The 56,963-nt window shown below is 72.2% G+C and carries 50 protein-coding genes (2 of these 50 only partly in view); 29 read left to right on the plus strand and 21 right to left on the minus strand.

Annotated features, from left to right (window positions below):
• The 6 genes from ACIPSE_RS22380 to ACIPSE_RS22405 all read left to right on the plus strand — a co-directional run.
• Nucleotides 1-102 carry the final stretch of an LD-carboxypeptidase gene (locus ACIPSE_RS22380; protein ID WP_401664912.1) on the plus strand. Its footprint begins 822 nt before the window's first position, so only the last 102 of its 924 coding nucleotides appear in the window; its start codon lies off the left edge, out of view; its stop codon occupies nt 100-102.
• Between the two features lie 169 nt (nt 103-271).
• Nucleotides 272-2,047 carry a CocE/NonD family hydrolase gene (locus ACIPSE_RS22385; RefSeq protein WP_401664913.1) on the plus strand — a complete coding sequence of 592 codons (1,776 nt, stop codon included), beginning with the start codon at nt 272-274 and terminating at the stop codon, nt 2,045-2,047.
• 59 nt (nt 2,048-2,106) lie between these two features.
• Entirely contained in the window at nt 2,107-2,349 is a 243-nt protein-coding gene (locus ACIPSE_RS22390; RefSeq protein WP_401664914.1) for a LapA family protein, read from the plus strand.
• 86 nt (nt 2,350-2,435) lie between these two features.
• The gene (locus ACIPSE_RS22395) at nt 2,436-2,996 is read left to right on the plus strand and encodes a GNAT family N-acetyltransferase (protein WP_401664916.1); all 561 of its coding nucleotides are present in this window, start codon (nt 2,436-2,438) and stop codon (nt 2,994-2,996) included.
• A gap of 5 nt (nt 2,997-3,001) precedes the next feature.
• Nucleotides 3,002-3,901 (plus strand): arginase family protein, encoded by a 900-nt coding sequence (locus tag ACIPSE_RS22400; RefSeq protein WP_401664917.1) that lies wholly within the window; start codon nt 3,002-3,004, stop codon nt 3,899-3,901.
• Between the two features lie 40 nt (nt 3,902-3,941).
• On the plus strand, nt 3,942-5,852 hold the full coding sequence (locus ACIPSE_RS22405; protein ID WP_401664919.1) for a DUF5107 domain-containing protein: 1,911 nt from the start codon (nt 3,942-3,944) through the stop codon (nt 5,850-5,852).
• A gap of 16 nt (nt 5,853-5,868) precedes the next feature.
• Here ACIPSE_RS22405 and ACIPSE_RS22410 read toward each other — a convergent pair whose 3' ends face one another.
• On the minus strand, nt 5,869-6,219 hold the full coding sequence (locus tag ACIPSE_RS22410) for a VOC family protein (RefSeq protein WP_401664921.1): 351 nt from the start codon (nt 6,217-6,219) through the stop codon (nt 5,869-5,871).
• Nucleotides 6,220-6,480: 261 nt separating this feature from the next.
• On the opposite strand from ACIPSE_RS22410, the gene ACIPSE_RS22415 reads away from it, so the two are divergent.
• The 3 genes from ACIPSE_RS22415 to ACIPSE_RS22425 all read left to right on the plus strand — a co-directional run bounded on the left by ACIPSE_RS22415 (nt 6,481) and on the right by ACIPSE_RS22425 (nt 9,385).
• Nucleotides 6,481-6,732 carry a hypothetical protein gene (locus ACIPSE_RS22415; protein WP_401664922.1) on the plus strand — a complete coding sequence of 84 codons (252 nt, stop codon included), beginning with the start codon at nt 6,481-6,483 and terminating at the stop codon, nt 6,730-6,732.
• Nucleotides 6,733-6,735: 3 nt separating this feature from the next.
• A complete protein-coding gene (locus tag ACIPSE_RS22420; RefSeq protein ID WP_401664923.1) occupies nt 6,736-8,586 on the plus strand; it encodes a transketolase in 1,851 nt (616 codons plus the stop codon).
• Between the two features lie 130 nt (nt 8,587-8,716).
• A complete protein-coding gene (locus tag ACIPSE_RS22425) occupies nt 8,717-9,385 on the plus strand; it encodes a GvpL/GvpF family gas vesicle protein (protein WP_401664924.1) in 669 nt (222 codons plus the stop codon).
• 25 nt (nt 9,386-9,410) lie between these two features.
• On the opposite strand, the gene ACIPSE_RS22430 is transcribed toward ACIPSE_RS22425, so the two are convergent.
• Together ACIPSE_RS22430 and ACIPSE_RS22435 are read right to left on the minus strand one after the other, a co-directional pair.
• Complete coding sequence (locus ACIPSE_RS22430; protein ID WP_401664925.1) at nt 9,411-9,581, minus strand: hydrophobic protein; 171 nt, start codon at nt 9,579-9,581, stop codon at nt 9,411-9,413.
• Nucleotides 9,582-9,623: 42 nt separating this feature from the next.
• Complete coding sequence (locus ACIPSE_RS22435) at nt 9,624-10,445, minus strand: class I SAM-dependent methyltransferase (RefSeq protein WP_401664926.1); 822 nt, start codon at nt 10,443-10,445, stop codon at nt 9,624-9,626.
• A gap of 214 nt (nt 10,446-10,659) precedes the next feature.
• On the opposite strand from ACIPSE_RS22435, the gene ACIPSE_RS22440 reads away from it, so the two are divergent.
• From ACIPSE_RS22440 to ACIPSE_RS22465, 6 genes are all read left to right on the plus strand, one after another.
• Complete coding sequence (locus ACIPSE_RS22440; protein WP_401664927.1) at nt 10,660-11,325, plus strand: histidine phosphatase family protein; 666 nt, start codon at nt 10,660-10,662, stop codon at nt 11,323-11,325.
• Nucleotides 11,326-11,367: 42 nt separating this feature from the next.
• Nucleotides 11,368-12,987, plus strand: coding sequence for an ATP-binding cassette domain-containing protein (locus ACIPSE_RS22445; protein ID WP_401664928.1), 1,620 nt, complete (start codon nt 11,368-11,370; stop codon nt 12,985-12,987).
• An 88-nt stretch (nt 12,988-13,075) separates the two neighbouring features.
• Nucleotides 13,076-13,324, plus strand: coding sequence for a DUF6158 family protein (locus tag ACIPSE_RS22450; protein ID WP_401664929.1), 249 nt, complete (start codon nt 13,076-13,078; stop codon nt 13,322-13,324).
• A 161-nt stretch (nt 13,325-13,485) separates the two neighbouring features.
• Nucleotides 13,486-14,451, plus strand: a complete 966-nt coding sequence (locus tag ACIPSE_RS22455; protein ID WP_401665056.1) for an ABC transporter substrate-binding protein — start codon at nt 13,486-13,488, stop codon at nt 14,449-14,451.
• Between the two features lie 265 nt (nt 14,452-14,716).
• A complete protein-coding gene (locus tag ACIPSE_RS22460; protein ID WP_401665058.1) occupies nt 14,717-15,964 on the plus strand; it encodes an aminotransferase class I/II-fold pyridoxal phosphate-dependent enzyme in 1,248 nt (415 codons plus the stop codon).
• Nucleotides 15,961-17,025: an MBL fold metallo-hydrolase gene (locus tag ACIPSE_RS22465; RefSeq protein ID WP_401664930.1), complete on the plus strand. Its 1,065-nt coding sequence runs from the start codon at nt 15,961-15,963 to the stop codon at nt 17,023-17,025. The genes ACIPSE_RS22460 and ACIPSE_RS22465 overlap by 4 nt, the downstream gene beginning before the upstream one ends.
• 7 nt (nt 17,026-17,032) lie before the next feature.
• On the opposite strand, the gene ACIPSE_RS22470 is transcribed toward ACIPSE_RS22465, so the two are convergent.
• Entirely contained in the window at nt 17,033-17,680 is a 648-nt protein-coding gene (locus ACIPSE_RS22470) for a DedA family protein (protein WP_401664931.1), read from the minus strand.
• Complete coding sequence (locus ACIPSE_RS22475) at nt 17,677-18,450, minus strand: MBL fold metallo-hydrolase (protein ID WP_401664932.1); 774 nt, start codon at nt 18,448-18,450, stop codon at nt 17,677-17,679. Before ACIPSE_RS22475 ends, ACIPSE_RS22470 begins: the two co-directional genes overlap by 4 nt.
• A gap of 85 nt (nt 18,451-18,535) precedes the next feature.
• Between ACIPSE_RS22475 and ACIPSE_RS22480 the strand changes: the two genes are divergently transcribed.
• The 4 genes from ACIPSE_RS22480 (at nt 18,536) to dnaK (ending at nt 23,648) form a co-directional block, all read left to right on the plus strand.
• Nucleotides 18,536-18,937 carry a hypothetical protein gene (locus ACIPSE_RS22480; RefSeq protein ID WP_401664934.1) on the plus strand — a complete coding sequence of 134 codons (402 nt, stop codon included), beginning with the start codon at nt 18,536-18,538 and terminating at the stop codon, nt 18,935-18,937.
• Between the two features lie 126 nt (nt 18,938-19,063).
• On the plus strand, nt 19,064-21,118 hold the full coding sequence (locus ACIPSE_RS22485) for an alkaline phosphatase family protein (RefSeq protein WP_401664936.1): 2,055 nt from the start codon (nt 19,064-19,066) through the stop codon (nt 21,116-21,118).
• Nucleotides 21,119-21,184: 66 nt separating this feature from the next.
• Nucleotides 21,185-21,613 (plus strand): OsmC family protein, encoded by a 429-nt coding sequence (locus tag ACIPSE_RS22490; protein ID WP_401664938.1) that lies wholly within the window; start codon nt 21,185-21,187, stop codon nt 21,611-21,613.
• 169 nt (nt 21,614-21,782) lie between these two features.
• Nucleotides 21,783-23,648 (plus strand): molecular chaperone DnaK, encoded by a 1,866-nt coding sequence (gene dnaK / locus ACIPSE_RS22495; protein WP_401664939.1) that lies wholly within the window; start codon nt 21,783-21,785, stop codon nt 23,646-23,648.
• A 4-nt stretch (nt 23,649-23,652) separates the two neighbouring features.
• On the opposite strand, the gene narI is transcribed toward dnaK, so the two are convergent.
• The 6 genes from narI to ACIPSE_RS22525 all read right to left on the minus strand — a co-directional run bounded on the left by narI (nt 23,653) and on the right by ACIPSE_RS22525 (nt 32,028).
• The gene (gene narI, locus ACIPSE_RS22500) at nt 23,653-24,375 is read right to left on the minus strand and encodes a respiratory nitrate reductase subunit gamma (RefSeq protein WP_401664940.1); all 723 of its coding nucleotides are present in this window, start codon (nt 24,373-24,375) and stop codon (nt 23,653-23,655) included.
• Complete coding sequence (gene narJ, locus ACIPSE_RS22505) at nt 24,372-24,866, minus strand: nitrate reductase molybdenum cofactor assembly chaperone (protein WP_401664941.1); 495 nt, start codon at nt 24,864-24,866, stop codon at nt 24,372-24,374. The genes narI and narJ overlap by 4 nt, the downstream gene beginning before the upstream one ends.
• Nucleotides 24,866-26,494 carry a nitrate reductase subunit beta gene (gene narH, locus ACIPSE_RS22510; RefSeq protein ID WP_401664942.1) on the minus strand — a complete coding sequence of 543 codons (1,629 nt, stop codon included), beginning with the start codon at nt 26,492-26,494 and terminating at the stop codon, nt 24,866-24,868. The genes narJ and narH overlap by 1 nt, the downstream gene beginning before the upstream one ends.
• Nucleotide 26,495: 1 nt before the next feature.
• Complete coding sequence (locus ACIPSE_RS22515) at nt 26,496-30,191, minus strand: nitrate reductase subunit alpha (RefSeq protein WP_401664944.1); 3,696 nt, start codon at nt 30,189-30,191, stop codon at nt 26,496-26,498.
• Nucleotides 30,192-30,269: 78 nt separating this feature from the next.
• Nucleotides 30,270-31,085: an SAM-dependent methyltransferase gene (locus ACIPSE_RS22520; protein WP_401664945.1), complete on the minus strand. Its 816-nt coding sequence runs from the start codon at nt 31,083-31,085 to the stop codon at nt 30,270-30,272.
• Between the two features lie 79 nt (nt 31,086-31,164).
• Nucleotides 31,165-32,028: a helix-turn-helix domain-containing protein gene (locus ACIPSE_RS22525; protein ID WP_401664946.1), complete on the minus strand. Its 864-nt coding sequence runs from the start codon at nt 32,026-32,028 to the stop codon at nt 31,165-31,167.
• Between the two features lie 269 nt (nt 32,029-32,297).
• Here ACIPSE_RS22525 and ACIPSE_RS22530 point away from each other — a divergent pair, with 269 nt between their 5' ends.
• Nucleotides 32,298-32,753 (plus strand): hypothetical protein, encoded by a 456-nt coding sequence (locus tag ACIPSE_RS22530; protein WP_401664948.1) that lies wholly within the window; start codon nt 32,298-32,300, stop codon nt 32,751-32,753.
• Here the strand turns inward: ACIPSE_RS22530 and ACIPSE_RS22535 are convergent.
• Nucleotides 32,735-33,541, minus strand: a complete 807-nt coding sequence (locus ACIPSE_RS22535; RefSeq protein ID WP_401664950.1) for a helix-turn-helix domain-containing protein — start codon at nt 33,539-33,541, stop codon at nt 32,735-32,737. The genes ACIPSE_RS22530 and ACIPSE_RS22535 overlap by 19 nt on opposite strands.
• Nucleotides 33,542-33,706: 165 nt before the next feature.
• Here ACIPSE_RS22535 and ACIPSE_RS22540 point away from each other — a divergent pair, with 165 nt between their 5' ends.
• Together ACIPSE_RS22540 and ACIPSE_RS22545 are read left to right on the plus strand one after the other, a co-directional pair.
• The gene (locus ACIPSE_RS22540; RefSeq protein WP_401664951.1) at nt 33,707-34,012 is read left to right on the plus strand and encodes a 4a-hydroxytetrahydrobiopterin dehydratase; all 306 of its coding nucleotides are present in this window, start codon (nt 33,707-33,709) and stop codon (nt 34,010-34,012) included.
• 4 nt (nt 34,013-34,016) lie between these two features.
• Nucleotides 34,017-34,781 carry a class I SAM-dependent methyltransferase gene (locus tag ACIPSE_RS22545; protein WP_401664952.1) on the plus strand — a complete coding sequence of 255 codons (765 nt, stop codon included), beginning with the start codon at nt 34,017-34,019 and terminating at the stop codon, nt 34,779-34,781.
• Here the strand turns inward: ACIPSE_RS22545 and ACIPSE_RS22550 are convergent.
• Entirely contained in the window at nt 34,765-35,241 is a 477-nt protein-coding gene (locus ACIPSE_RS22550; RefSeq protein WP_401664953.1) for a hypothetical protein, read from the minus strand. The two genes, ACIPSE_RS22545 and ACIPSE_RS22550, sit on opposite strands and share 17 nt — an antisense overlap.
• Entirely contained in the window at nt 35,238-35,717 is a 480-nt protein-coding gene (locus tag ACIPSE_RS22555; RefSeq protein ID WP_401664955.1) for a hypothetical protein, read from the minus strand. The genes ACIPSE_RS22550 and ACIPSE_RS22555 overlap by 4 nt, the downstream gene beginning before the upstream one ends.
• A 63-nt stretch (nt 35,718-35,780) precedes the next feature.
• Between ACIPSE_RS22555 and ACIPSE_RS22560 the strand changes: the two genes are divergently transcribed.
• Both ACIPSE_RS22560 and ACIPSE_RS22565 read left to right on the plus strand, forming a co-directional pair.
• Nucleotides 35,781-36,731: a helix-turn-helix transcriptional regulator gene (locus ACIPSE_RS22560; protein WP_401664956.1), complete on the plus strand. Its 951-nt coding sequence runs from the start codon at nt 35,781-35,783 to the stop codon at nt 36,729-36,731.
• A gap of 39 nt (nt 36,732-36,770) precedes the next feature.
• Nucleotides 36,771-38,669 (plus strand): rhamnogalacturonan lyase, encoded by a 1,899-nt coding sequence (locus ACIPSE_RS22565; protein ID WP_401664957.1) that lies wholly within the window; start codon nt 36,771-36,773, stop codon nt 38,667-38,669.
• A 64-nt stretch (nt 38,670-38,733) separates the two neighbouring features.
• Here ACIPSE_RS22565 and ACIPSE_RS22570 read toward each other — a convergent pair whose 3' ends face one another.
• Both ACIPSE_RS22570 and ACIPSE_RS22575 read right to left on the minus strand, forming a co-directional pair.
• The gene (locus ACIPSE_RS22570) at nt 38,734-41,391 is read right to left on the minus strand and encodes a cellulose binding domain-containing protein (protein WP_401664959.1); all 2,658 of its coding nucleotides are present in this window, start codon (nt 41,389-41,391) and stop codon (nt 38,734-38,736) included.
• Nucleotides 41,392-41,599: 208 nt separating this feature from the next.
• Complete coding sequence (locus tag ACIPSE_RS22575; protein ID WP_401664961.1) at nt 41,600-44,518, minus strand: glycoside hydrolase family 48 protein; 2,919 nt, start codon at nt 44,516-44,518, stop codon at nt 41,600-41,602.
• A gap of 252 nt (nt 44,519-44,770) precedes the next feature.
• Here ACIPSE_RS22575 and ACIPSE_RS22580 point away from each other — a divergent pair, with 252 nt between their 5' ends.
• Nucleotides 44,771-46,273: a cellulase family glycosylhydrolase gene (locus ACIPSE_RS22580; protein WP_401664962.1), complete on the plus strand. Its 1,503-nt coding sequence runs from the start codon at nt 44,771-44,773 to the stop codon at nt 46,271-46,273.
• A 71-nt stretch (nt 46,274-46,344) separates the two neighbouring features.
• Nucleotides 46,345-48,063, plus strand: coding sequence for a glycoside hydrolase family 6 protein (locus ACIPSE_RS22585; protein ID WP_401664964.1), 1,719 nt, complete (start codon nt 46,345-46,347; stop codon nt 48,061-48,063).
• On the opposite strand, the gene ACIPSE_RS22590 is transcribed toward ACIPSE_RS22585, so the two are convergent.
• Complete coding sequence (locus tag ACIPSE_RS22590) at nt 48,060-48,860, minus strand: phytanoyl-CoA dioxygenase family protein (protein ID WP_401664966.1); 801 nt, start codon at nt 48,858-48,860, stop codon at nt 48,060-48,062. The two genes, ACIPSE_RS22585 and ACIPSE_RS22590, sit on opposite strands and share 4 nt — an antisense overlap.
• Nucleotides 48,861-48,985: 125 nt before the next feature.
• Between ACIPSE_RS22590 and ACIPSE_RS22595 the strand changes: the two genes are divergently transcribed.
• Nucleotides 48,986-49,891, plus strand: a complete 906-nt coding sequence (locus ACIPSE_RS22595; protein ID WP_401664967.1) for a class I SAM-dependent methyltransferase — start codon at nt 48,986-48,988, stop codon at nt 49,889-49,891.
• A 75-nt stretch (nt 49,892-49,966) separates the two neighbouring features.
• On the plus strand, nt 49,967-50,668 hold the full coding sequence (locus ACIPSE_RS22600) for an SDR family oxidoreductase (protein ID WP_401664968.1): 702 nt from the start codon (nt 49,967-49,969) through the stop codon (nt 50,666-50,668).
• A 72-nt stretch (nt 50,669-50,740) separates the two neighbouring features.
• On the opposite strand, the gene ACIPSE_RS22605 is transcribed toward ACIPSE_RS22600, so the two are convergent.
• The 3 genes from ACIPSE_RS22605 to ACIPSE_RS22615 form a co-directional block, all read right to left on the minus strand.
• Nucleotides 50,741-51,577 carry an aldo/keto reductase gene (locus ACIPSE_RS22605; protein WP_401664969.1) on the minus strand — a complete coding sequence of 279 codons (837 nt, stop codon included), beginning with the start codon at nt 51,575-51,577 and terminating at the stop codon, nt 50,741-50,743.
• A gap of 101 nt (nt 51,578-51,678) precedes the next feature.
• On the minus strand, nt 51,679-53,505 hold the full coding sequence (locus ACIPSE_RS22610) for an AMP-dependent synthetase/ligase (RefSeq protein ID WP_401664970.1): 1,827 nt from the start codon (nt 53,503-53,505) through the stop codon (nt 51,679-51,681).
• A gap of 251 nt (nt 53,506-53,756) precedes the next feature.
• Nucleotides 53,757-55,259, minus strand: coding sequence for an MFS transporter (locus ACIPSE_RS22615; protein ID WP_401664972.1), 1,503 nt, complete (start codon nt 55,257-55,259; stop codon nt 53,757-53,759).
• Between the two features lie 124 nt (nt 55,260-55,383).
• Between ACIPSE_RS22615 and ACIPSE_RS22620 the strand changes: the two genes are divergently transcribed.
• Nucleotides 55,384-56,367, plus strand: a complete 984-nt coding sequence (locus tag ACIPSE_RS22620) for an Lrp/AsnC family transcriptional regulator (protein WP_401664973.1) — start codon at nt 55,384-55,386, stop codon at nt 56,365-56,367.
• Between the two features lie 11 nt (nt 56,368-56,378).
• Here ACIPSE_RS22620 and ACIPSE_RS22625 read toward each other — a convergent pair whose 3' ends face one another.
• Nucleotides 56,379-56,963 carry the 3' portion of a LysR substrate-binding domain-containing protein gene (locus ACIPSE_RS22625; protein ID WP_401664974.1) on the minus strand. It continues 279 nt past the right edge of the window, so 585 of the gene's 864 nt are visible here — the last part of the coding sequence; its start codon lies off the right edge, out of view — the gene reads right to left on this strand; the stop codon is at nt 56,379-56,381.

Genomic DNA, 56,963 nt, shown 5'->3' on the forward strand with positions numbered 1-56,963 from the left:
TTCGGGCACTGCGAGGGCGCGTCCACGATCCCGTTCGGGGTCGCCGCCGAACTGGACGCGGACGCCGGGACGTTGACGCTCGACGCGCCCGCGCTCGGCTGACCGGGCGACTCCCGGCCCGGTCCCGGCCGGGAGCGCCTGGCGCTTCGGCCCCGGCTCCCGAAGAATCATGCGTCACGGTGATTGACCCGGTCTGACACGTGTCACACCATGTCAACCGGCCGGTGCCTACCGGTCAGTACGCAGGGCTGCCCTCAGTGTGGAGGATTCCTTGTCCCGTCGTGTGCCCGGCTTCCGTGTCCCGCTCGCCCTCACCCTCGGCACCGCGCTCACCGTGCCCCTCGCGCTGACCGCACCGGCCACCGCCGCGACCGGCCAGTACACCGTCACCGCGCTGAAGCTCACCGTCCAGGCGGGCGGGCGCAGTTGCGTCGTCGACGCCGACCTGTACCGGCCCGCCGGCGTGGACCGCGCGCACCCCGCGCCCGCCGTGCTCGCCACCAACGGCTTCGGCGGCAGCAAGAACGACGGCTCCACGAACACCATCGGCAAGGCCTTCGCCGAACGCGGCTACGTCTCGCTCGTCTACTCCGGGCTCGGCTTCGGGCAGTCCGGCTGCCTCATCTCCCTCGACGACCCCGGCATCGACGGCACCGCCGCCTCCCAGCTCATCGACTTCCTCGCCGGGACGCGGGCCGCCGACGACGGCACCAGAGCCGACTTCGTCACCCTCGACCGCAGGGGCGACCCGCGCGTCGGCATGATCGGCGGATCCTACGGCGGCGCCGTCCAGCTGGCCACCGCCGCCGTCGACCACCGGGTGGACGCGATCGTCCCGATGATCACCTGGAACGACCTGGCGTACTCCCTGGACCCCAACAACGCCGCCGGCGCCCCGCGGGTGCCCGGCGCGTTCAAGTGGCAGTGGACCAACGGCTTCTACCTCATAGGGGAGAAACAGCCGATCACGGCCGCGAACCTGGACCCGTCCCGGATCAACTCCCTCGGCTGCCTCCACTTCGTCACCGACGCCTGCGACACCGTCCGCACCCTCAACGCGGGCAGCTACCCGGCCCAGGGCACCGAGGACCTGCTGTCGTACGCCCGCGGCGTCTCCCCGGTCACCTACCTCGACCGCGTCAAGGCGCCCACGCTCCTCGTCCAGGGACAGGCCGACACCCTCTTCAACCTCAACGAGGCGACGGCCACGTACAAGGCGCTCAAGGCGCGCGGCACCCAGGTCAAGATGATCTGGCAGAACGTGGGGCACAGCGGGGGCATGGCCGCGGGCGAACTCGACCTGAGCCAGGGCAACCTGGAGGCCAGCTACGTCGGCCGGCGGATCGTCGCCTGGTTCGACCGCTACCTGAACCGGAGCAGGCACACCGACACCGGGCCCGCCTTCGCCTACTACCGCGACTGGATCACCGACCCCACCGACACCTACGCCACCGCCGACCGCGTCCCCTCCGCGAGCCGGACGCTGTACCTGTCCGGCGACGGCAAACTCGTCGACAACCGCCGCAAGGTCACCCGCGGCAGCCGGACCTACACCAACGCGACCGTGTCCACCAGCCACTCCGAGAGCTCCCTGTACGGCCTGCTCGGGCTGCCCGACCCGGCGCCCTACGACACCGAGGGCACCTACCTCGGCTGGACCAGCGCGCCCCTCACCCGCACCACCGACGTGGTCGGCGCGCCCCGCGCCACCCTCAAGGTCGACTCACCGGCCGCCGAGGCCGCCCAGCGCTCCGGCGACGCCGCCGACAAGCTCGTCCTGTTCGCCAAGCTCTACGACGTCGCCCCCGACGGCACCCAGACCCTCGTCCACCGGCTCGTCGCACCGGTCCGGGTGCCCGACGTGCGCCGCGGCTTCACCGTCACCCTGCCCGCGATCGTCCACCGCTACGAGAAGGGACACCGGCTGCGCTTCGTGGTCGCGGCGAGCGACGACGCCTACTTCGGGAACCGGGGCGTCAAGCCCGTCACCGTGGTGAGCGCGCCCGGCCGGACCGGGGTGCTGGAGCTGCCCGTGACCGGCCGCTGACTCACCCATAGGGCGGTACCCGCCGCGCGCGGGACGGTCTTCGGGCCCAGCCTGGTCGCATGAGCCCGAAGACCACCGAGAGCGGCGCCAAGGGTGGCGGCAGGAACCCGGCGCTGACTCCCGCACGGATCGTCGTCCTGCTCCTCGCCGTGCTCGCCCTCGTCTTCATCTTCGAGAACACCCACGCCACCAGGATCAGGCTCCTGATCCCCGAGGTGACCATGCCCCTGTGGATGGCCCTGCTCGCCACAGGCGTCATCGGCGCGCTGTGCGGGGCGTACTTCATGAGGCGCCGCAACTAGGGGTTGCTCCGAGGCTCCCCGCCCGCGCCCCGACGCCCGGCACGCACGCCCGCGACGGGCGGTTCCACCCGTCGTATGCTGCCCGGATGCCGCACACAGCACCGCCGTATCTCGCCGAAGGCCCGCGCGTGGGCATACGCCACATCACCCGGGAGGACGCCGGCGAGTTCACCGCGCGGGCCCGGGAGAGCAAGGCCCTGCACCATCCCTGGCTGTTCCCGCCGGACAGCACGGCCGCCTTCGCCGGCTTCGCGGGGCGGCTCATCGACGACCCGACCAAGGCCGGGTTCCTCGTCTGCGAGAAGGACGGCGAGCACGGCGCCGGGGCCCTCGCCGGGTACATCAACATCAACAACATCGTCGAGGGCGGCTTCCTGTGCGGCGCCCTCGGCTACGGCGCCTTCGCCCACGCCGCCGGACGCGGGCTGATGCGCGAGGGCCTCGGGCTCGTCGTCCGGTACGCCTTCGGCCGGATGCGGCTGCACCGCCTGGAGATCAACGTCCAGCCCGGCAACGCCGGTTCGATCGGCCTCGCCCGCTCCTGCGGCTTCCGCCTGGAGGGCTTCTCCCCGGACATGCTCTACATCGACGGCGCCTGGCGGGACCACGAACGCTGGGCGATCACCGCCGAGATGACGGGGAAGTGACGGCGATGCGCACCAGGGTCGTGCTCGACGCCCCCTCCAACCTCGGCCTGCGCCCGCCCGCGCCCGGCACCGTACCCGGCGTGTACAAGCTCGCCGGGGCACTGCGAGAGCAGCGGATCGTCCAGCGCCTCGGCGCGCTGGAGGGCGGGGTGGTGGTGCCCCCGCGCTACGACCGGGGCGACTGGCGCGAGGGCGACGGCGTGTTCAACGCGGCGGCCCTCGCCGCCTACACGGTCAAGCTGGCCGACCGCGTCGAACACCACGTGCGCGCCGGGGAGTTCCCGGTCGTCCTCGGCGGCGACTGCTCCATCCAGCTCGGCGCCTCCCTCGCCCTGCGCCGCCTCGGCCGCTACGGGCTCGTCGCCGTGGACGCGTCCGCGGACTTCCGGCACCCCGGCAACTCCGACCGGATCGGCGCCGCCGGAGGGGAGGAGATCGCCCTCGGCACGGGACGCGGGCAGGACGACCTGACCGACCTGGAGGGCCTGAAGCCCTATCTGCGGGACGAGGACGTACGGCTCGTCGGCAACCGGGACGCCTTCCAGGACGACCTCGCCGAACTCCGCGCCCTGAAGATCCCCGTCGTCACGGTCGGCGACCTGCGCGCATGGGGCGCCGACGCGCTCGCCCGCGCCACCGCCCAGTCCTTCGAGACCCCCGAACTGGACGGCTTCTGGCTGCACCTGGACGCCGACGTCCTCGACCCGTCCGTGATGCCCGCGGTCGACAGCCCCGACCCGGACGGCCTCCGGCCGGACGAACTCGTCTCCCTGCTGCGGCCGTTGCTGGCGTCCCCGCACTGCGTCGGCCTCAACGTCACCATCTACGACCCCGATCTCGACCCCGACGGCACGGCCGGTGCCCTCCTCACGGACGTCGTCGTGTCCGCCTTTGCGCAATCCTGACCGGTGGCTCCCCTGTTCAGCTCCCCGGCGAGCGGCTTCCATGGTGATCGTGACGACGATCCGACGTGAGGTACTGACGCTGCCCGCCGCGGAGTTGGGGCCCGACAACCCGCTGCCCCCGCTGCGGCCCCTGGACGAACTCCACCGCATCGACGACCGCGACGGCCTGCCGCGCGACATGGCCCGCCAGATCGGCTACGAACCCCTGCGCAGCCTGCTGCCCGTCCGCGTCCGGGACGGCTACGGACGGGTCCGCGCACCGCGCCCGGTCGACACCCTCGTCATCGAGAACGACCGGCTGCGCGCCACCGTCCTGCCGGGCCTCGGCGGCCGGATCGCCTCCCTGTTCCACAAGCCCACCGGACGCGAACTCCTCTACCGCAACCCGGTGTTCCAGCCCGCCGCGTTCGCCCTCAACGGCGCCTGGTTCTCCGGCGGCGTCGAATGGAACATCGGCGCCACCGGGCACACCACCCTGTCCTGCTCACCCCTGCACGCCGCCCGCGTACCCGCCCCGGACGGCGGCGAGATGCTGCGCCTGTGGGAGTGGGAACGCCTGCGCGACCTGCCCTTCCAGGTCGACCTGTGGCTGCCCGACGGCTCCGACTTCCTGTACGTCGGCGTCCGCGTCCGCAACCCGCACGAGCGCCCCGTCCCCACGTACTGGTGGTCCAACATCGCCGTACCCGAACGGCATCGCGTCCTCGCGCCCGCCGACGACGCCTGGCACTTCGGCTACGAGCGGCGGCTGCGCCGGGTGCCGGTCCCGTCGCACGACGAGATCGGGCGGCTGCCGCACGCCGCCGACTACTTCTACGACCTGCCCGAGGACCGGCGGCGCTGGATCGCCGCCCTCGACGCGGACGGCCACGGGCTGGTGCAGACGTCCACCGACGCGCTGCGCGGACGCAAGCTGTTCGTCTGGGGCGCGGGCCCGGGCGGACGCCGCTGGCAGGAATGGCTCACCGAACCCGGCACCGACGGCTACCGCGAGATCCAGGCGGGCCTCGCCCGCACCCAGCTGGAGCACGTACGGCTCGACGCGGAGAGCGAGGTGTCGTGGCTGGAGGCGTACGGGCCGCTCACCTCCCCGGCCGACCCCGCCGAGGCGGAGGCCCGGCTGGAGTCCGCGCTGCCGCGCGCCGACCTCGACGCCGCCCACGCCGCCTGGCGCCCCTGCGCCGACACCGAACCCCGTGAGACCCTCGCCGTCGGCTCCGGCTGGGGCGCCCTCGAAGTCCTGCGCGCAGACTGGAAGCTGCCCGGCACCCCCTTCGACGAGTCGACGCTCGGCGAGGCCCAGCACCCCTGGTTGCGGCTGCTGCGCGAGGGCGTGCTGCCCGAGCCGCGCCGGGTCCGGCCGCCGGGGGAGACCCTCGTCGCCCCGCACTGGCGGGACATGCTGGAGACCGCACCCGCGAGCCCGCACAGCGAGTACCACCTCGGCGTCGCCCAGTGGCACGCCGGTGACCGGGCCCAGGCGGTGCGCAGCTGGGAGCGCGCCCTCGAACTCGCCCCGTCGCTGTGGCCGTTGCTGCGCTGCCTCGCCGTCGCCGACCAGGACGGCGGAAACCCCGAGCGGGCCGCCGACCGGTACGCCGAGGCCTTCGACGACCTGTGCCGGGAGCGGCGCGACGCCGGGGAGCTGTGGACGGCGGCCACGGCCGCGCTCGGCCGCGAGGCCGTCGAGGCGCTGCTCGCGACCCGCCGCACGGCGGACGCCCGCTCGGTGTGGGAACGCCTGCATCCCGCGACCCGGGCCCGGGGCCGCTTCCGGCTGGTCGAGGCGGCGCTGCTCCTCGCCGAGGGGCGGCGCGACGAGGCCCGCGCCGTGTTCGAGGAGGGCTTCGAGGTCGCCGACCTCAGAGAGGGCGCCGAGGCCGTCGGACGGCTCTGGGAGCGGGTGAGCGAGGAGCCGGTCCCGGCCCGGTACGACTTCCGGATGCGGTGACCGGGCGCGGCCTCGGCTACGCCCCGCGCCGGTCCACGTACTCGTACACCGCCCCGTCCGGATGCATCACGATCAGGTTCCGGCCCGCCGGGCTCGCCACCGGGCCCGCGACGATCCGGGCGCCCAGATCGCTGAGCAGGCGGTACGCCTCGTCGACGTCCTCCACGGCGATGGTCGCGGCGACCTTGCGCAGCACCTCCAGTTCGGACTCCGGGCCGCTCATCAGCAGGAAGCAGCCGACCGCGGCGACCTCGACCCCACCGCGCTCGAAACGCAGCGCGGGGCCGCCCGCGAGGCGTTCGTAGAAGGGGACCGCGGCCTCCAGGTCGTCGACGCACACGCGCAGCGTGGTTCCCAGAATGTCCATGCGGACGAGCCTAGTTGGCCCTTCCGGGGCGTGAGATCACTTCACCGCATCACTTCACCGGATCACTTCACCGGATCACTTCACGGGATCACTTCACGGGATCCCCCTGGGGCCCACCGCCCGGCCGCACGGTGCCGGTGGGCCGCGGGCCACGTTACGGGGCCCGGGGTGCGGGTACCCGGCGCGGATGAAGAGCCTGGAGCACCCGGAAGAACACCTGGCCGAGCCCTCGCACGGCGTCCTCGGGGGCGGGGGGCCGTCGTGCTGACCGCCCTGGTGGTCGCGGTGGTGACCCTCGTGATCGTCGTGGCGGTCGTCCTGGTGGTGCGCGGCACGGCCGATCCCGCCGCACGGTACGAGGGCGGGCGCGGCGCGGGCCACGTCATCGGCGGCACACCGCCCGCGGCACCGCCCAGCGGCCTCGGCATGCCGTATCCGCCGCCGGTCCCGCCGACCCTGCCGGCGCCTGCGGCGGACGACCTGGACCCCGAACGGCCGCATCACCGGAGGTGACACGTGAACACCGCCGAACTCACCGAACTCGCCCAGCAGTTGCGCGTCGACAGCATCCGCGCCGCCGATGCCGCCGGCTCCGGGCATCCGACGTCGTCGATGTCCGCCGCCGACCTGATGGCCGTCCTCCTCGCCCGGCGTCTGCGCTACGACTTCGACCGTCCCGAGCATCCGGGCAACGACCGCCTGATCCTGTCCAAGGGACACGCCTCGCCGCTGCTGTACTCCGCGTACAAGGCGGCCGGTGCCGTCGACGACGCCGAACTGCTCACCTTCCGCGCACACGGCAGCCGCCTGGAGGGGCATCCCACGCCACGGCGCCTGCCCTGGGTCGAGACGGCCACCGGCTCGCTGGGGCAAGGGCTGCCGGTCGGGGCCGGGATCGCGCTGGCCGGGAAACGGCTGGAGCGGGCCGACTACCGGGTGTGGGTGCTGTGCGGCGACAGCGAACTCGCCGAGGGCTCCGTGTGGGAGGCCGCCGAGCACGCGGCGTACGAACGGCTCGACAACCTCACGGCGATCGTCGACGTCAACCGCCTCGGCCAGCGCGGCCCGACCCGGCACGCACACGACCTGGACGCCTACGCGCGCCGGTTCCACGCCTTCGGCTGGCACACCGTGCAGGTCGACGGACACGATGTGGACGCCGTCGACCGCGCCTACGGCGAGGCCCTGTCCACCACCGGCCGGCCCACGGTGATCCTCGCCCGCACCCTGAAGGGCAAGGGCGTCAAGGCGGTCGAGGACCAGGAGGGCGCGCACGGCAAGCCGCTCGCCGACGCCGCCGAGGCCGTCGCCGAACTCGGCGGTACCCGCGACCTGCGGGTCGATGTGCGCGAACCGCCCGCCACCCGTGTGATGGACCCCGCCCCGTCCGGACCTCTCGAACTGCCCCGCTGGGAGAAGGGGGCCGACGAGACCCCCACCCGTGACGCCTACGGACGCGCCCTCGTCGCCCTCGGCGCCGCGCGCGAGGACGTCGTGGCCCTCGACGGGGAGGTCGGCGACTCCACCCGCACCGGCTGGTTCGCCGAGGAGTTCCCCGAACGGCACGTCCAGTGCCACATCGCCGAACAGCAGATGGTCGCCACGGCCGTCGGCCTCGCGGCGCGCGGGTTCGTGCCCTGGGCCTCGACGTTCGCCGCGTTCCTCACCCGCGCCCACGACGTCGTCCGCATGGCCTCCGTCAGCGGCGCCGGCATCAACCTCGTCGGCTCGCACGCGGGTGTCGCCATCGGGCAGGACGGGCCGAGCCAGATGGGGCTGGAGGACCTGGCGATGATGCGGGCCGTGTACGGCTCGACCGTGCTGTACCCGTGCGACGCCAACCAGACCGCCCGCCTGGTGGCCGCCATGGCCGACCTCGACGGTGTCCGCTATCTGCGCACCTCGCGCGGCGCGACCCCGGTGATCTACGGGCCCGAGGAGGAGTTCCCCGTCGGCGGCAGCAAGGTACTGCGCTCCGGGGACCGCGACCGGCTGACGGTCGTCGCCGCGGGCGTCACCGTGCACGAGGCGCTGGCCGCCGCCGACGCCCTCGGCTCGCAGGGCATCGCGGTCCGGGTGATCGACCTCTACTCCGTCAAACCCGTCGACCGGCCCACCCTGCGCCGCGCCGCCGAGGAGACCGGCTGTCTGCTGACCGTGGAGGACCACCACGAGGAGGGCGGTCTCGGGGACGCCGTCCTCGAGGCGTTCCTCGACGGCCGCCCCACCCCCCGTCTCGTCCGCCTCGCCGTCCGCACGATGCCCGGTTCGGCGTCCCCCGACGAGCAGCTGCGCGCCGCCGGCATCGACGCCGGGTCCATCGCCGCGGCAGCCCTGCTGCTGGTGGAAGAGGCGATCGTCCGGTGAGCGGCCCGTCATCCCGCTGAGCCCACCCCGCTGAGCCGCACGCCGCCGTGGGGAGGCGGGGCGCGGTGGGTAAGAGCAAGCTGGGAGGGAACGTCCGGTGGGCGAGGCGGATGCCGGGAGGGAGCACGGGATGAGCGGACTGCGGTACGTCTACGCCGTCTGCCGTCCGCTCGGGGCGCCGCTCCAGGCCCAGTTGACCGGCGTCGCGGGCGATCCGCCCCGGCTGCTCCACCACCACGGCCTGGTCGCCGTCGTCAGTCATGTCCCGGAGCGCGACTTCGCGGAGGAACCGCTCCGCGCCCGGCTGGCGGACCCGGACTGGGCCGCCGCGACGACCCGCGCCCACCAGGGCGTCATCGACGCGCTCACCGTCGTCACCACCCCGCTGCCGCTGCGGTGCGCCACCGTCTTCCGGGACGACAGCGGCGTACGCACCATGCTGGAGGCGCGCGAGGCGGACTTCCGGCGCACCCTCGACCGGCTGGAGGGGAGGGTGGAGTGGGGGGTGACGGTGGACCGGCGGGGCGGAGCCGCCTCCAGCGGCGACCGATACGGCGAGGAATTCGGGAACCGGGTGCACCGGGCCCTTTCCGCCGTCGCCGAGGATTTCCGGCTGCATTCCCCGGGAACGCATGTGCTCGACGCCGCCTATTTGGTCCGGCGCGTCGAATGCGAGAAGTTCGTGGAACAAGTGGGCCTGCTGAACGGAACAGAAGGCGGCACGGGCGGGGCCGCCGAATTCCGGGTGGAACTCGACGGCCCCTGGGCGGCCTACTCCTTCACGGGAGAGCGGCCCTGACCCCGGTGGGAGAACCGGGGACGACTCACCACCTGTACCAGCGGCCCCGGCCTCCGGCCGCGTTCGTGCCACGTGCCAGGAATCCGAGCAGCCACAGGACCAGCACGGCGAGCGCGATCCACCAGAGAATCTTCACTGCGAATCCGGCGCCGAACAGGACCAGAACCAGAAGCAGTACCAGCAAGATGGGAACCATAGTGTGAACCTCCTGGCCTCCGTGTATCCAGGATTTCGCGGATCAGACGTCCTTCCGGCACAGAATCTCCCCGTGCAGCACGCTGAACCACGCGTCCTCCTGCCGCCCCCACTCCCGCCAGGCCTCGGACACGGCCCGCAGCTCCTCCTCGGTGGCGTGGCCGCCCCCGACGGCCCGCTCCGCGTACGCGGACGCCAGCGTCCGGTCCGCCCACAGGCCGCTCCACCAGGCCCGCTCCTCGGCGGTGGCGAACGTCCAGGTCGAGGACGTCGCTGTGATGTCCGTCAGCCCGGCCCGCAGCGCCCAGGACCTCAGCCGCCGCCCGGCGTCCGGCTCACCGCCGTTGGCCCGGGCCACACGCTGGTAGAGCGCCGCCCAGTCGTCCATCCCCGCTGACTCCGGGTACCAGGTCATCGCCGCGTAGTCCGACTCCCGTACGGCGATGAACCCGCCCGGCTTGACGACCCTGCGCATCTCGCGCAGCGCCTGCACCGGGTCGCCGACGTGCTGGAGCACCTGGTGGGCGTGGACCACGCAGAACGTGTCGTCCGGGAAGTCCAGGGCGTGCACGTCGGCCACGGCGAAGTCGATGTTCGTCAGGCCGCGCGCCTCGGCCGTGGCCCGCGCCTGCTCCAGCACACCGGCCGCGTGGTCGACGCCGGTGACACGGCCGTCGGGGACCAGGGCCGCCAGGTCGGCGGTGATGGTGCCGGGGCCGCAGCCGATGTCCAGGATCCGCATGTGGGGCTTCAGCGAACCGAGCAGATACGCGGCGGAGTTGGCGGCGGTCCGCCAGGTGTGCGAACGCAGCACCGACTCGTGGTGCCCGTGCGTGTAGACGGCGGTCTCCCGCGGTTTCGACATGGCTGAACTCCCCTTTTCGACGCGTTGCCGGTAGCCGACACGGTACGCGCGCATGTCGAATGATGAGACCGGCGTTTTGACATGTGGACTGACGATACGTCAGGGGGCAGGGTTCGGAGCCCGGTGGACGGCCGGGAGGGCCGCGGGGTGCCACGGGTACGCTGAGGTGGCCGTTTCTGGTCCGGGGGCGGTCACGATCACGGAGGCCCACCGCATGCGTCTGCTCCTCGTCCGACACGGCCAGACCCCGTCGAACCTCGCCTTCCTGCTCGACACCGCGATACCCGGCGCGGAGCTCACCCCGCTCGGCGAGCGGCAGGCCGCCGCCCTGCCCGAGGCGCTCGCCGGCGAGGACATCGACGCGATCTACGCCTCCACCCTCGTCCGCACCCAGCTCACCGCCGCCCCGCTGGCCGCCGCCCGCGGCCTCGACGTCCACGTCCGCGACGGCCTGCGCGAGATCGCGGCCGGCGACCTGGAGATGCTGCCCGGTCACACCGGCGCGGGCCGCGCCTACCTGGAGACCGTCTTCGCCTGGACCGCCGGCGACACCGCGCTGCGCATGCCGGGCGGCGAGAGCGGCGACGAGGTCCTCGCCCGCTACGACGCCGTCGTCGCCGAGGCCGCCGAGGGCGGCGCCGGGACCGTCGCCCTGGTCAGCCACGGCGCCGTCATCCGGATGTGGGCCGGGTACCGGGCGGACAACCTGGACGCCGGGCACGCCGGGTCCCACCTCCTGGACAACACCGGCGTGGTCGTCGTCGAGGGCTCGCCCGGCGACGGCTGGAAGGTGATCTCCTGGGCCGGCGCGACCGTCGGGGCCACCGGCCCCGGCACCGAGGGCGGACCGGCCGGCCGCCCCCTGGACCAGGTCGAATAACGGTTTGCCCGACGGTGCCCCGCACCCGCACAATGCGGCCTCATGGGACATCTGGAAGCCGCGCACCTCGAGTACCACCTCCCTGACGGGAGGGCGCTGCTCGGCGATGTCTCCTTCCGGGTCGGCGAGGGCGCCGTCGTCGCCCTCGTCGGGCCCAACGGCGCGGGCAAGACGACCCTGCTCCGGCTGATCTCCGGCGAGCTCAAGCCGCACGGCGGAACCGTCACCGTCGGCGGCGGACTCGGCGTGATGCGCCAGTTCGTGGGCTCCGTGCGCGACGAGACCACCGTGCGCGACCTCCTCGTGTCCGTCGCGCCGCCCCGCATCCGCGAGGCCGCGCAGGCCGTCGACCGGGCCGAGCACGGCATCATGACCGTCGACGACGAGGCCGCCCAGCTCCAGTACGCGCAGGCCCTGTCGGACTGGGCGGAGGTCCGCGGCTACGAGTCCGAGACGCTGTGGGACATGTGCACCATGGCCGCGCTCGGCGTCCCCTACGACAAGGCGCAGTTCCGGCAGGTGCGCACGCTCTCCGGGGGCGAGCAGAAGCGGCTCGTCCTGGAGGCGCTGCTGCGCGGCACCGACGAGGTGCTGCTGCTCGACGAGCCCGACAACTACCTCGACGTGCCCGGCAAGCGCTGGCTGGAGGAGCGGCTGAAGGAGACCCGCAAGACGGTCCTGTTCGTCTCCCACGACCGGGAACTGCTCTCCCGGGCCGCCGAGAAGATCGTCTCGGTGGAACCCTCCCCGGCCGGCGCCGACGCCTGGGTGCACGGCGGCGGGTTCGCCACCTACCACGAGGCGCGGCGGGAACGCTTCGCGCGGTTCGAGGAGCTGCGCAGGCGCTGGGACGAGAAGCACGCCCAGCTGAAGAAGCTGGTGCTCAGCCTTCGCCAGGCGGCCTCCATCAGCCATGAGCTGGCGTCCCGCTACCAGGCCGCGCAGACGCGGCTGCGCAAGTTCGAGGAGGCGGGACCGCCGCCGGAGCCGCCGCGCGAGCAGGACATCACGATGCGCCTCAAGGGCGGCCGTACCGGCGTGAGGGCCGTCACCTGCGAGGGGCTCGAACTGACGGGCCTGATGAAACCCTTCGATCTGGAGGTGTTCTACGGCGAGCGTGTCGCGGTCCTCGGCTCCAACGGCTCCGGCAAGTCGCACTTCCTGCGGCTGCTGGCCGGTGACACGGTGGCGCACACCGGGCAGTGGAAGCTGGGCGCGCGCGTGGTCCCCGGGCACTTCGCGCAGACCCACGCCCACCCCGAGCTGGAGGGCCGCACGCTCCTCGACATCCTGTGGAAGGAGCACGCCCAGGACCGGGGCGCCGCGATGTCCCGGCTGCGGCGCTACGAGCTGACCGCCCAGGCCGAGCAGGCCTTCGAGCGTCTCTCCGGCGGCCAGCAGGCCCGCTTCCAGATCCTCCTGCTGGAGTTGCAGGGCGTCACCGCCCTGCTCCTGGACGAGCCCACGGACAACCTCGACCTGGAGTCCGCCGAGGCGCTCCAGGAGGGCCTCGAAGCCTTCGAGGGCACGGTCCTCGCGGTCACCCACGACCGCTGGTTCGCCCGTTCCTTCGACCGCTACCTGGTCTTCGGCAGCGACGGACGCGTCCGCGAGACGGCCGAGCCGGTGTGGGACGAACGGCGGGTCGAGCGGGCCCGCTGACGGGGGAGCCGGGACGGCTGCGGGGTGCCGTCCCGGTTCGTACAGTGGAGGCGGAAGGCGAACCGCACACGACGAGTGGGACACCGCCATGACCGGAGTCGACCCCAGCCGCCTGGACGATCAGCAGCTCATGAAGGAGCTGGAGTCCGTCCACCGCACGCGCCACGACACCCTGCTGTACGGCTCGAACGACGCGCTGCGCGCCCACAACGGCCGGATGGCCGCGCTGGAGGGCGAGTACCTGCGGCGCAACCCGGGGCGCCGGGTCGCCTCCGGACGCACCCGGGCGGGCGCGCGCGAACGCGGCCGGGGCGAGCCGCAGACCCCCCGCGTCTGACCGCGCGACGGCGGTCGCCGCCACCTCGGAATAGTCGCCGCCACCTCGGAACAGGGGACTGACACGGCATACATGTGCGTGTACATTGCGGGCGTCAAGAATCTGCGCACCATCGAGGTTCGACCCGTCCGAGTCTCCGAGGGGGACCCGTGCACAGAGGCATGATCGGTCTTGTCGCAGCGGCGCTCGTGGTGGGTGCCGCCGGGTGCGGGTCCGGGGGGTCGGGCGGCGACGCCGGCCCGTCCGCGGACACCGGCAAGGGGAGGACGACGGTCACCGTCGGCGTCATCCCCATCATCGACGTGGCGCCCCTCTACCTGGGCAAGGAGAAGGGCTTCTTCGCCGAGCGGGGCATCGAGGTGAAGACGGTGACCGCACAGGGCGGCGCCGCGATCATCCCCGGGGTGGTGAGCGGGCAGTTCCAGTTCGGGTTCAGCAACACCACCTCGCTGATGATCGCCCAGACCAAGAAGGTGCCCGTCAGGTCCGTCGTCAACGGAGCCGCCTCCAACGGCGAGGTGGGCGCCGACGTCACCGGCGTCCTGGTCAAGAAGGACAGTCCCGTCCGGACGGCGAAGGACCTCGCCGGACGGACCGTCGCCGTCAACACCCTGAAGAACATCGGCGACACCACGGTCCGCGAGTCCGTGCGCAAGGCGGGCGGCGACCCCTCGAAGGTCACGTTCGTCGAGATCCCCTTCGACCAGATGCCCGCCGCGCTCGACGGCGGACGCGTCGACGCCGCCTGGATGGGCGACCCCGCGAAGATCACCGCCGAGGAGCAGGGCGCCCGCGTCATCGCCTCCCCGTTCGCCGAGACCGACCCCAGGCTCACCGTCGCGACCTACTTCACCTCCACCCAGCTCACCGAGCGGAACCCGGAGCTGGTCGAGAAATTCACCGCAGCGATGACCGAGTCGCTCACCTACGCCGCCGCCCACCCCGACGAGGCCCGGCGGATCCTCACCACCTACACCAGGATCAGCGCCGACGTCATCGACAAGGTCACCCTGCCCAGCTGGCCCGCCGAGGTCGACCTGCCCTCCCTGGAGAAGCTCGCCTCCCTCGGCGAACAGGACGGCCTCTTCGGCGACGAGAAGCCCGACATCCCGGCGCTCTTCTCCTAGGAGGTGTCAGCGAGGTCCCGGCGCACCGCCCCGGCGGAACCGGCCGGGGCCGGGTCCGCCGCCCGACACCCGTGACACCGCCGTTTCACCCGCTCGGCCCCCGCCCTTCCCGCCAATGGGCCCGGGCCGCGCGCGGGCCCGCCGCAGGAACGGTCAGATGGCCCTAGGGGTGCGCTCGCGCGAGCGGCGCCTCCCGAGCGGACCGTCGAGGGTGTGCGCCACCCTGGGTACGCGGAGCACAGTGGCAGCTCACCCGGAGGTACGGATGCGGCGGACGGACCTGGAAGGCCACGGCCCCGTCCGGTTCGGGCCGACCCTGCCGGACGAGGGGCTGCCCGTGCTTCCCGACCTGTCGGCCGTCCTCGCCGCCGCGGCGGCCCGGGGCGGCGCCGAACCCGTCGGCGGCGGCCCCGGCCTCCTGGAGGCGGCGTGCGGCTACTGGGCCCGGCGCGGACTGCCCGCCGGGCCCGAACGCGTCGTCGCCGCCCCCGGCGCCCCCTCCCTGCTGCTCGCGCTGACCGCCGCGCTCGGCGGCGACGTCCTGGTGCCCCGGCCCTGCGCCGCCTGGTGGGCGCCCTACGCGCGCCTGCTGGGCCGGCCCGTGTTCCACGTCGCGACCCCGGCGGAGTGCGGCGGCGTCCCCGACCCGTACGCCCTGCTGGAGACCGTGCGCCGGGTCCGCGACGAGGGCGGTGACCCCCGGCTGCTCGTGCTGTCCGTCGCCGACGACCCGACCGCCACCGTGGCACCGCCCGAGGCGCTCCACGAGGCCGTCGAGGCCGCCGCCTCGGCCGGACTGCACCTGGTCAGCGACGAGACCTGGCGCGACACCCTGCACACGCCCCACGGCACCGTGCTCCTCAGCCCCGCCGAGATGCTGCCCGACCGGGTCACCGTCGTCACCGACCTGGCCGGTGCGCTGCTGCCGCCGGGCTGGCCCGCCGCCGTCGCCCGCTTCCCCGAGGGCGACCTCGGCGACCGGCTGCACGCGCGCGTGCTCGACGTCCTCACCGCGCTCGGCGCCTGCGTGGCCGCCCCGGTCGCCGCCGCGGCCGGCTACGCGCTCACCGAACCCGAACCCGTCACCACGCGCGTGCGCGCCGCCGTGGACCTGCACGCGCGCGTGGCCGCCGACGCGCACGCCGTCGTCGTCAAGGCGGGCGCCCTGGCCCGCCCGCCGCAGGCCGGACGCCACCTCTACGTCGACCTCGGCCCGCTGCGCGGCGCCCTCGGCGCGCACGGCGTCGGCGACGCCCAGGACCTGGAGGACTTCCTCACCGCCCGCCTCGGCATGCCCGCGCCGGGCGGCCAGCGCTTCGGCGACGACCTCGGCGCCCTGCGCGTCCGGCTCTCCACCTCGGCGCTGCTCGGCACGGCACCGGCGGCGGCCGGGGAACGCCCCGGTCCGCCCGGACCGCCGGAACCGCCGCCCGCGGCAAGCCCGTTGACCACTCTGAAGTCGGTTTTCGACGACCTCCGCGACGACGCTCAGCGATGGGAGCCTCCTCGATGACGCAGCAGTCCGAGTCGACCACCACGAGCACGACCAGGGAGACCGACGACCCGGCCGCGGCTCCCCCCTTCGCGCCCCCGTACCCGCCGCTCGCCGAGCCCCGTCCGCTCGGCGAGCGCCGTGTGTGGCCGCGCACCTTCCACGACCGCCTCACCGCACCGCTGCCCGGCCTCAAGGCCCTGGCCCGGTTCGCCCGCGAGGGCTCCGCGCGCCCCGCCCGCGAGGGCCTCGCCGACGTCCCCCGCATCCCCTTCGCCCCCGGCCCGCTGCCCCGCCCGGACGCCCGCACGGTCGCCGTCTCCTGGGCGGGACACGCCAGTTGGGTCCTCGGGATCGGCGGGCTGACCGTCCTCACCGACCCCGTCTGGTCCCGCCGCATCCTCGGCACCCCGAGCCGGGTCACCCCGGTCGGCGTGCCCTGGGACGCGCTGCCGCGCGTCGACGCCGTCGTCATCAGCCACAACCACTACGACCACCTGGACGCCCCCACCCTGCGCCGCCTGCCGCGCGACACCCCGGTGTTCGTGCCCGCCGGGCTCGGGACCTGGTTCCGCCGCCGCGGCTTCACCCGGATCAGCGAGCTCGACTGGTGGGAGGCGGTCGAACTGGGCGGTGTCCGCTTCGACTTCGTGCCCGCGCACCACTGGTCCAAGCGCAGCCTCACCGACACCTGCCGCAGTCTGTGGGGCGGCTGGGTGCTCACCGACCCCGACGGCACCCGTGTCTACTTCGCCGGGGACACCGGCTACGGCCACTGGTTCTCCCGCATCGGCCGCCGCTACCCCGGCATCGACCTCGCCCTCCTGCCCATCGGTGCCTACGACCCCCGCTGGTGGCTCAGAGACGTCCACTGCGACCCGGAGGAGGCCGTCCAGGCCGTACAGGACCTCGGGGCGCGGCGGATGGCGCCCATGCACTGGGGCGCGTTCGTGCTGTCCGCCGAACCCGTCCTCGAACCGCTCACCCGCGTCCGCGAGGCCTGGGCCAGGACCGGCCGCGACCGCTCCGACCTGTGGGACCTCCCCGTGGGAGCCTCACGCCTCCTGCCCCGGAGCGCCTAGCGCCCGCTCACGCCTTCGCCGTGCCGCGGATCCGGCGCCACAGCGAGGGGGCCGCGCTGATCAGCACGGTCAGGGCGACCGCCGCGACCACGCCCTCCCAGGGCTCCTGGAACAGCGACCCGCCCAGGATGCCGATGAGCTGGTACGTCAGGGCCCAGGCCAGACAGGCCGGGAGGTTGCCCCGGACGAACCTGCGCACCGGCCAGTCGGCCATCAGACAGGCCAGCATCACCGGGATCCGCCCCGCCGGCACCATCCGGGACAGCACCAGCACCGTCACCCCGTGCTCGGCCAGCTTCCCCTGGGCCTGCGTCAGCCGGTCCTCCGGGGCACGCGAGCGGATCGCCTCCAGCCAGCGCGAGCCGTTCTTCGAGCGCATCCCGCGCCGCCCCAGCCAGTACAGCGTCGCGTCCCCGAGGAACGCGGCCAGGGACGCCGTCACGAACACCAGCAGCATCGAGAACGGCGCCGTCTGGTGGAACGCCACCACGGCCGCCGAGCTGACCAGCGCGCCCGTCGGCACGACCGGCACCAGCGCCCCGATCAGCACCAGCAGGAACAGCGAGGGATAGCCGATCGCCCGCTGCGTCGTCTCCGGCGGAACCGTCGAGGAGGCCGCCGCGAGCAGGACGACCGGCGTCGCCGGAAGACTCACCGGGTCACCTCCGGGCGCACGCTCTGCCCGTGCCCGAGCAGATGCACCGCCACACCCGGCGCACGCTCGGCGGCCAGGCGCACGAACTCGGCGCCGGGAGCGTGGAACTCATGGGGGCGCACGGCGTCCATCCCGATCGGCCAGTACGTGCCGTAGTGCACCGGAACCGCGCTCACCGGGTCGAGCCGGGCCAGCGCCTGCGCCGCGCGCCCCGCGTCCAGATGCCCCTCGCCGAGGTAGGGCCCCCAGCCGCCCACCGGCAGCAGCGCCACGTCGACCGGCCCGACCTCCTTCGCCATGTCGTCGAACAGCCCGGTGTCCCCGGCGAAGTACGTGCGCGCCTCGCCCTCCACGACATAGCCGAGCGCGGGGGAGCGGTGCGGTCCGACCGGCAGCCGCCGCCCGTCGTGCCGCGCCGGAACCGCCCGTACGACCAGGTCGCCGACCACCGTCTCGTCGCCCGGCGCCGTCTCCACGACCTGGAGGTGACCGAGCCGGCGCAGCGCGGGCACCGCACGGAGCGCGCCCCGGGGCACGAGCAGGCGCGTGCCCGGGGCCAGTCTCCTCAGTGAGGGAAGGTGCAGATGATCGGCGTGCAGATGGGACACGAGTGCCACGTCGGCACTCCAGGCGCCCGGTGGGGGCAGCGCGCCCCGGCGGCGCCGCAGATGCGCGAGCCGTCGTGCGAACAGAGGATCAGTGAGCACACGCACGTCCGAATCCTCGATCGTGCAGGTGGCGTGACCCCACCAGGTGATCTCCACCGGCACCTTCTTTGCCTCCTTCGCGCGACTCCCCGAAGCCTACGGGCAGGAGTAGGGTCGGCGGCGAAACCCGGAGGTGAGGGGGGACGCCATGGGATGGGTGCGGGTCACGGCGATCGCGAGTCTGACGCCGCTGGAGGAGCTGGAGGCCGATCCCTTCCTGGTGGACTCCCGCAGCCAGCACGCCATGTGCGCCCGCTGGGCCGCCGAACGCGGCTACAGCGTCAGCCGGGAACTGCTCGTGCGCGGCCTGAGGCCCGACCACTGCGTCCTGTGGGACGGCGTCCGCGCCGGCTCCGACCTTTTCGTCGCCCCGAGCCGCCGCGTCCTGGAGAGCGCCCTGTCCTCCGTCGAGGACTTCCTCGCCGAGTGCGCACGTCGCGGGGTGCGCGTGGAGACCGTGGGCTCCGCCGAACCCGCCTACGACGCCCAGATGAAGGCCAGCGTCCACCGCCGGCTCTCCATGCCCACGGCGGGCTACGACGGCCGGTAGCCCGGCGCCGCTCCCCGCTCCCGCCACCGCCCCTCATGTCGTGACAAAGGGGAACCTCCGTCCGTTGTGACAGGGTGGGTACAGGCCCGCACCGGCGACGGGCCGGGACGGTGAGGTGCACGGGGCGTGGTCAGCGCGCGGTGGCGGCGGGTCGCCAGTCAGATCGGGCGGAGCATCGCCGTGTGGGCGGTCTCCACCCTCACCATGCTCGTCCTCGCCGGCATCCTGCCCGACTTCCAGCTCCGCTCCGCCGACGGCGACAGCGCGACCGACATCGCCGTCACCGCCGCGCTCGGCGCCGGGGTCTTCGGTCTCCTGTCGGCCCTGGTGTGGCCGCTGCTCGTGCGGCTCCTGCTCCTCGTGCCCGCCCTGGTCCTCGGTCTGCTCGTCTTCTTCCTCAACGGCGCCCTCCTCCTCGTCGCGCTGCGCCTGAACCCCGCCGAGCAGGGCGGCGCCACCTGGGAGACCGCCGTCGTGGTCGCCGCCGTGATGTCCGCCGTCGCCTCCGCGACCGGCGGCGCGCTCGCCGTCCGCGACGACGACGCCTACCGGCGGCGCCTGTACCGGCTCGCCGACCGCCGCCGCAGACGCGACCCGGCCGCGCCGTCCACGCCGGGCACGCTCTTCCTCCAGCTCGACGGCGTCGGCCACGACGTCCTGCGGGCCGCCGTCGGCAAGGGACTCATGCCGACCGTGGCCCGCTGGCTCGACGGCGGCACCCACCGCCTCACCCCCTGGCGCACCGACTGGTCCAGCCAGACCGGTGCCAGCCAGCTCGGCATCCTGCACGGCAGCAACGAGGACGTGCCCGCCTTCCGCTGGTACGAGAAGGACACCCGCGAGGTGATGGTCTGCAACCGTCCGACCAGCGCCGCCGAACTCCAGCGGCGTGCCGTCGAACGCACCGGCGACGGCGGGCTCCTGAGCGCCGACGGCGCCAGCCGCGGCAACCTCTTCAGCGGCGGCGCCGGCGAACAGGCCCTCGTGCTGTCCATCGCGACCCGGCGGCGCAGCCGCGAGACCCGCTCCCGCTCGGGCTACTTCGCCTACTTCTCCGACCCGGCCAACGCCGTGCGCACCGCCCTGTCGTTCTTCGCCGAGATCGGACGGGAGATCGGCCAGTCCACCCGGACCCGCGTGCGGCGCGTCCGCCCGCGCATCGGACGCGGCGGCCTCTACCCCTTCGTCCGGGCCTTCGCGACCGTCGTCGAACGGGACGTCGTGGTCGCCTCGGTCATGGGCGACCTGCTCGCCGGCCGCACCGCCGTCTACGCCGACCTCGTCGCCTACGACGAGGTCGCCCACCACTCCGGCCCCGCGAGCCGTGACGTCGAGCAGGTCCTCCAGCGGCTGGACCGCGCCCTCGCGCTGATCGAGAAGGCCGCCGACCACGCCCCGCGCCCGTACCGGATCGTCGTCCTGTCCGACCACGGCCAGAGCCCCGGCGAGACCTTCCGCACCCGCTACGGCCTCTCGCTGGGCGACCTGGTGCGCGCCGGATGCGGGCTGCCCGTGCCGCGCAGGGCCCGCCGCACCCACAGCGGCGCCGAGGCCCGCGCCGCCGTCCGCGCCGCGCTGCGCCGCCCCGTCGAGGAGAAGGCGCCCACCGGACGCCGCTCCGAGCCGATCGTCCTCGCCTCCGGCAACCTCGGCCTGGTCTCCTTCCCGGACGTCCCCCACCGGATGACCAAGGAGGAGATCGACGCCCGCCACCCCGCGCTGCTGAGCACCCTCGCCAACCACCCCGGCATCGGCTTCCTCCTGGTGCGCAGCGAACGGCACGGCGGGGTGGTGCTCGGCCCGTTCGGCACGGAGATCCCGCTCGGTGAACTCGACGCCCGTCCGGGGCCGTTGGCGGTCTTCGGACCCGGCGCCGCCGACGCCGTACGCCGCACGCACGGGTTCCCGCACACCGCCGACATCATGGTCAACTCCTGGTACGACCCCGAGGAGGGCGAAGTCCTCGCCTTCGAGGAGCAGATCGGCTCCCACGGCGGTCTCGGCGGGGCGCAGGGGCGGCCGTTCCTGCTGTCGCCGCTCGCGCTGTCCGCGCCGGTCGACGGCGACGGGGAACTCGTCGGCGCCGAACAGGTCCACCGGGTCCTGCGCCGCTGGCTGCGGGAAACCGACGGCCCCCAGGTGCCGTTGACGGAGCCGCAGGACGAGCCGCGCGCCGCCTAGGGCCGGAATGTGATCGGATGGGTGTCACGGAACCCGGCAACGGGCCCCCTCCTGAAAGGAAGAACCGTGGCTACCACGCGCTCCGCTCACACCGTCTGGGAAGGCAACCTGCTCGAGGGCAGCGGTGTCGTCAACTTCGACTCCTCCGGCGCCATCACGGCGCAGCCGGTCACGTGGGCTTCGCGTTCCCAGGACGCGAACGGCAGGACCAGCCCCGAAGAGCTGATCGCCGCCGCGCACTCCAGCTGCTTCTCCATGGCGCTGTCGCACGCCCTGAACGGCGCCGGCACCCCGCCCACCAAGCTCGTCACCTCGGCCGACGTCAACTTCCAGCCCGGTGAGGGCATCACCGGCATCCACCTGACCGTCGAGGGCACCGTTCCCGGCATCGACAACGACGCGTTCGTCGCCGCCGCCGAGGACGCCAAGAAGAACTGCCCGGTCAGCCAGGCGCTGACGGGTACGACGATCACGCTGTCGGCGAAGCTCGCGTAACACCTCGCGCGGGGGCGCCGCGGCCGGTCTCGCTCCGGCCGCGGCGCCTTCGTGTTCCGGTGCGCCGTTCCCGCGCCCCCGACGGACCGCGGACCACCGTCCCATTGACAACAGCCCACTCAAGTTTTGTGCTGGAGTCCGGGATGCGCCCTGGCGGAAGGGGACAGCGATGGGACGTGCGGTCGGGATCGATCTGGGGACCACGAACTCGGTGGTGGCCGTGCTGGAGGGGGGCGACGCCACCGTCGTCGCCAACGCGGAGGGCGGCAGGACGACACCGTCCGTGGTGGCCTTCGCGAAGAACGGTGAGGTACTGGTCGGGGAGGTCGCCAAGCGGCAGGCCGTGACGAACGTCGAGCGGACGGCCCGTTCCGTGAAACGGCACATGGGCGACGGGGCCTGGCGGTTCCCGGAGCAGGGCGCGGTCGACGGGACCCGGTACCGCGCGCAGGAACTGTCCGCGCGGGTGCTCCAGAAGCTCAAGCGGGACGCCGAGGCATATCTCGGCGAGGACGTCACGGACGCGGTGATCACCGTCCCGGCGTACTTCGACGACGCCCAGCGCCAGGCGACCAAGGAGGCCGGCGAGATCGCGGGCCTGAAGGTGCTGCGGATCGTCAACGAGCCGACCGCCGCCGCCCTCGCCTACGGCCTGGACCGGGGCGAGGAGCAGACGGTGCTCGTCTTCGACCTCGGCGGCGGCACCTTCGACGTCTCCCTGCTGGAGATCGGCGACGGCGTCATCGAGGTCAAGGCGACCAACGGCGACACGCGTCTGGGCGGCGACGACTGGGACCAGCGGGTCGTCGAGTATCTGGTGAAGAGGTTCAGGGGGCACAGCGGCATCGACCTCGGCAGCGACAAGATGGCCCTGCAACGGCTGCGCGAGGGCGCCGAGAAGGCCAAGATCGAGCTGTCCAGCTCCTCCGAGACGACGATCAACCTGCCCTACATCACCGCCTCCGCCGAAGGCCCGCTGCACCTCGACGAGAAGCTGACGCGCGCCCAGTTCCAGGAGCTCACCGCCGATCTGCTCGACCGCTGCAAGAACCCCTTCCACCAGGCGGTCAAGGACGCCGGCGTGAAGCTCTCCGCGGTGGACCACGTCATCCTCGTCGGCGGCTCGACCCGGATGCCCGCCGTCACCGACCTGGTGAAGGAACTCACCGGCAAGGAACCGCACAAGGGCGTCAACCCGGACGAGGTCGTCGCGCTCGGCGCGGTCCTCCAGGCCGGGGTGATCCGCGGTGACGTGAAGGACATCCTGCTCCTCGACGTCACCCCGCTGTCCCTGGGCATCGAGACCAAGGGCGGCATCATGACCAGGCTCATCGAGCGCAACACCACGATTCCCACCCGGCGTTCGGAGATCTTCACCACCGCCGCCGACAACCAGCCCTCGGTCGGCATCCAGGTCTACCAGGGCGAACGGGAGATCGCCGCCTACAACAAGAAGCTCGGCGTCTTCGACCTCACCGGACTGCCGCCCGCCCCGCGCGGCGTCCCGCAGATCGAGGTCGCCTTCGACATCGACGCCAACGGGATCATGCACGTCTTCGCCAAGGACCTGGCGACCGGGCGCGAGCAGAAGATGACCGTCACCGGCGGCTCCGCCCTGGCCAAGGACGACATCGACCGCATGATGCGGGAGGCCGAACAGTACGCGGAGGAGGACCGCAGGCGCCGCGAGGCCGCCGAGACCCGCAACCACGCCGAGCAACTCGTCTACCAGACCGAGAAGTTCATCCGCGACAACGAGGAGCGCGTCCCCGCCGACACCAGGCCGGAGGTGGAGGCGGCGATCGCCGAGCTGACGTCACTGCTGGAGCACGACGCCGACACGAACGCCCTGCGCACCGGCATCGACCGGCTCACCGCCGTCAGCCAGCGGATGGGCCAGGCCATGTACGCCCGGGCCCAGGAGGAACCCTCCGACACCCCGCCCGAACAGCACACCACGCCCCCCGAGGAGGAGGGCGTGGTGGACGCGGAGATCGTCGACGAGGACCGCGACCACAAGGGCGGCGCGGCCTGAACCGCTAGGAGCCCGTGCGTTCCCAGCCCCGTCGTTCCGGGCGCGGGCCCAGGCTCTCGGGGTCACGTGCCCGGTAGACGACGTAGGGGCGGAAGAGGTACTGGACCGGTGCGCTGAACATGTGGACCAGTCGGCTGTACGGCACGAACGCGATGAGCGCCATCCCGATCACCGCGTGGACCTGGTAGAGCACCGGCACGCCCTGCATGCGGTCGATGTCCGGCTGGAGGACGAACAGGCTGCGGGCCCAGGGGGCGATCGACTCACGGTAGTCGTAGCCGTCGCCGGAGGCGTGCGTCAGCTTGGCGATCATGCCCATCGCGATCGCCGCGAGCAGCACCAGGTACATGACCTTGTCGTTGACGGTGGTCGCCCGGAAGACGGGTGCCTTCGTCCGCCGCCGGTAGACGAGCAGCACGATCCCGGTGACCGTGAGCACCCCGGCCGCGGTGCCGCCGTACAGCGAGAACAGGTGGTACGTGTGCTCGCTGACGCCGAGCGCGTTCGTCCAGGACGTCGGGACGAACAGGCCGACGACATGGCCGGCCAGGACGAACAGGATGCCGTAGTGGAAGGCCGGTGAGGCGATGTTGAGCAGCTTCGACTCGTAGACCTGGGAGGAGCGGGTCGTCCAGCCGAACTTGTCGTAGCGGTGGCGCCAGAGGAGACCGGCGACGAGGAGGGCGAGGGCGACGTACGGCAGGACGCCCCACAGGAGCGTGGTCATGAGCGCACTCCGGTGTGTGCGGTGGGCAGGGTGGCGCAGACGGCGTCCAGCACGGACGCGTACGGCGTACCGAAGTCGGTGAGGCGGGAGCGCAACTGGTCCAGCCCGGCACGGTGTTCGGTGAGCAGGCCGGTGTCGCCGGTGCGGGCCGTGAACTCCAGCACCGCGGGCAGGAAGTCGGGCAGCTCCTCGCCGGTGAACTCCAGCCCGGCCGCCCGGTAGACGTCCTTGAAACGCACCAGCGACATCCCGCGCCGCCGGGTGTCCCCGTCCTGCCACCAGCTCAGGTACAGGCTGTGCCGGTTCTTGAAGTCGAAGACCCGCACATAGTGCTCGGCCAGCTCCCGCGGCGCGGTCACCGCGGCGTGGTCCACGAACTCCCGCAGCTGCGGGGCCGCTTCGCGCAGCAGCGGCAGCCGGGCGCGGAAGTCGTCGTCGGGATAGGTCAGGCAGAGCGCGGCGGCCTGGTACAGCACGGCGTACGAAGGCATCAGACCTCCTCGGCGTCGGCGGGGTCGTCGGAGGTCTGGCGGCGGCGCAGTCCGTGGAAGTTCTCCACGGACACCACCGGGAGCAGCTTGCGCCCGGAGTCCTGGCCGAACGGACCGTCGCCGCCCATGCCGGGACCGCCGTCGTACTCCAGGCTGCATCCGTCGGGCAGCGCCGACTCCTCCAGGCGGCGCGCGTCACCGACGGCCGCCGTCGGAATGACGTACCGGTCCTCGTACTTGGCGATCGCCAGCAGCCGGTACATGTCCTCGATCTCCCCGGCCGACATGCCGACGGCCTCGCCGGTCCGCGGGTCGGGTTCCTCGCCCAGGTTGATCGCCCGCATGTGGGCCCGCATCGCGGCAAGCTTCTCCAGACAGGCCCGCACCGGCGCGGTGTCGCCCGCGGTGAAGAGCTCCGCGAGGTACTCCAGCGGGATGCGGAGGGTGTCGATCGCGGCGAACAGGTTGTCCGCGTCCTCACCGTCGTGCCCGGTCTCCGACAGGGCCTCCACGACCGGCGACAGCGGCGGGATGTACCAGACCATCGGCATGGTCCGGTACTCCGGATGCAGCGGGAGGGCCACCTTGTACGTGCTGATGAGGGCCCGCACGGGGGAGCGGCGGGCGGCCTCGATCCAGTCGTGCGCGATGCCCGCCTCCTCGGCGGCGCGCCGCACGGCGGGGTCCTCGGGGTTGAGGAAGACCCCCAACTGGGCCTCGTACAGGGCCTTCTCGTCCCGCACGGAGGCGGCCTCGGTGACCTTGTCGGCGTCGTACAGCACGACCCCGAGATAGCGCAGCCGGCCCACGCAGGTCTCCGAACAGACCGTCGGCAGCCCGACCTCGACGCGCGGATAGCACATCGTGCACTTCTCGGCCTTGCCGGTGCGGTGGTTGAAGTACACCTTCTTGTACGGGCAGCCCGTCACGCACATCCGCCAGCCCCGGCACTGGTCCTGGTCGACCAGGACGATGCCGTCCTCCGCCCGCTTGTACATCGCCCCGGAGGGACAGGAGGCCACGCAGGACGGGTTGAGACAGTGCTCGCAGATCCGCGGGAGATAGAACATGAAGGTCTGCTCGAACTCGAACCTGACCTTGTCCGAGGCCTGTTGGCGCGTGCGTTCGACCATCGGGTCGAGGTCGCCGTAGGCGGGGGCGCCCGCGAGGTTGTCGTCCCAGTTCGACGACCACTCGATCTTCATCGGCTTTCCGTCGAGCTGCGACACCGGGCGGGCGACCGGGTAGTCGTCGCCGAGCGGGGCGTCGGTGAGGTTCTTGTAGTCGTACGTCCAGGGCTCGTAGTAGTCCTTGATCTCCGGCAGCTTCGGGTTGGAGAAGATGCCGAGGAGCTTGTGGAACCGGCCGCCCGCCTTCAGCTTGAGGGCGCCCCGCTTGTTCAGCTCCCAGCCGCCGCGCCACTTGTCCTGGTCCTCGTAGCGGCGCGGATAGCCCTGGCCGGGTCGGGTCTCGACGTTGTTGAACCAGACGTACTCCATGCCCTGGCGGTTGGTCCACGCCTGCTTGCAGGTGACCGAGCAGGTGTGGCAGCCGATGCACTTGTCGAGGTTCATGACCATCGCGATCTGGGCCATGCAGCGTCCGATGGTGACTTCGTCACGGGGCATGTCAGTACTCGACCTCCTGGCTGCGGCGGCGGATGACCGTCACCTCGTCGCGCTGGTTGCCCGTGGGGCCCAGGTAGTTGAAGGCCCAGGAGAGCTGGGCGTAGCCGCCGATCAGATGGGACGGCTTGAGGATGAGACGGGTCAGCGAGTTGTGGATGCCGCCGCGTTTCCCGGTGGCCTCCGCCTTGGGCACGTTGACCGTGCGTTCCTGCGCGTGGTGCATGTAGACCGTGCCGGCCGGCATGCGGTGCGAGACGACCGCGCGGGCCACGACCACGCCGTTGCGGTTGACGGCCTCGATCCAGTCGTCGTCCCGCACCCCGATCGCGTCGGCGTCCTGCGGGGACATCCAGATGCTCTGGCCGCCCCGGGAGAGCGCCAGCATGAACAGGTTGTCCTGGTACTCGGAGTGGATGGACCACTTGTTGTGCGGGGTGAGGTAGCGGACCGTCACCTCCTTCTCCCCGTCGGGGCCGAGCCGCGGTTCGCCGAAGAGCCTGTTCATGTCCAGCGGCGGCCGGTAGATCGGCAGCGCCTCGCCCAGCTCGTGCATCCAGTCGTGGTCGAGGAAGAAGTGCTGGCGCCCGGTGAGGGTGTGCCAGGGCTTGAGATGCTCGGTGTTGAGCGTGAACGCCGTGTACCGCCGCCCGCCCGACTCGCTGCCCGACCACTCCGGTGAGGTGATGACCGGGACCGGCGCCGCCTGTGTGTCCGCGTAGGTGACGCGTCTGCCCTCGTGCTCGGCGGCCAGGTGCGCCATCTCCTGCCCGGTGCGCTCCTGGAGCGTGCGGAAACCCTGCGTGGCGAGGCGGCCGTTGGTGGTCCCGGACAGGGCGAGGATGGTGTTGGCCGCCTTGACCGCCGTGTCGAGCAGGGGGCGGCCCGCGGTGGGGCCCTCGCGGACCACGCCGTTCAGCTCGCCCAGGTGCCCGATCTCCTCGTCGGGCCTGAGCGCGATGCCCTTCGCGGGCAGGCCCAGCCGCTCCACCAGCGGCCCCAGCGCCCGGAACCTCGCGCCGATCGCCGTGTAGTCGCGCTCCACGACGGTCAGGTTCGGCATGGTGCGGCCCGGCACCGGATCGCAGTCGCCGCGCTTCCAGTCCAGGACCACACCGCCGGGCTGGGCCGTCTCGCCCGGGGTGTCGTGCTGGAGCGGTGTCGCCACCAGGTCCTGGCGCACGCCCAGGTGCACGACGGCCATCTCGCTGAGCCGGTCGGCGAGCGCCTTGAAGGTGTCGAAGTCGGTGCGGGCCTGCCAGGGCGGGTCCACGGCCGGGGTGAACGAGTGCACGTAGGGGTGCATGTCGGTGGACGACAGGTCGTGCTTCTCGTACCAGGTCGCGGCGGGCAGCACCACGTCCGACAGCAGGGTCGAGGAGGTCTGCCGGAAGTCCAGCGACAGCAGCAGGTCGAGCTTGCCCTCGGGCGCCTCGTCCCGCCAGGTCACGTCCCGGGGCCGCTCGCCGGGTTCGGCCTCCTGGGCACTGAGCGAGGACTGGGTGCCCAGCAGATGCCGGGTGAAGTACTCGGCGCCCTTCGCCGAGGAGCCGAGGAGGTTCGCCCGCCACAGGGTCAGCACCCGGGGCCAGTTCTCCGGGGCGTCCGGGTCATCGCACGCGAACTTCAGTGTCCCGGAGCGGAGTTCGGCGACCGCCTTCGCCACCGGGTCGCCGAAGGCCGCGCCCAGCTCCAGCGGGCTGCGGTCGAAGGTCGGGTACGACGGCATCCAGCCCGTGCGCGCCGACAGGGCGAGACAGTCGGCGCCCGTCATGCCCTCGAAGCGGCCCTCGCCGAGCGGGGAGGCCATCACGTCGGCGGTGAAGCGGTCGTAGCGCCACTGGTCGGTGTTGAGGAACCAGTACGCCGTGCCGATCATCTGCCGGGGCGGCCGGGACCAGTCGGACGCGGCGGCGAGCGTCGCCCAGCCGGTGGCCGGGCGGCACTTCTCCTGGCCGACGTAGTGCGCCCAGCCGCCGCCGTTCCTGCCCTGGCAGCCGGTCAGCTGGAGCAGCGCGAGGAAGGCGCGGTAGATCGTCTCGGAGTGGAACCAGTGGTTGGTGCCCGCGCCCATCAGGATCATGCAGCGGCCCTTGGACCGCTCTGCGGTGCGCGCGAACTCCCGGGCGATCTTGACGCACTTGGCGGCCGGGACGGAGGTGTGCACCTCCTGCCAGGCGGGCGTGCCGGGCTGCCCGGCGTCCTCGTAGGAGGCGGGCCAGGAACCCGGCAGGCCCTCGCGCCCCACCCCGTACTGCGCCAGCAGCAGGTCGAAGACCGTCGTCACCAGCGGGCCGTCCGGGCCGCCCAGCCGGGTCGCGGGCACACCCCGCCGCACCACCTCGCCGCGGCCCTGGCCGTGCTCGCCGCCCTCGGTGTCGAAGCGGGGCAGCAGCACCTCGACAGGGCTCGCGACGTCCTGGCCGTGCAGGGTCAACGTCGGCTCGATCGCCCCGAGTTCGAGGTTCCAGCGGCCCTTGCCCGACTCGGTCCAGCGGAAGCCCAGCGAGCCGTTGGGGACGACCGCGCGCCCGCTCGCCGCGTCCAGCACGACCGTCTTCCACTCCGCGCCCTCGCCCTCCTGGCCGAGATCGCCGGCGCGCAGGAACTTCGCCGGCACCAGAGCGCCGTTCTTCTCGGTGAGGGTCACCAGGAAGGGCAGATCGGTGAACTTCTTCACGTAGTCCGTGAAGAACGGGGTCTCCCGGTCGACGAAGAACTCCTTGAGGACGACATGGCCCATGGCCAGGGCGAGGGCGCCGTCCGTGCCCGGGTGCGGGTGCAGCCACTCGTCGGCGAACTTGGCGTTGTCTGCGTAGTCCGGGGCGACCACCACGACCTTCTGGCCCCGGTAGCGGGCCTCCGCCATCCAGTGCGCGTCCGGGGTGCGGGTCACCGGGACGTTGGAGCCCCACATCATCAGATACGCGGCGTCCCACCAGTCGCCGGACTCCGGGACGTCCGTCTGGTCGCCGAAGACCTGCGGGGAGGCGACGGGAAGGTCGGCGTACCAGTCGTAGAACGACAGCATGGGCGCGCCGATGAGGGAGTGGAAGCGGGCGCCCGCCGCGTGCGACACCATCGACATCGCCGGGATCGGGGAGAAGCCGGCGATCCGGTCCGGGCCGTACGTCCTGATCGTGTGGACGTGCGCGGCGGCGACGATCTCCACGGCCTCGTCCCAGGTCGCGCGGACCAGGCCGCCCTTGCCGCGGGCCTGCTGGTAGCGGCGCCGGCGCTCGGGGTCGTCCTGGATGTCCGCCCAGGCCAGGACCGGGTCACCGAGCCGGCCGAGGGCCTCGCGGTACAGGTCGAGGAGGACACCGCGGACGTACGGGTAGCGCACCCGGGTGGGGGAGTACGTGTACCAGGAGAACGCGGCGCCCCGGGGGCAGCCGCGCGGCTCGTACTCGGGGCGGTCCGGGCCGACCGAGGGATAGTCGGTCTGCTGGGTCTCCCACGTGATGATGCCGTCCTTGACGTACACCTTCCAGCGGCAGGAGCCCGTGCAGTTCACCCCGTGCGTGGAGTTCACGACCTTGTCGTGGCTCCAGCGGTCCCGGTAGAAGGCGTCCGCCTCCCGGCCGCCCGTCAGCCCGATGCTGTGCAGGTCGGGTGCCGCTGTGCCGGGCCGGAAGAACCTGCCGGCCTTCAGCAGCGCCGCACCCGGCTCGGTGGGCGGTGTCTGGGTGTCGGTCACATGCGCTCCCTTGCTGGCCCCTGCTCCCGAAGCTAGGGGCGGTGCGGGGAGCGCACCCGTTCACGGCACCCGTACGGGTCAGACCTTGCGGGCCACGCCCGCGTACACCGGCACGATGCCCTCGGTCTGCGCCTCGACGTCGACGGGCTCCGGGCGCCAGCCCGTCACCGGGATCACGCCCGGGCCGAGGAGCTCCAGACCGTCGAAGAACCGCGAGAACTCGGGCAGCGAGCGCGGATAGAACGGTGTGCCGCCCGCCCGGAAGTGCTCCGCGGCCTTCGCGATGGCCTCCGGGCTCAGATCCGGGGTGACCTGGGACAGGATCAGGAAGCTGCCCGGGGCCAGCTCGGCGACGTACCGGCCGAGCAGCCCGTACACGTCGTCGCCGTCCGGGTCCTCGTTGAGATAGTGGGTGAGCGCCACCAGGGACAGCGCGACCGGCTTCGAGAAGTCCAGGGTCCCGGCGGCCAGCCGCAGGATCGTGTCGGGGTCGCGGACGTCGGCGTGCACGTAGTCCGTGGCGCCCTCGGCGGAGCTGTGCAGCAGCGCCTGCGCGTGCCGCAGCACGACCGGGTCGTTGTCCGCGTACACGACCCGCGCGTCCGGGGCGACCTCCTGGGCCACCTGGTGCAGGTTCGGCTCGGTCGGGATGCCGGTGCCTATGTCCAGGAACTGGCGCAGCCCGGCCTGCGCGGCCGTGCGCACCGCGCGGTGCATGAACCGGCGGTTGGAGCGCGCGCCGCGCACCACGGTGCCGTCCGTGGCGAGGATCCGGCGGGCCAGCTCCTCGTCCACCGGGTAGTTGTCCTTGCCGCCCAGCCACCAGTCGTACACCCGGGCCGGATGCGGCCGGCTGGTGTCGACGGTGGTGGGCGCGCCCTCGGATGCCGTCATGCGGTGTCAGCTCCTCGTTCCTCAAGTGGGTGCGCTCGATGGGGAGTTGCGGGCAGATGGCGAAAGGGCGCCGGGGGCCTCAGAAGTCGGCCCGGCGCTCCCGCAGCAACTGCTTGGTGCGCTCGGCCGACGCGGCGCGAGCCGTCATGTGGTCGAGGACCTCCAGATGCGCGGAGACCTCCCGGCGGGAGTCCAGGTACAGGGCCCCGGTCAGATACTCGGTGAACGCCATGTCGGGCAGCTCGGGTTCGGCGAAACGGAAGAGCGAGAACGGCGCGTACGTCCCCGGGTGCGGGCCGTCCGCGAACTCGGCGATCTGGAGTGTGACCCGGTCGCGCTCGCCGAACTCCAGGAGTTTGTCGATCTGTTCACGCATCACCCCGGCCTCGCGGGTGACCGGCCGGGCCAGCACCGTCTCGTCCATGATGACCCACAGGTGGGGTGGATCGGGGCGCTCCAGCAGCTCCTGGCGGGTCATGCGCAGCGACACGTGCCGCTCGATCGCGTCCGCGCCGTCCTGCCCGATCGTGCCCGCCTCCATGACCGCGCGCGCGTATCCCTCGGTCTGGAGCAGGCCGGGTACGAAGTGCGGCTCGTAGGAGCGGATGATGCGGGCCGCGCCCTCCAGGCTCACGTACAGGCTGAACCAGTCCGGCAGCACGTCGTGGAACCGCTGCCACCAGCCCGGCTGGTTGGCCTCCTCGGCGAGCGAGACGAACGCGTCCGCCTCCTCGTCGGGCACCCCGTAGGTCGACAGCAGCATCTGTACGTACGGGATCTTCAGCGCGACCTCGGCCATCTCCATGCGCCGCACGGTCGCCGGGGCCACGCGCAGGACCTTCGCGGCCTCCTCGCGTTTGAGCCCGGCCGCCTCCCGCAACTCCTGAAGCCGCTTGCCGAGCACCACCTGACCCACGGTGGGCGCAGGACGCCGCTCACTCACGCCACGCCTCCCCTACGCGCCGAAGTATCCGGGGCAGTGTGTCATGTTCCGCAGCCTGTCTCATCCGGTTGCGGGTGACGCGCACGCCACGCGGGACGTAGCGGTGCCCGGCGAATCAGGCATGTCCGCATTACCTCGCGGGTAATCGACCCGGCCGGACGGGTGCGGGATCGTCGGGGCACCGGGTTCCGGGGCGGCGCACTCCGTCCCGGGGTCCGGGTCCGTCCCCGACTCCGCTTCCGCCCCGACCCGTCGGAGGGTGATCTTCCATGTCGACCAGCCCGCAGCCCGTCCACCCGCGGCCCGCCGCCGTGTTGTCGGCCCTCGTCCGCACCGGCGACCCGGGCCGCGCGCTGCGCCGTCTCCTCGCCCTGGACGCGGTGGTCACCGGCGCCAACGGGATCGCCTACCTCGCCGCCTCCGGCCCGCTCGGACGCCTCCTCGGCGCCGGCTCCGCGCTGCTGCTCGCCCTCGGCGCGTTCCTCACCGTGTACGCCGCCGGTGTGGGCCTGCTCGCGTCCCGGGCCCGCCCGGCCGCGCCACCGGTACGCCTGGTCGTCGAGGCCAACCTCCTCTGGGCGACGCTCAGTTGCGTGGCGCTCGCCCTGTGGCTGACACCGACCACCGCGGGCGCCGTGTGGACGGTCCTCCAGGCGGTCGCCGTCGCCGCCTTCGCCGCCGCGCAGCACCTGAGCCTGAGGGCACGTCAGGACATGAGCGTCTGAAGGTACTTGACCGTCGCCGGGTCGGCCGGGAGGAACGTCTCGATGGCCAGCTCGGCGACCGTCACGTCCATCGGTGTGTTGAAGGTGGACACCGACGACACGAACGACAGCACCCGGCCCTCGTGCTCCACGCGCATCGGCAGGGCGAAGTACGGGGCGTCGCCGAGCGGCTCACCGTCCTCGCGCCCGTCGTCGGCCACCGGGTACCCGGCGACCTCCTCGTACAGCGCGCGCAGCGGCTCCGAGCGGTGCAGGGCCGACTGCCGTTCCAACTGGGCCAGCAGATGGCCGCGCCACTCGCGCAGATTGCGGATGCGCGGCGCCAGACCCCGCGGGTGCAGGGTCAGCCGCATCGCGTTCACGGGGGGTGCGAGCAGGGACGCGTCGACGCCGTCGAGGAGCATCAGGATGCCCCGGTTGGCCGCGACCACGTCGTACCGCGCGTCCATCACCAGGGCCGGATAGGGCTCGTAGCCCTGGATGAGCCGCTCCAGGCCCGCCCGCAGGGCGTCCAGCGCCGGGTCCTCCAGCGGGGTCTGCCGGTAGCGCGGGGCGTAACCGGCCGCCAGCAGCAGGGCGTTGCGCTCCCGGACCGGCACCTCCAGGTGCTCCGCCAGCCGCAGCACCATCTCCTCGCTCGGCCGGGACCGGCCGGTCTCGACGAAGCTGATGTGCCGGGCGGAGGAGCCGGCGCGCAGCGCCAGCTCCAGCTGGCTCACCCGGCGCCGCTCCCGCCAGGCCCGCAGGAGGGGGCCGACGCCGGGATCGGTGCGCGAGGAGGTGGTCATACGAGGACGGTAGACGGTGGACGGCGGGCCGGGGCGCGGGGGAGGCGGATCCCCCGCGCCGGCCGGCCTCGGGAAACCCCTCTGACCAGGGCCTCGGCGTCCGCTCTGTGGCAGGCTGGGAGGAACCCCAGCTCAGCAGAGTCCGGCTCAGGAAGGAGCGACGCCATGCCCGTCGTACCGCTGTCGCAGCAGGAGATCGAGGACCGTCTCGCGGAACTGCCGGGCTGGACGCTCGACGGCGACCGCATCCGCCGCTCCTACCGGCTGGCCTCGCACTTCGCGGCCACCGCGCTGGTCGTCCACATCGCCCAGGTCCAGGAGGAGCTGGACCACCACTCCGACCTCGTCCTCGGCTACGACACCGTCTCCCTGAGCGTGAACACGCACAGCGCGGGCGGCGCGGTCACCGAGAAGGACGTCGAGCTCGCCCGGCGGGTGGAGGCGCTCGCCCCCGGCCACGGGGCGCAGTGACGGCGTGCTGGACTACGACAAGGAGGCCCGCGTCTACGACGCCAGCCGGGGCGGCGAACCCCGCGCCGCCGCTGCCGCCGACGCGGTGCTCGGCCTGATCCCCGAGAGCGCCCACCGCACCCCCGGGCGGCCCGGCCGGCTCCTCGACGTGGCCTGCGGCACGGGCATCGTCACCCGCAGACTCGCGGGGGCCCGGCCCGCGCTCCGGGTCACCGGCGCCGACCTGACGTACGGCATGGCCCGCAAGGCGGCCGGCCGGCTGCCGGGGGCGGTCGTGCTCGGCGACAGCCGCCGACTCCCCTTCCCCGACGGCGTGTTCGACGCGGTGACCAGCATCTGGCTGCTGCATCTCATCGACGGCGCCGACGACGTGGGCAGCATCGTCGCCGAGTGCGCCCGGGTGCTCGGACCCGGCGGCGTGTACGTCACCACCGTCGACAAGGCCGCGTCGCACGACGTCGGCAGCGACATCGACGCCGTCCTCGCCCCCCGCCCGCGCCGCTCGGCCCCGGACGCCGCGCACCGCGTGGAGGGGTGCGCGGCGGCGCAAGGGCTCGTCGCCGCCGGGCGGTCCGCCTTCACCGGCCTGGGGCAGGGCCGCAGCCCCCGCGGCACCGCCGCCGACCTGCGGCGCGGCTGGTTCACCCAGCTGCCGCCCGGCGAGCCGCGCACCGAGCGGTTCGCCGCCCGGCTGGAGACCCTGCCCGACCAGGACCGGCGGCGCGCCGACCCGGTGTTCCAGCTGCGCGCGTTCAGGAAGCCCGGCTGACCGCGACCCGGGTGAACTCCATGACCCAGTTGGTCAGCCAGGTCGCCCCGCCGTCGAGCGAGAACGCCTGCTCCCAGCGGGCCCCGTTCGCGAAGACACCGGACCACACGAACCGCACCCGCACCTCCTTGCCGTCGTAGGTGTCGTCGCCGTGGAACTCGCCGCGTCCGTCGGTGAAGCGGCCGAGGACGGGCGGGTACAGCGTCCCGGTCACGCTGGACGCCCAGTTCAGCGACCACTGCCCGGTCGCCCGCTCGAACAGGCGCAGGGTGGCGCCCTTCGCCGACAGATGAGGCATGTCGATCTCGTCGAGGTTCGCCGCCCCGTCGAACAGCGGCACACAGCGGCTGGTCGACCCGAACTCCTCCCAGGCGCTGTCCGGGTCGAGGAAGTCGGTGCGGCGGCGGTGGCGCACCTGCCAGTCGCCGTGGAGGAAGTCGAAGTCGCGCGGACCGCTCATGCCCGGCCCCCCGTCGTACCTTCGGGCAGAGAGTCCGCCAAGTAGGCCTCCAGGTCGGGGACTTCGGGTGCGAGGACGTGCCGTATCCAGGCGTCCCGCTCGTGCTGGATCGGCGGCAGCTCCCAGACGCAGCCGATCCACGGCAGGTCCGGCCGGACGAAGTGGACGGGGTCGGTGTCGGGGCAGCCCAGCACCGGCTGACCCGCGCAGGCGCCCCGGAAGTGCAGGACGTTGTCCCAGACCCAGCTGTACGCGTTGAGGTAGGCGCCGGTGTCCCCGCCCCGGTGCAGCACCACGAACGTCATGGGCGGGGTGCCGTCCGCCTCCGGCAGCAGCTCGGGGAGGATCGCGTACGCCGCCTTCTCCACCCCGGGATCGATGCCGGACGGGTCGGCGGTGACGTGGTAGCGCTTGATGTGCCGGCCGGCCAGCTCGATCGGGGGCGGCACGGTCAGCAGTTTCTCCTGGAAGGCCATGGGCGGGACGCTAGGCCCACTCCACTGACACCTTCTGTCAGTGGAGTCTGCGATGCTCACGGAATGAAGTCCGGTCGGCTGCTCTCGATCCTCCTGCTGCTCCAGACCCGGGGCCGGATGACCGCCGCCCAGCTCGCCGAGGAGCTGGAGGTCTCGGTGCGCACGGTCTACCGGGACGTGGACGCCCTGAGCGCCGCCGGTGTCCCGCTGTACGGCGACGCGGGGCACGCCGGCGGCTACCGCCTGCTCGACGGCTACCGCACCCGGCTGACCGGCCTGACCGCACCGGAGGCCGAGGCCCTGTTCCTCGCGGGCGCGCCCGGGCCCGCCGCCGAACTGGGGCTCGGGTCGGTCCTGGCGGCGGCCCGGCTCAAGGTGCGGGCCGCGCTGCCCGCGGAGCTGCGGGCCCACGCCGACCGGATCGGCGGACGCTTCCATCTGGACGCCCCGGGCTGGTACGCGTCGGCGGACGACGTGCCCTGTCTGCCGGCGGTCGCCGCCGCGGTCTGGAACAGCCGGGTCCTGCACGTCGTCTACCGCCGCTGGCGCGCGCCCACCGACGTGGAGCGCCGCCTGGAGCCGTACGGGCTGGTCCTGAAGGCGGGGCGCTGGTACGTCGTCGCGGGCCCGGGGCCGCGCACCTTCCGGGTCGACCAGATCCTCCGGCTCGACGCGACGGAGGAGGAGTTCGACCGGCCCGCCGACTTCGACCTGCCCGCGTACTGGACGGCGTACCAGCGCGACTTCCACGACCGGCTGTACCAGGGCGAGGCCGAGGTGCGGCTCGCCCCGGGCGTCTCGCTCGCGCGGGCGAGGTACGGCGAGGCGGAGCCCGACGGGTGGGTCACCGCGACCGTCCCTGTCGAGTCCGTCGAGCGCGCCGTTGGCGAGTTCCTGCGCCTGGGAGCCGGGATCGAGGTGCTTCGGCCGCCCGAGCTGCGCGAACGCATGGCCCGCACGGTGGCCGAACTGGCCGGAATGTACGGCAACCCGGGGGCGCGCGGCGGCGACTGAGAGAGCGGAACCCGTCCGTCCTCTCTGGAGGTTCACCTCGTGCAGCACCCGCACCCGCACGTGCACCCGCACCCCGTGTCTCCGCGCCGCAGACGCCGAGCCCTCCTCGCGGCGGCGACGGCCGTGTCGGCGCTCGTCGCCGCCGGGCTCACCGCGATCACCCCCGGCACCGCCGAGGCCGCCACCGCCCGCCAGGTCGAGAAGCTCGACCGGGGTGTCGTCAGCGTCCACACCGACAGCGGCAACCTGGTCAGCTGGCGCTGGCTCGGCACCGACCCGGACAGCGTGTCCTTCAACGTCTACCGGGCCGGAACGCTGGTCAACTCCACCCCGATCACCGGCTCCACCACCTACTTCCACTCCGGCGCGCCCGCCCAGGCCGACTACACGGTCCGCGCGATCGTCGGGGGCGTGGAACAGGCCGACTCGGTCCACGCGATCCAGTTCCGCACCGGCTACAAGGACGTCCCCATCACCCCGCCGGCCGGCGGCACCACCCCCGACGGTGTGGCCTACACCTACGAGGCCAACGACGCCTCGGTGGCCGACCTCGACGGCGACGGCGCGCTGGACTTCGTCCTGAAGTGGCAGCCGACCAACGCCAAGGACAACTCCCAGTCCGGCTACACCGGGAACACGATCGTCGACGGCGTCAAGCTCGACGGCACCCGCCTGTGGCGCGTCGACCTGGGTCGCAACATCCGCTCCGGCGCCCACTACACCCAGTTCCAGGCCTACGACTACGACGGCGACGGCAAGGCCGAGGTCGCCATGAAGACCGCCGACGGCACGGTCGACGGCGCGGGCACCGTCATCGGCAGCTCCTCGGCCGACTACCGCAACTCCAGCGGCTACGTCCTGTCCGGCCCCGAGTACCTGACCATGTTCAACGGGCAGACCGGCGCCGCGATGGGCACGGTGGACTACGTCCCGGCGCGCGGCACGGTCTCCTCCTGGGGCGACTCCTACGGCAACCGCGTCGACCGCTTCCTCGCCGGCACGGCCTACCTCGACGGCTCCCGGCCCTCGCTCATCGAGGCGCGCGGCTACTACACCCGTACCGTGATCGCGGCCTGGGACTGGCGCGGCGGTGCCTTCACCCGGCGCTGGACCTTCGACACCAACTCCTCGACCAACACCGGCAAGGGGTACGACGGCCAGGGCTCGCACAGCCTGTCCGTCGGGGACGTCGACAACGACGGCAAGGACGAGATCGTGTACGGCGCGATGGCCGTCGACGACAACGGCAACGGGCTGTGGACGACGAAGACGGGACACGGCGACGCCCAGCACCTCGGCGACCTCGACCCCTCCACCTCGGGCCTGGAGTACTTCAAGGTCTCCGAGTCGTCCTCGCAGCCGGCCGAGCTGTACATCAACCCCGCGACGGGCGCGATCCGCTGGCAGCTCGCCTCCTGCTGCGACAACGGGCGCGGCGTGGCCGGGGACATCTACGCGGGCAACGACGGCGCCGAGGTCTGGTCCGCCTCCGACACCTACATCCGGGACGAGGCAGGCGCCACCAAGGGCCGTGAGCCCTCGTCGGTGAACTTCCTGTCCTGGTGGGACGGCGACACCACGCGTGAGCTCCTGGACGGCACGCACATCGACAAGTACGGCACCTCGTCCGACACCCGGCTGCTGACCGGCGCGGACGTCCACTCCAACAACAGCACCAAGGCGACCCCGTCGCTGTCCGGGGACATCCTCGGCGACTGGCGCGAGGAGGTCGTCTGGCCGACGACGAACAACACGGCCCTGCGCATCTACTCGACGCCGTACGAGACGACGACGAGGATCACGACCCTGCTCCACGACACGATGTACCGCACGGGCCTGGCCTGGCAGAACACCGCCTACAACCAGCCCCCGCACCCGAGCTTCTTCATCGGCAACGGCATGGCCACCGCGCCCCGGCCGACCGTCTACACCCCCTGACGGGCCGCCCTCATGCGGAGGCCCCGCCCGGGTGGACGTCCCGGGCGGGGCCTCCTTCGTTCCGTCAGCTCACCGCGCAGGTCTGATCACCCAGCTTGAACGACGTCGGTTCCGCGTTCGTCCCCGTCCAGGTGCCCGTGAAGCCGAAGCTCACCGAGGAGCCCGCCGCCACGGTGGCGTTCCAGCCGACGTTCTTCGCGGTGACCGCCGCTCCGGACTGGGTGTACTCGGCGTTCCACAGCTGCCCGATCGTCTGGCCGCCCGGGAACGACCAGCCGAGCGACCAGCCGCTCCAGGCGGCCGATCCCGTGTTGCTGAGCTGTACGTCGGCCTGGAAGCCGCCCTGCCACTGGTTGGTGATCGTGTACGCCACCGCGCAGGCCCTGGTCGGCGTCGGGTCGGTGCCACCGCCCCCGCCGCCCCCGCCGGTGTCGGAGGTGTCGCCGTAGATCACGCCGCGGCCGTTGGTGGAGACGTAGACCCGGCCGTAGACGCGCGGGTCGCCGGTGATGGCCGCGCCGGTCCAACCCCACTGGTGGGCGTCGTCGTTGATCCGGGTCCAGGTCGCGCCCTGGTCCGTGGAGCGGAAGATGCCGCGGACGCCGCCGATCCTCGCGCTGACGAAGAGGGTCTGGTAGGAGGCGCCGGTGGCCGCCTTCCCGAAGCCCACGGTGTCGGCCTGCTCGACGCCCGAGAGCTTGCCGAACGTCGCCCCGCCGTCCGTCGAGTGCCACAGGCCGTACGCGCCGTCGGTCGCCCCGCCGGCCAGCCACACGTCGCCCTTCACACCGGGCAGCGCCTTGAAGCGGACGCTGTCGCCGCTCGGCAGGCCGGTCGCCGCCGACGCGGTGAACGTGGCGCCGCCGTCGGAACTGACGTAGAACTTGCCGGACTTGAAGCCGTAGAAGGTCTTCGGGTCGACCCGGTCGGACTCCACGACCGCGCCCGCCGGGATGCCGGAGGACGCCGACCAGGACGTACCGAAGCCGGTCGTGTACTGCACGCCCGTGCCGCCGGGGCTCCACACGAACCGGCTGCCGTCCGAGGCCGCCGCGACCGTGCCGCCGCCGCTGACGCCCGAAGGGTCGGTGCCCGCGAACCAGTTGGCGCCGTTGTCCGTCGAGAACGCCACGTGCGGACCGGAGTCGAGATTGCCGACGCGGACGACCGTGTTCGGGTTGGTCTCGGCGTAGTCGAGGCTCGTGGTGGAGGTGAAGTTCGGCTGGGTGTACATCATCGAGGGGACCTTGGTCAGGTCCGTGTGCCGGAAGCCGCCCACGTCACCGAGGGCGCTGAGCAGCTGGGCGCCGCCCGACGGGGGAGCGGCGAGGTCGTTGACCGCGGTCTCCTCCAGGCCCTGCACCATCGGCTTGATGGTGAACTGGCTCCCGGAGTCCCAGTTGGTGAGGTTCTCCGTGCCGTAGACCGTCGCGCCCGTCCCGTACATCATCCGGTTCGAGTTGAACGGGTCGATCTCCAGGGACTCCGTCATCCACCCCAGTTTCGGGGTCTGTTCGGGCGGCGACGGATTGGCGCCCCAGGTCAGCCAGGGCGAGGACGAGACGTCCATGGTGTAGCGGTTCGAGCGGTTGGGGTACGACGTGTAGTCCCACGCCCGAGTCCAGGTCGCGCCGCTGTCGGTCGAGCGGAAGATCTGGGTGTCCGGCCACCAGGAGCTGTACCCGGTCGCCATGAGCGTGCCGGGATGCTGCCGGTCCACGGTCAGTCCGCTGAAGCCGTAGTAGGTGTCGGCCTCCGCGACCGGGCTGATGTTCGTCCAGGTGCCCGTCGCCGTCGCGTACCGCCACAGCTGGCCCTTGCCGCCGTCGTAGGGCCCGCCCTTGTCGCTGTACGCGAGGTACAGATAGCCGTTCACCGTGTCCAGGACGCCCTTGTGGGCGAGGTATCCCGTCGGCTGCCCGGCCAGGCGTGACCAGGTCGCGCCGCCGTCCGTCGAGCGGTACACCGAGTTCTGGAGGTCGGCGACCCCGACGTACAGGGTCTGCGTGGTGCTGCCGGAGCTGCCGGTCGAGGGGTCGAAGGTGACCCAGACGATGCCCTGGTTGTCGTTCGCGTAGCCCGAGGTGTCGCTCGCGTCCTGGACGTAGTTGCCGGCGTTGGGGAAGTTCGTGACCTGCGACCAGGTCGCCCCCGAGTCCGTCGACCGCCACAGGCCCTTGCCGCTGGGCGCGCCCAGGTAGAGCACGCTGTTGCGGTTCGGGTCGACCGCGAGCCGCTCGCCCATGCCGCGGCCCGGCATGTTGCCGCCCAGCTTGAACGGCAGGTCCGCCTTCTGCCAGCTCGCGCCCCGGTCCGAGGAGCGCAGGACGGCACCGTTCTTCGGGTCCCAGCTGTTCGTGTACGTGCCGACCGCCGCGTACACCTTGTCCGGGGCCACCGAGTCGGAGGCGAGGCTCACCACCCCGGTGTGCCCCCAGTCGTCCCAGCCGACCGAGTCCAGCAGCGGTGTCCAGGTCTTGCTCGACTCCTGCCAGCGGTAGGCGCCGCCGATGTCGGTGCGCGCGTAGGCGAGGTTCTTCTCGGACCTGTTGAAGACGATGCCGGGGACGAAACCGCCGCCGTCGATCCGGGCGTTGCTCCAGCTGTACGTGTCCGCGGCGACGGCCACCTGACCGTTGTCGGCGGCGAGCACGGGCGGCGTGCCCGCGAGCAGGCCGGCCGCCAGCGCGAGGACGGCCGTGAGGATGCGGGTTCTTCGCACGGGGAGTCCTTTCCGGGAGGGGGAAGGGGTGGGAGGGGACGTGCGGGGGCCGGCCGATGGGCACGGCCGGTTAGTAAGCGCTTTCCGTCTGGTGCGAGAGGTGCCGGGCGGCCCCCAGTGCGGGTGGGGGCCGCCCGGCCGGTTCGGCCTCACCGTCCGGTGGCGAGACCTGGTACGCGGCACTCCTCAGGCGGTGCGCCTGGCGGGGCTATTCGAGAAGCTCCGCGTACGAACCCATGGCCAGGGCGATGTCCGCCTGGGCCCAGAAACGGTGGTACGTGAACGACGGTGCCGCGCCGCCGGCCAGATAGGCCTCGATCTTCGACCAGGCCGGGTCGTCCTCGTAGAACGACCGGATGGACTCGAAGGTCGAGGACGCGTTCACGAGGTCGCCGTTCGGCATGTCGCCGGTCCAGCCGGACGGGACGTAGACCGCGTCGTCGAAGCGGTTGTAGTCGGTGCGGGTCTCCGGGACGGCGATGCCGAGGCTGTCCTGGTAGTTGTCCCACATGCCGTCGAGCAGCGCCTTCGCCGTCGTCGCCGCCTCGGTGTCACCGGAGCGGTCCGCGTAGTACGTCAGGGTCTTGGCGTACGCGGCGGCCACGCCGACGTCGTTGGTGTAGTCGGCGACGGTGACGTGGAGCGAGGCGTTGGCGCCGGGGCTCGACGCGTTCCAGGTGTCGGGCTGGCCCGACCACTGGAGCGTGGAGGGGATCAGATAGGTGCCGTCCGGGTTGACCGTGGTCTTGGACAGCGCCCAGTCGACCCACTTGTCGAGGACCGTCTTGGCCTGCGCGTTCCCCGTCTGCTGGTAGTACTCGGCCACCCGCTCCATCGACCACGCCTGGAAGCCGAACCACTGGTTGGACGGCGGGTCGTGGTAGACGGGCTGCTGGTCGTAGTACATGCCGTAGAAGGTCGACGTGCCGCTCGGCGGGGTCGCGTACCGGCCCGCCCAGCTGTTGGTCGCGCCGCCCGCGATGGCACCCTCGTTCGACTGGAGCCAGCGGTAGAACTCCAGCTGCCGGGTCAGCGAGGTGTTCCAGTCCGCCGCGCCCGTCGAGGACTTGGGCTTCAGATCGGCGTACGAGGCGAGCGCGTACGCGGCGAGCGGGTTCTGGTAGCCGCCGTGGGTGTGGCTGGAACCGATGCGCCAGGCCCAGCCCGCGCTGGTGTCCGTGGCGCCGCCCCACGCGTAGTACCAGGAGAGCAGGTAGTGCGAGGCGTCCTTGCCGGTGCCGGCCGCACAGGTCGACGGCCCGACGCAGTTGCCGATCTTCTTGAAGTACTTGTCGTACATCGCGTACCGCAGGTAGTCGCCCATCTTCGCGGCCTTGGTGACGGTCGCGGAGACGTCGCTCCCCTTGCCCTGCTCCTTGGCCCACACGTCCGCCCAGTACGCGGCCTGCACGGCGCGCGCGTCGGCGTCCGGGGCGTTGGTGAACTTCCACTGCTTGGCGTACGACGCGTCGCCCGTGAACAGGTCGAGGTAGCCGTTGGTGCCGCCGTAGGTGAAGTTGTCGCAGGTCGGCTGGGGCACCGTCTCCCACACCGACTCCTGCGCGCCGCGCTGGAAGGTGTTGATGTACGACGGTCCCGTGTCGGCGGGTCCGGCCTCGCACTTGCCGGGCGAGTTGCCGTAGCCGTAGACGTTGTCGACGTCCTGGAGCCAGTGCATGCCGTAGACGTCGTCCGTGCCGTACGCGCTCTTCAGCTCACCGGCGATCGGGTCCGGACCGACGGAGACCGTGCCGTCGAGCTTGGCCGGGTACTCGTTCGGGGTGTCCAGCTCGGGGGCGTACGTCGCCGGCTTGGACGCGTTGTAGAAGGAGTTCGTCGGCTGGTCGGCGTGGGTCGGGATCATGTACTTCTCCATGATCTCCCAGGCGCCGTTGAACTTGGACCAGTCCCCGGTGACCTTGCCGTACATGGCCTGCAGCCAGAGAAGGTAGCTGTAGGCCTCCGACGTGGTCTCGTGGCCGTGGTCCGGGGCCTCGACGATCAGCGTCTCCACCGAGTGGTACGGGATGCCCTCGGGGGAGAAGTAGCCGTTCGCCGGGTTGGTGATCTTCCCGTACAGCTCCAGGAAGCGGGCGTCGTACTCACCGGAGGCGGCGATCTGTGTCACCGTCACCGCGGCCTTCGCGTGCCCCGTGGCCGTCGACTCGAAGCTCGCCGCGCCGGTCCCGGAGGCGTTGGCGGCGATGGTCACGGTCTGGGCCGTGTTCCAGTTCGACGGGGTGAAGGTCAGCGAGGCGCCGCCCGACACGGACAGTCCGGTGTTGCCGCTCGCGCGCGCCGTCGTCACCGTGACGTTCGCCGACGGCTGGGTCGACAGCTTCACCGTGTACGTCCCCGACTCGCCCTGCTGCACCGCGAGCTGGGTCGCCGAGGCGACCACCGAGGGGCCGGAGGCGACCGTGATGCCGACCGGGGTCGAGGACCCCGACGCGCCGAGGCTGTCGTACGCCTTCGCGAGCAGTGAATGACTGCCCACGGTCAAACTTGAGACAGAAAGTGAATACGGGGAGGTCGTGTCCGTGCCCAGCAGCGTGGTGTCGTCGTAGAACTCCACCTTGCTGACCGTCGCCCCGTCGGCCGCGGCGGCGGTGGCCGCGAACGGGACGGCGTCGCCCTGGGTGTAGACGGCGCCCGCGGCCGGGCTGGTCAGCACCGTGATCGGCGGCTGATGGGCGCCGGTGCAGGTGGTCCCGTTGACCGCGAAGGAGGTGGGGGCGGTGTTGGTGCCGCTGTAGGTGAACTGCGCGCCCGTGGAGACGGCGGCGCCGGCCGCGATCGTCCCGTTGTAGGAGGCGTTGTTCACCGTGACGGCCGTGCCGGACTGGGACCAGATGCCGTTCCAGCCGTTGGTCAGCTTCTGGTTGCCGGTGTAGGCGTACGTCAGGGTCCAGCCGCTGATGGCGTCCGTGCCGCGGTTGGTGAGCGTCAGCTCCGCGGTGAATCCGGAACCCCAGTCGTTCGTCTTGTAGTCGACGCTGCACTGGAGTGCCGCCGCCTGGGCGGGCGTCGAACCGCCGCTGAGCATGGCGAACGGGAGGGCGAGGGCTGCCACGACGGCGGTCCACAGACGCCGGGCGGGCCGGCGGCGTCTCGTGCGGGGAAGCATGTGCTGGTTCCTCCTTGCGGCTCGGAGAAGTCAAGGCTTGAACCAGTGGGAGCGCTCCCATAGTGGGGACGGGGGTGGGAGCGGTCAAGATGCTTGAAGAGTCGAAAAGATTCGACGAACGGTGTTGAGGAAAAGTCAAGCGACTCCCCTGTTCTTTGCCGTCACTTGGCGCTAGCTTCTGTCGCACCAGTGGGAGCGGTTCCATCAGTCGACGCGTCCGCCACGACGCGCCCGGTCTGCAAGGAGTCGCTCATGCGACACCCCCCGCGTTCAGGGACTCGTTCAGGTCTTTTACTGGCCGGTGCCGCCGCGATCGCCCTGTCGGGCACCGCGGTCGCACCGGTGGTCACGGCGTCGGGAGCCACGCCCGCGTGCACGGTGGAGTACTCGGTCACCGGCCAGTGGGACACCGGCTTCCAGGGCGCTGTGACGATCACCAACAACAGTGCCGCCGTCAGTGGTTGGAGCCTCGGCTTCGACTTCGCGGGCGGACAGAAGGTCACCCAGGGCTGGAACGCCAAGTGGTCCCAGTCCGGTACGACGGTCACCGCGGCCAACGAGAGCTACAACGGCTCGCTGGCCACCGGCGCGAGCGTCAGCGCCGGTTTCATCGCCTCCTGGTCGGGGAGCAACCCGGTCCCGGCGGCGTTCACGCTCAACGGCACCCCCTGCAACGTCGACGCGGAGCCCTCGCCCACGCCGACACCCACACCGACCGACCCGCCGGACACCGGGGACGGCACACCCCCCGTCCTGAAGGTCTCCGGGAACAGGCTCGTGGACGCCGACGGCGCCACCCGGCGGCTGCTCGGCGTCAACCGCTCCGGCGGCGAGTTCATGTGTGTGCAGGGGTACGGCATCTGGGACGGTCCGGTCGACGACGCCGCGATCGCGGCGATCGCCGACTGGAACGCGAACACGGTCCGCATTCCGCTCAACGAGGAGTGCTGGCTCGGCCTGTCCAACATCAAGTCCGAGTACGGCGGCGCGAACTACATCGCCGCGGTCAAGGACCTGGTGGCCCGTGTGAAGGCCCACGGCATGACGCCGCTGGTCGAACTCCACTGGTCCTACGGCCAGTACACGGGCAACTCGGCGGGCTGCTCCGACGTGCACGCCAGCTGCCAGAAGCCGATGCCCGGCATGCAGTACACCCCGTCCTTCTGGACGTCGGTGGCCAACACCTTCAAGGACGACCCGACCGTCGTCCTCGACCTGTTCAACGAGCCCTACCCGGACCGTGCCACCTCCACGACCACCCAGGCGTGGCAGTGCTGGCGCGACGGCGGGACCTGCCCCGGCATCGGCTACGAGGTCGCCGGTATGCAGGATCTCGTCGACGCCGTCCGGGCCACCGGTGCCGGCAACCTGATCCTGGCCGGCGGACTGGCCTACTCCAACGACCTCAGCCAGTGGCTGACGTACAAGCCGAGCGACCCGAGGAACAATCTCGCCGCCGCCTGGCACGTGTACAACTTCAACTCCTGCGCGAACGAGAGCTGCTGGAACTCCACGCTCGCCCCCGTCGCGGCCCAGGTGCCGCTGGTCGCCGGGGAGATCGGTGAGAACACCTGCGGTCACACGTTCATCGACCAGGTCATGAAGTGGTTCGACGACCGTGGCCTGTCCTACCTCGGCTGGACCTGGAACACCTGGGACTGCTCCTCGGGACCGTCCCTGATCTCCGCCTACGACGGGACCCCCACGTCGTTCGGCATCGGACTGCGCGATCACCTGCGGGCCGTCAACCCGTAGGGCGCGGGACCCGCACCTCCCGCACCGCCCGTAATCCGTAACTCCCGCAACCCAGAAGGAAACCCGCACTCATGAGTCGTACGAGAACTGCGCTCGTCGCCGCCCTGGCGCTGGTCGCCGGAGCCTCCGGGACGGCACTGGCCAACGTCCCCGCGGACGTCGGCATCGCCGCGATCCCCTGCACCGTGAACTACCAGGTGCAGAGCCAGTGGAGCACCGGCTTCACCGCCGCCGTGACCGTCACCAACAACAGTGCCGCCAAGAGCAGTTGGGCGGTCAAGTGGGCCTACGCCGGAAACCAGGCCGTCACCAACGGCTGGAACGCCAAGATTACCCAGAGCGGCACGGCCGTCACCGCCGCCAACGAGAGCTACAACGGCACGCTGGCGACCGGCGGTTCGGTCAGCTTCGGCTTCAACGCCTCCTACAGCGGCACCAACGCGATCCCCACCACGTTCACGCTCGACGGGGTGACCTGCAACGTCGACGACGGCGGCACCGACCCCACGGACCCGACCGACCCCACCGATCCGACCGACCGGGTCGACAACCCGTACAGCGGCGCCAAGGTGTACGTGAACCCCGAGTGGTCCGCGAAGGCCGCCGCCGAGACCGGGGGAAGCCGGATCTCCAGCCAGCCCACCGGTGTCTGGCTCGACCGCATCGCCGCCATCGAGGGCGTGGGCAGCGGCATGGGCCTGCGCGACCACCTCGACGCCGCGCTCACCCAGAAGGGCAGCGGCGAGGAGGTCGTCCAGCTGGTCGTCTACGACCTGCCCGGACGTGACTGCGCGGCCCTCGCCTCCAACGGCGAACTCGGCCCGACGGAGATCGACCGCTACAAGAGCGAGTTCATCGACCCGATCGCGGCGATCCTCGCCGACTCGAAGTACGCCTCCCTGCGGATCGTCACCACCATCGAGATCGACTCGCTGCCCAACCTGGTCACCAACACCGGCAGCCGGGCCACCGCCACCGCGGCCTGCGACACCATGCTCGCCAACGGCAACTACGTGAAGGGCGTCGGCTACGCGCTGAACAAGCTCGGCGCGATCCCCAACGTCTACAACTACATCGACGCCGGCCACCACGGCTGGCTCGGCTGGGACGACAACTTCGCCCCGTCCGCGCAGCTCTTCTACCAGGCCGCGAACGCGGAGGGCGCGACCGTCGCCGACGTCCACGGATTCATCACCAACACGGCCAACTACAGCGCCCTGAAGGAGAACAACTTCACCATCAACGACACCGTCAACGGCACCTCGGTCCGCCAGTCCAAGTGGGTCGACTGGAACCGCTACGTCGACGAGCTGTCGTACGCGCAGGGCTTCCGGAACCAGCTGGTGACGGCGGGCTTCAACTCCGGTATCGGCATGCTGATCGACACCTCCCGCAACGGCTGGGGCGGCACCGCCCGGCCCACCGGTCCGGGAGCGACCACCACCGTCGACACCTACGTCGACGGCGGACGCTACGACCGCCGCATCCACGTCGGCAACTGGTGCAACCAGTCCGGCGCCGGTCTCGGTGAGCGTCCGCAGGCCAGCCCCGCGACCGGCATCGACGCGTACGTGTGGATGAAGCCGCCGGGTGAGTCCGACGGGTCGAGCACCGCCATCGCCAACGACGAGGGCAAGGGCTTCGACCGCATGTGCGACCCGACCTACACGGGCAACGCGCGCAACGGCAACAGCATGTCCGGCGCCCTGGCGAACGCCCCGCTGTCCGGGCACTGGTTCTCCGCCCAGTTCCAGCAGCTGATGCAGAACGCCTACCCGCCGCTGTCCTAGCCGGCGGACCCGTCCGCCGGGGCCCGGCCCGGATCCAGGGCCAGGCCCCGGCGGATCGTCGACTCGATCACCGAATAGGCCCCGTCCGCCCGCTCCAGCTCATGGTCCACGGCCGTCATCAGCGGCGGCTGGGCCATGAAGCGGGGGCGGGTGCCGTGGTGCGGCTGGGCCGCGTGCACCAGGAAGGGGTGGCACAGATAGACGTCACCGGGGCGGCCGGTGGCCAGGGCGAGCGGGCGGTGCGCGGAGGCCGCGTCCACCTTCGGGCCCAGCTCCGCGAAGTCGGCGCCCGCCTCGCCGTACGGCGCGAGGACGGCGGGCACGTCCAGATGCGAACCGACCCGGACGCGGGTCGGGGCGTCCTCCTCGGTCACCTCGCTGAACAGGAACAGCATCAGCAGGGCGCGGTCCCGGGACCGCACGTTGGTGCGGTACCCCGTGGCGCCCTCCGGCAGGAAGCTGCCCTCGATGTGCCAGCCCGCGTCGTCCGGTTCCTCCGCGTGCGGGAAACGGAGCGGGAAGCTGCCCAGCGAGTAGCGCGAATGCCAGCGGTCCCGGCCGACGAGCCGGTCGAACGCCTCATGCAGCACCGGGGTGTTGACCGCCGCGGCGAACGGGCCCTGTGCCATGTCGGACACCCACACCACCGGGTCCTTCCAGGTGGCCGGATCCGCCGGGTCGTACCCCGTCTCCCGCCACAGCAGCCGCGCGCAGTGCTCGGCGACGCGCGGGGGGAAGGCGCCCTCGATCCTGACGAACCCGTCCTCGGCGAAGCGCTCCGCCATCGTGTCGTCCATGACGGTCATCCTGCGGTGCCGGGTTGCCGAAGCGCACCTGGTTTTTTGCCGCACCGGCAACAGAACTGGCCTCCCGGCGGTGCGTCGGCGCACGCTGGCCGCATCCGGACGAGAGGCTGACCACCATGGCGCACGATCACCACCACGAGCACGGCCAGGACCGTCACCCGGGCCACCACCACGACCACGGCGACCTCGACTGGGCCGAGATGGCCCCGCACCTGGTCCAGCAGGCCGAACTGTTCACCCCGCTGTACGAGAAGGCGATGGCCTGGCTGGGGAAGCGGCAGACCGAGCCGGGGCTCGTCGTCGACGTGGGCAGCGGGCCGGGGGTGCTGTCCTGTCTGCTCGCCGACGCCTTCCCGGGCGCCCGGGTCGTCGCCGTGGACGGGGCCGAACCGCTGCTGGAGCTGGCGCGCGAGCGGGCGGGCCGGCTCGGCGTGGCCGACCGCTTCGGCACGCTCGCCGGTGAACTGCCCGGTGTGCTGGACGAGTTGGACTACCCGGCCGATCTGGTCCTGGCCAGCTGGAGTCTGCACCACCTCGGCGACCAGCAGGCCGCCCTCACCGCGTTCGCCGACCGGCTCGCCCCCGGCGGCACCCTCGCCCTGCTGGAGGGCGGTCTGCCCACCCGCTATCTGCCCCGCGACATCGGTATCGGCCGCCCGGGACTCCAGGCCCGGCTCGACGCCGTCCACGAGGACTGGTTCAGCGAGATGCGGGCCGGGCTGCCCGGCACGGTCGACGTCGTCGAGGACTGGCCGGCGCTGCTCACCGCCGCCGGACTGCGGCCCACCGGCAGCCGCACCTTCCTCCTCGACCTGCCCGCCCCGACCACGGACCGGGCCCGCGCCCACGCGATCAGCACCTACACCCGGCTGCGCGAGGTCCTGGCCGACCGGGTCGGCGCCGACGACCTCGCGACCCTCGACCGGCTCCTGGACCCCGACGACAAGGCGAGCCTGCACCACCGGCCGGACGTGTTCCTGCTGACGGCACGCACTGTGCACACGGCGACCCGCCCGGTCTGACGCCGTGCCTTGACTTCGAGAAGGCTCCAACTGATGTACTCGCCGGTCTCACGACGACGAGTCACAGGGGGAACCATGACCGAGTCTCCGGTCGCACTGATCACGGGCGGCGGCAGCGGTATCGGCGCGGCGGTCGCGCGGCGTCTGCTCGACGCCGGGCACCGCGTCGCCGTCACCGGCCGCGGCGAGGAACGGCTGCGCGGCTTCGCCGACGAACTGGGCAACTCGCAAGGGCTGTTGACGATGACCGGCGACGCGGCCGACTACGGCGACGTGCGGGCGGCGGTCGACCGCACGCTCAAGGAGTTCGGCCGTCTCGACACGGTCGTCGCCAACGCGGGCACCGCCACCCACGACTCGGTCGCCGACGGCGACCCGGCCGGGTGGACCGAGATGGTCCTCACCAACGTCCTCGGCCCGGCGCTGCTCGTCCGCGCCTCGGTGGACGCCCTCAAGGAGACCCGGGGCCGGATCGTGCTCATCGGCAGCGTCGCCGGGTTCGTGCCGACGCCGGGCAACATCTACGGCGCCACCAAGTGGGCGGTGACGGGGCTCGCCGAGAACACCCGGCGCCAGGTCACCGAGTGGGGGATCGGCGTCACCCTCGTCGCCCCGGGCCGTGTGGAGACCTCGTTCTGGGACGGCTACGGCAGCCTGCCGCCCGGCCGGCTCCTCACCGCGGACCAGCTCGCCGACTCCGTCGTGTGGGCCGTCCGCCAGCCGGAGGGCGTGGACGTCAACACCGTCGTCGTCCGTCCCGTCGGACAGCCCAACTGACCCCGGCGCGGCGGCGGAACGACAGGGCCCGGACGGAGGGATCTCCGTCCGGGCCCGTCGAGGCGCCTGCTGTCAGGCCGCGTCGAACGTCTCCGGGTCGGGGCCCAGGCGGCGGTCCTCGCCCAGGGCGCTGATCGCGGCGAGGTCCTCGTCGTCGAGGGAGAAGTCGAAGACCTCGATGTTCTCCTTGATCCGGGACGGGGTCACGGACTTGGGGATCACGACGTTGCCGAGCTGGAGGTGCCAGCGGAGCACGACCTGCGCCGGGGTGCGGCCGTGCTTCTGTGCGACGGCGACGATGGCCGGGACCTCCAGGAGGCCCTTGCCCGAGCCCAGCGGGGACCAGGCCTCCGTGGCGATGCCCTGCTCCGCGTGGAACTCGCGGGCCGCCTTCTGCTGGAGATGCGGGTGCAGCTCGATCTGGTCGACGGCCGGGATGACGGACGTCTCGGCGATCAGCCGCTCCAGATGCGCCACTTCGAAGTTGGAGACACCGATCGCCTTGATCCGGCCGTCCGCGTACAGCTTCTCGAACGCCTTGTACGTGTCGACGTACAGGTCGCGCGACGGCGTCGGCCAGTGGATGAGGTACAGGTCCACGTAGTCCGTGCCGAGCTTGGCCAGGGAGGTGTCGAACGCGCGCAGGGTGGAGTCGTACCCCTGGTCGCTGTTCCAGAGCTTGGTGGTGAGGAAGATGTCCTCACGGGGGACACCGGAGGCGGAGATCGCCCGGCCGGTGCCTTCTTCGTTGCCGTAGATCGCCGCTGTGTCGATGCTGCGGTACCCGGCCTCCAGGGCGGTGGCGACCGCCCGCTCGGCCTCGTCGTCCGGCACCTGCCACACGCCGAAGCCCAGCTGGGGCATCTCGACGCCGTTGTTCAGGATGATCGGGGGGACCTTGCTGCTCACGAGCTCGTGATCCTTACGGTTGTCGTCTGTGGGTACTCCCCATCGTCAACGATCACGGGGCGCGATGCATTCCAGACCCGGGAATCCGCCCGGAAACCGCTTCACGACCGGTAGAGGGCCTCGACCTCGTTCGCGTAGGCGTTCTCGATCGCCTTGCGCTTGAGCTTCAGCGACGGGGTGAGCAGCCCGTGCTCCTCGGTGAACGGCTGGGCCAGTATCCGGAACGTACGGATCGACTCGGCCTGCGAGACCAGCGTGTTGGCGGCGACGACCGCCCGCCGCACCTCCGTCTCCAGATCGGCGTCCCGCACCAGCTCGACCGAACTGAGCTCCGGCTTGCCGCGCATGGCCAGCCAGTGCTCGACGGCCTCCTGGTCGAGGGTGACCAGGGCGGCGACGTAGGGGCGGTCGTTGCCGACGACGATGCACTGCGAGACCAGCGGATGGTCCCGGACGCGTTCCTCCAGCTGTCCGGGGGCCACGCTCTTGCCGCCGGAGGTCACGAGGATCTCCTTCTTGCGGCCGGTGATGGTGAGGTAGCCGTCCTCGTCGAGGGAGCCGAGGTCACCGGTGGCGAGCCAGCCGTCGTGCAGGGTCTGGTCGGTGGCCTTCTTGTTGTTGAGGTAGCCCTGGAACACGTTGGGGCCGTTCAGCCAGATCTCGCCGTCGTCCGCGATGTGCACGGTCATGCCGGGGATGGGCTGTCCGACCGTGCCGTAGCGGGTGCGCTCGGGCGGGTTGGCGGTGGCGGCGGCCGTCGACTCGGTGAGGCCGTACCCCTCGTAGATGTGGATGCCGGCGCCCGCGAAGAACAGGCCGAGCCTGCGGTCCATGGCCGAGCCGCCGGTCATGGCGTGCCGGATGCGCCCGCCCATCGCCGCGCGCATCTTGGCGTAGACGAGCTTGTCGAAGAGCTGGTGCTGCATGCGCAGACCCGCCGAGGGGCCCGGTCCGATGCCCCAGGCCCTGGCCTCCGCCGCCTCGGCGTACTTCACCGCGACGTCGACGGCCTTCTCGAACGGGCCGGACTTGCCCTCCTTCTCGGCCTTGCGGCGCGAGGCGCGGAACACCTTCTCGAAGATGTACGGCACACCGAGGAAGAACGTCGGCCGGAAGGCGGCGAGGTCGGGCAGCAGGGCCGCCGCCTGCATCACCGGCTGATGGCCGAAGCGGACCTTGCCGCGGATCGCCGCGACCTGCACCATCCGCCCGAAGACATGCGCGAGCGGCAGGAACAGCAGGGTCGCCGCCTCGTCGCCCTTCTTGGAGTGGAACACCGGCTCCCAGCGGTCGATGACCGTGTCCGCCTCGTGCATGAAGTTGCCGTGCGAGATGACACAGCCCTTGGGGCGGCCCGTGGTGCCCGAGGTGTAGATGACCGTGGCGACGGAGTCGGGGGTGACGGCCTCGCGGTGCCGGTGGACGATGTCGTCGTCGAGGTGGGCTCCCGCGTCGTACAGCTCCTGGACGCAGCCCGCGTCCAGCTGCCACAGGTCGCGCAGCTGCGGGAGCCGGTCGATGACGGTGGCGATCGTCATCGCGTGGTCCTCGTGCTCCACGATCGCCGCGCTGCACTCGGAGTCGTAGAGCATCCAGAAGAACTGCTCGGCGGAGGAGGTCGGGTAGACCGGGACGACCTGCGCGCCGATCGTCCACAGGGCGAAGTCGAACAGCGTCCACTCGTAGCGGGTGCGGGAGGCGATGGCGACCCGGTCCCCGAACCGGATGCCGCGCGCGAGCAGGCCCTTGGCGAGGGCGAGCACCTCGTCGCGGAACTCGGCGGCGGTCACGTCACGCCAGGCGCCCTGCTCGTCCTTGCGCCCGAGCGCCACGTGGTGCGGGTCCTCCTGGGCATGCTGGAAGACCACGTCGGCCAATCCGCCCACCGGGGGTGCCAACGCCAACGGAGGGTTGGTGAACTCGCGCAAACCCCGCTCCCCGCTCCTTGGTCCCCGCTCCTGGTGACGCTCCGCACAGCGCCGTGAAAGCTACCCCACCGGAAGACGGGGCGGGAGGGGGCGCGAAAACGCGCCATGTTCGGGTCCGGCCTGGTCAGCGCCGGAAAATGCGCTCACATGGGGAAGGGTCGGACAGAAAACCGACGCTGCCGTAAGTTTCGGGCGCGTAATCTCCACCGAATCTGTACGACCCGCTCCCCGCGGCGGCGACGGCGGAACGATCAGTTCCGCCGGGCTGCCGTCTTCTCCTCCTCCAGCGCACGGGGCACCGATTCCGTCACCGGGGCCCCGGCCGCCTCCGACGGACGGACCAGCGCGAAGACCAGCAGACCGCCGACGACCCCCAGCACACCGGCCGCCACCGCCGCGGTGTTCAGGCCCGAGGCGAACGCGCCCCGCAGGACCTGCTCGGAGAACGTGCCGCGCAGCGCCCCCGCACCGCCGCCCGCCAGGGTGTGCGCCGCGTCGTGCGGGAGGGAGCCGGTCATCCGGGACGTCAGCACCGTGCCGAAGAAGGCGATGCCGAGCGCGTACCCGAACTGGCGGAAGGTGTTGACCGCGCCGCCCGCCATGCCCGCGCGCCGCGGCTCCACCGTCGCCAGCGCCGCGCCCGCGAGACCGGGCGACACCAGCCCCGTGCCGACCCCCACCAGCACCAGCCCCGGCACCAGCGCGCCCGAGGCTGAGGACGCGTCCAGGGTCGCCATGCAGAACTGGCCCACGCCGATCAGCACCAGACCGCCGCCGACCGTGATCCGGGCCGGCACCCCGTGCAGCAGCCGGCCGCCCGCCGCGGCCACCACGAACGCCGCCGCCGACATCCACAGCAGCACCAGGCCGCCGCGCACCGGACTCATGCCCAGCACCGTCTGGAGCCAGATCGACGTGTAGACCATCACCCCGAACGCCGCCGCGTTGAACGCGAACGCGCCCGCCATCACCCCGGAGAACGCGGGCCTGAGGAACAGCCGGACATCGATCAGCGGATCCGCGGAGCGCCGCTCCACCACGACGAACGCCACCAGAGCCAGCACTGCGAGGCCGAACGACACCAGCGTCCCGGCCGCACCCCAGCCGTGCGACCCGGCGCGCACCGCCCCGTACGTCAGCCCGCCCGCGGCAGCCGCGAACGTCACCGTCCCCGCCCAGTCGACGCGGCGCCCGCTCCTGCCGCGGGACTCCGGGACCACCTTCAGGGTCAGCCACACCGCGACCACGCTGACCGGCAGGTTGACGTAGAAGATCCACCGCCAGCCGGGCCCGTCGGTCAGCAGCCCGCCCAGGATCGGTCCCACCGCCGCCGCCGCGCCGCTCACCGCGCCCCACACGCCGAGCGCCGCCGACCGGCGCCGCCCCTGGTAGACGGAGCCCAGCAGCGGCAGCGTCGTCGCGAACATCGCCGCCGCGCCCACGCCCTGCACCCCGCGCGCCGCGATCAGCGTCTGCGGCCCGGAGGCCAGCCCGCACAGCAGCGACGCCCCGGCGAACAGCACCACCCCGGCCACATGGACCCGCCGGTGCCCGAGCACGTCGGCCGCGGCCCCGATCCCCAGCAGCAGCGCCGCCAGCGCCAGCGCGTACCCGTCCATCACCCATTGCAGATCGCTCAGCGACGCGTCCAGCGACCTCGCCATGTCGGGCAGCGCGACGATCGCGATCGTCACGTCCAGCAGCAACATGAACGTGCCCAGGCACACCGCGGTCAGCGGCCCCCATGTACGCATGTGTCCTCAACTCCTCGTCCACGGGACGCGTAGGCCCCCGTCTGTCTCCGTACGATGGACGGAGCCCGGCCGATCACGGCGGTAACGGGTGGGGGAGCGACCGAATCCGACATCGGCGGGAGCCATGGAGCTGAGATCCGACACCTTCGACGAGCTCGACGTACGCCTGCTGGGCGCCCTGGAGGTCAACGGCCGGGCCTCCTTCAGCCGCATCGGCGCCGTGCTCGGCGTCTCCGACCAGACCGTGGCCCGCCGCTACCGGCGGCTGTGCGCCGGGGCCGGGCTGCGCGTGGTCGGGGTGCGCGACGCCGAGGCGCTCGGCCAGGACCAGTGGACGCTGCGGCTGCGCTGCGTCCCCGACAGCGCCCAGGCCGTCGCCGAGGCGCTCGCCAAGCGGCCCGACACCAACTGGATCGGGCTCGCCTCGGGCGGCACCGAGATCGTCTTCGGCACCCGGCCGCGCAGCCCCGGCGACCGCGACGACCTGCTCCTCGGCAAGCTCCCGCGCACCCCGCGCGTCCTGGAGATCCGCGCCCACCAGATGCTGCACCGCTTCTACGGCGGCCCGAGCGGCTGGCTCGGCAAGTTCCGCACGCTCGACCCCGCCGAGGCCGACCGCCTGCGCCCCGAGCCGCCCCCCGGCCCGGTCGGTCCCGCCCGCGTCGACCCCGAGGACGAGGCCCTGCTCGCCGTCCTCGAACGCGACGGACGCGCGACCTTCCCCGAGCTCCAGCGGGCCACCGGCAGATCCGAGTCCGCCGTCAAGCGCCGCCTCGCCGTCCTGCTGGCCTCCGGCGCCCTCTACATCGACGTCGAGTACGACTGCGGGGTCTTCGGGTTCCCGATGTCGGCCGCCCTGTGGATCACCACGACCCCGGCCGCCATGACCGCCGTCGGCGAGGCGCTCGCCGCGCACGACGAGATCGCCCACGCCGCCGCCACCGCCGGCCCCTCCAACCTGATGGCGACCGCCGTGGTCCGCGGCAGCGCCCATCTCTACGCCTACCTCAGCGGCCCGCTGGCCCGCCTGGAGGGCGTCCAGCACGTGGAGACCTCACCGTTCACCCGCCATGTGAAGCAACTGACGTACCCGAGGCCGCCGCGCTGACCGGACGCCGGTCAGCGCAGGTGCAGACGGTCGCCGCCCGCCAGGATCGCCGACGCGAGCGCGTCCGCGGCCTCCTGGGCGGCGGTGCGGCGCAGCCCGTGGACGAGGACGAAGTCGACGCGGCCCAGTTCCGGCAGGCCGGCGCGGTCGGGCACGCGCACCAGGCCCGGGGGGATCAGGCCCTGCGAGTGCGCCATCACCCCGAGCCCGGCCCGGGCCGCCGCGACCAGGCCGTTGAGACTGCCGCTGGTGCACACCACCCGCCACTCACGGCCCTGCCGCTCCAGCGCCTCCAGGGCGAGGGCACGGGTGATGCCCGGCGGGGGATAGACGATCAGCGGGACGGGCCGTTCGGCGTCCAGACGCAGACGGTCCGCGCCGATCCACACCAGCCGGTCGTGCCAGACCAGCTCGCCGCGCGGGTCCTCGGGCCGCCGCTTGGCGAGCACCAGGTCGAGCTTCCCGGCGGCCAGCTGCTCGTGCAGGGTGCCCGACAGCTCGACGGTCAGCTCCAGATCGACCTCGGGATGGTCGCGGCGGAAGCCCTCCAGGATCTCCGGCAGCCGGGTCAGCACGAAGTCCTCCGACGCCCCGAA

Origin of the sequence: Streptomyces sp. NPDC090106 (assembly GCF_044747265.1) — a bacterium.
Classification (GTDB): domain Bacteria; phylum Actinomycetota; class Actinomycetes; order Streptomycetales; family Streptomycetaceae; genus Streptomyces.

Excerpts from the sequence above, each read along its gene's own strand:
- ACIPSE_RS22550 (WP_401664953.1), bottom strand. The coding sequence starts at position 35,241 with ATGAGCGGTCCGCGCGACTTCGACTTCCTCCACGGCGACTGGCAGGTG.
- ACIPSE_RS22455 (WP_401665056.1), top strand. The coding sequence starts at position 13,486 with ATGATCGGTCTTGTCGCAGCGGCGCTCGTGGTGGGTGCCGCCGGGTGC.
- ACIPSE_RS22530 (WP_401664948.1), top strand. The coding sequence starts at position 32,298 with ATGTCGACCAGCCCGCAGCCCGTCCACCCGCGGCCCGCCGCCGTGTTG.
- ACIPSE_RS22430 (WP_401664925.1), bottom strand. The coding sequence starts at position 9,581 with ATGGTTCCCATCTTGCTGGTACTGCTTCTGGTTCTGGTCCTGTTCGGC.
- dnaK (WP_401664939.1), top strand. The coding sequence starts at position 21,783 with ATGGGACGTGCGGTCGGGATCGATCTGGGGACCACGAACTCGGTGGTG.
- ACIPSE_RS22555 (WP_401664955.1), bottom strand. The coding sequence starts at position 35,717 with ATGGCCTTCCAGGAGAAACTGCTGACCGTGCCGCCCCCGATCGAGCTG.
- ACIPSE_RS22595 (WP_401664967.1), top strand. The coding sequence starts at position 48,986 with ATGGCGCACGATCACCACCACGAGCACGGCCAGGACCGTCACCCGGGC.
- ACIPSE_RS22520 (WP_401664945.1), bottom strand. The coding sequence starts at position 31,085 with ATGACGGCATCCGAGGGCGCGCCCACCACCGTCGACACCAGCCGGCCG.
- ACIPSE_RS22615 (WP_401664972.1), bottom strand. The coding sequence starts at position 55,259 with ATGCGTACATGGGGGCCGCTGACCGCGGTGTGCCTGGGCACGTTCATG.
- ACIPSE_RS22450 (WP_401664929.1), top strand. The coding sequence starts at position 13,076 with ATGACCGGAGTCGACCCCAGCCGCCTGGACGATCAGCAGCTCATGAAG.
- ACIPSE_RS22575 (WP_401664961.1), bottom strand. The coding sequence starts at position 44,518 with ATGCTTCCCCGCACGAGACGCCGCCGGCCCGCCCGGCGTCTGTGGACC.
- narJ (WP_401664941.1), bottom strand. The coding sequence starts at position 24,866 with ATGCCTTCGTACGCCGTGCTGTACCAGGCCGCCGCGCTCTGCCTGACC.
- ACIPSE_RS22600 (WP_401664968.1), top strand. The coding sequence starts at position 49,967 with ATGACCGAGTCTCCGGTCGCACTGATCACGGGCGGCGGCAGCGGTATC.
- ACIPSE_RS22535 (WP_401664950.1), bottom strand. The coding sequence starts at position 33,541 with ATGACCACCTCCTCGCGCACCGATCCCGGCGTCGGCCCCCTCCTGCGG.
- ACIPSE_RS22620 (WP_401664973.1), top strand. The coding sequence starts at position 55,384 with ATGGAGCTGAGATCCGACACCTTCGACGAGCTCGACGTACGCCTGCTG.
- ACIPSE_RS22465 (WP_401664930.1), top strand. The coding sequence starts at position 15,961 with ATGACGCAGCAGTCCGAGTCGACCACCACGAGCACGACCAGGGAGACC.
- ACIPSE_RS22425 (WP_401664924.1), top strand. The coding sequence starts at position 8,717 with ATGAGCGGACTGCGGTACGTCTACGCCGTCTGCCGTCCGCTCGGGGCG.
- narI (WP_401664940.1), bottom strand. The coding sequence starts at position 24,375 with ATGACCACGCTCCTGTGGGGCGTCCTGCCGTACGTCGCCCTCGCCCTC.
- ACIPSE_RS22410 (WP_401664921.1), bottom strand. The coding sequence starts at position 6,219 with ATGGACATTCTGGGAACCACGCTGCGCGTGTGCGTCGACGACCTGGAG.
- ACIPSE_RS22480 (WP_401664934.1), top strand. The coding sequence starts at position 18,536 with ATGGGATGGGTGCGGGTCACGGCGATCGCGAGTCTGACGCCGCTGGAG.
- ACIPSE_RS22445 (WP_401664928.1), top strand. The coding sequence starts at position 11,368 with ATGGGACATCTGGAAGCCGCGCACCTCGAGTACCACCTCCCTGACGGG.
- ACIPSE_RS22590 (WP_401664966.1), bottom strand. The coding sequence starts at position 48,860 with ATGGACGACACGATGGCGGAGCGCTTCGCCGAGGACGGGTTCGTCAGG.
- ACIPSE_RS22400 (WP_401664917.1), top strand. The coding sequence starts at position 3,002 with ATGCGCACCAGGGTCGTGCTCGACGCCCCCTCCAACCTCGGCCTGCGC.
- ACIPSE_RS22580 (WP_401664962.1), top strand. The coding sequence starts at position 44,771 with ATGCGACACCCCCCGCGTTCAGGGACTCGTTCAGGTCTTTTACTGGCC.
- ACIPSE_RS22585 (WP_401664964.1), top strand. The coding sequence starts at position 46,345 with ATGAGTCGTACGAGAACTGCGCTCGTCGCCGCCCTGGCGCTGGTCGCC.
- ACIPSE_RS22435 (WP_401664926.1), bottom strand. The coding sequence starts at position 10,445 with ATGTCGAAACCGCGGGAGACCGCCGTCTACACGCACGGGCACCACGAG.
- narH (WP_401664942.1), bottom strand. The coding sequence starts at position 26,494 with ATGCCCCGTGACGAAGTCACCATCGGACGCTGCATGGCCCAGATCGCG.
- ACIPSE_RS22460 (WP_401665058.1), top strand. The coding sequence starts at position 14,717 with ATGCGGCGGACGGACCTGGAAGGCCACGGCCCCGTCCGGTTCGGGCCG.
- ACIPSE_RS22405 (WP_401664919.1), top strand. The coding sequence starts at position 3,942 with ATGGTGATCGTGACGACGATCCGACGTGAGGTACTGACGCTGCCCGCC.
- ACIPSE_RS22390 (WP_401664914.1), top strand. The coding sequence starts at position 2,107 with ATGAGCCCGAAGACCACCGAGAGCGGCGCCAAGGGTGGCGGCAGGAAC.
- ACIPSE_RS22395 (WP_401664916.1), top strand. The coding sequence starts at position 2,436 with ATGCCGCACACAGCACCGCCGTATCTCGCCGAAGGCCCGCGCGTGGGC.
- ACIPSE_RS22560 (WP_401664956.1), top strand. The coding sequence starts at position 35,781 with ATGAAGTCCGGTCGGCTGCTCTCGATCCTCCTGCTGCTCCAGACCCGG.
- ACIPSE_RS22440 (WP_401664927.1), top strand. The coding sequence starts at position 10,660 with ATGCGTCTGCTCCTCGTCCGACACGGCCAGACCCCGTCGAACCTCGCC.
- ACIPSE_RS22540 (WP_401664951.1), top strand. The coding sequence starts at position 33,707 with ATGCCCGTCGTACCGCTGTCGCAGCAGGAGATCGAGGACCGTCTCGCG.